The sequence below is a fragment of the Streptomyces echinatus genome (assembly GCF_014203595.1).
Taxonomy (GTDB): Bacteria; Actinomycetota; Actinomycetes; order Streptomycetales; family Streptomycetaceae; genus Streptomyces; species Streptomyces echinatus.
Genome location: NZ_JACHJK010000002.1, coordinates 450997 through 508667 on the forward strand (window position 1 = coordinate 450997; position 57671 = coordinate 508667).

49 protein-coding genes and 4 pseudogenes (1 of these 53 running past the window's edge) are annotated in these 57671 nt (G+C 69.3%); 31 read left to right on the forward strand and 22 right to left on the reverse strand.

Translation table 11 applies throughout. The features are described from left to right. Together FHS34_RS06545 and FHS34_RS06550 are read right to left on the reverse strand one after the other, a co-directional pair. Window positions 1–1241 carry the 5' portion of an NAD(P)/FAD-dependent oxidoreductase gene (locus FHS34_RS06545; RefSeq protein WP_184962079.1) on the reverse strand. 163 nt of this gene lie to the left of the window's left edge, so the window shows 1241 of its 1404 coding nt (coding positions 1–1241); it begins with the start codon at window positions 1239–1241; its stop codon lies beyond the left edge, outside the window. Next, window positions 1238–1456 carry a ferredoxin gene (locus FHS34_RS06550; protein ID WP_031168355.1) on the reverse strand — a complete coding sequence of 73 codons (219 nt, stop codon included), beginning with the start codon at window positions 1454–1456 and terminating at the stop codon, window positions 1238–1240. Before FHS34_RS06550 ends, FHS34_RS06545 begins: the two co-directional genes overlap by 4 nt. An 820-nt stretch (window positions 1457–2276) precedes the next feature. On the opposite strand from FHS34_RS06550, the gene FHS34_RS06555 reads away from it, so the two are divergent. The 3 genes and pseudogenes from FHS34_RS06555 (at window position 2277) to FHS34_RS06565 (ending at window position 3835) form a co-directional block, all read left to right on the forward strand. Beyond that, the gene (locus FHS34_RS06555) at window positions 2277–2714 is read left to right on the forward strand and encodes a hypothetical protein (protein ID WP_184962081.1); all 438 of its coding nucleotides are present in this window, start codon (window positions 2277–2279) and stop codon (window positions 2712–2714) included. Between the two features lie 409 nt (window positions 2715–3123). Continuing rightward, window positions 3124–3276, forward strand: a pseudogene (locus FHS34_RS44070) (SsgA family sporulation/cell division regulator); the annotation flags it as partial. 229 nt (window positions 3277–3505) lie between these two features. Next, the gene (locus FHS34_RS06565) at window positions 3506–3835 is read left to right on the forward strand and encodes an NIPSNAP family protein (protein WP_184962083.1); all 330 of its coding nucleotides are present in this window, start codon (window positions 3506–3508) and stop codon (window positions 3833–3835) included. Between the two features lie 691 nt (window positions 3836–4526). On the opposite strand, the gene FHS34_RS06570 is transcribed toward FHS34_RS06565, so the two are convergent. Next, window positions 4527–5186 (reverse strand): TetR/AcrR family transcriptional regulator, encoded by a 660-nt coding sequence (locus tag FHS34_RS06570; protein ID WP_225817553.1) that lies wholly within the window; start codon window positions 5184–5186, stop codon window positions 4527–4529. 250 nt (window positions 5187–5436) lie between these two features. Here FHS34_RS06570 and FHS34_RS06575 point away from each other — a divergent pair, with 250 nt between their 5' ends. The 3 genes from FHS34_RS06575 (at window position 5437) to FHS34_RS06585 (ending at window position 10623) form a co-directional block, all read left to right on the forward strand. Beyond that, window positions 5437–8661 (forward strand): bifunctional cytochrome P450/NADPH--P450 reductase, encoded by a 3225-nt coding sequence (locus FHS34_RS06575; RefSeq protein WP_184962087.1) that lies wholly within the window; start codon window positions 5437–5439, stop codon window positions 8659–8661. 160 nt (window positions 8662–8821) lie between these two features. Next, entirely contained in the window at window positions 8822–9868 is a 1047-nt protein-coding gene (locus tag FHS34_RS06580; RefSeq protein ID WP_184962089.1) for a zinc-binding dehydrogenase, read from the forward strand. A 113-nt stretch (window positions 9869–9981) separates the two neighbouring features. After that, window positions 9982–10623 (forward strand): TetR/AcrR family transcriptional regulator, encoded by a 642-nt coding sequence (locus FHS34_RS06585; RefSeq protein WP_221508600.1) that lies wholly within the window; start codon window positions 9982–9984, stop codon window positions 10621–10623. Window positions 10624–10626: 3 nt separating this feature from the next. On the opposite strand, the gene FHS34_RS06590 is transcribed toward FHS34_RS06585, so the two are convergent. Together FHS34_RS06590 and FHS34_RS44395 are read right to left on the reverse strand one after the other, a co-directional pair. After that, the gene (locus FHS34_RS06590) at window positions 10627–10887 is read right to left on the reverse strand and encodes a hypothetical protein (protein ID WP_505383590.1); all 261 of its coding nucleotides are present in this window, start codon (window positions 10885–10887) and stop codon (window positions 10627–10629) included. Next, window positions 10856–10957: a hypothetical protein gene (locus FHS34_RS44395; protein ID WP_505383589.1), complete on the reverse strand. Its 102-nt coding sequence runs from the start codon at window positions 10955–10957 to the stop codon at window positions 10856–10858. The genes FHS34_RS06590 and FHS34_RS44395 overlap by 32 nt, the downstream gene beginning before the upstream one ends. A gap of 48 nt (window positions 10958–11005) precedes the next feature. Between FHS34_RS44395 and FHS34_RS06595 the strand changes: the two are divergent. The 6 genes and pseudogenes from FHS34_RS06595 to FHS34_RS06620 all read left to right on the forward strand — a co-directional run. Continuing rightward, window positions 11006–11743, forward strand: a pseudogene (locus FHS34_RS06595) (VOC family protein); the annotation flags it as partial. Then, a complete protein-coding gene (locus FHS34_RS06600; protein WP_184962091.1) occupies window positions 11740–12678 on the forward strand; it encodes a fumarylacetoacetate hydrolase family protein in 939 nt (312 codons plus the stop codon). The pseudogene FHS34_RS06595 and the gene FHS34_RS06600, both read left to right, overlap by 4 nt. Beyond that, window positions 12675–14279 carry a bifunctional 3-(3-hydroxy-phenyl)propionate/3-hydroxycinnamic acid hydroxylase MhpA gene (gene mhpA, locus FHS34_RS06605; protein WP_184962092.1) on the forward strand — a complete coding sequence of 535 codons (1605 nt, stop codon included), beginning with the start codon at window positions 12675–12677 and terminating at the stop codon, window positions 14277–14279. Before FHS34_RS06600 ends, mhpA begins: the two co-directional genes overlap by 4 nt. A gap of 16 nt (window positions 14280–14295) precedes the next feature. Then, window positions 14296–16329 carry an acetoacetate--CoA ligase gene (locus FHS34_RS06610; RefSeq protein ID WP_184962094.1) on the forward strand — a complete coding sequence of 678 codons (2034 nt, stop codon included), beginning with the start codon at window positions 14296–14298 and terminating at the stop codon, window positions 16327–16329. Then, complete coding sequence (locus tag FHS34_RS06615) at window positions 16326–16673, forward strand: DoxX family protein (protein WP_184962096.1); 348 nt, start codon at window positions 16326–16328, stop codon at window positions 16671–16673. The genes FHS34_RS06610 and FHS34_RS06615 overlap by 4 nt, the downstream gene beginning before the upstream one ends. A gap of 72 nt (window positions 16674–16745) precedes the next feature. After that, complete coding sequence (locus tag FHS34_RS06620) at window positions 16746–17450, forward strand: hypothetical protein (RefSeq protein WP_184962098.1); 705 nt, start codon at window positions 16746–16748, stop codon at window positions 17448–17450. 1387 nt (window positions 17451–18837) lie between these two features. Here the strand turns inward: FHS34_RS06620 and FHS34_RS06625 are convergent. Continuing rightward, window positions 18838–20007 (reverse strand): serine/threonine-protein kinase, encoded by a 1170-nt coding sequence (locus FHS34_RS06625; RefSeq protein WP_184962100.1) that lies wholly within the window; start codon window positions 20005–20007, stop codon window positions 18838–18840. Window positions 20008–20054: 47 nt separating this feature from the next. Next, window positions 20055–21863 carry a hypothetical protein gene (locus FHS34_RS06630; RefSeq protein ID WP_184962102.1) on the reverse strand — a complete coding sequence of 603 codons (1809 nt, stop codon included), beginning with the start codon at window positions 21861–21863 and terminating at the stop codon, window positions 20055–20057. Between the two features lie 28 nt (window positions 21864–21891). Between FHS34_RS06630 and FHS34_RS06635 the strand changes: the two genes are divergently transcribed. From FHS34_RS06635 to FHS34_RS06670, 8 genes are all read left to right on the forward strand, one after another. Beyond that, on the forward strand, window positions 21892–22209 hold the full coding sequence (locus FHS34_RS06635; protein ID WP_078960673.1) for a transposase: 318 nt from the start codon (window positions 21892–21894) through the stop codon (window positions 22207–22209). After that, a complete protein-coding gene (locus tag FHS34_RS06640; protein WP_184962104.1) occupies window positions 22206–23078 on the forward strand; it encodes an IS3 family transposase in 873 nt (290 codons plus the stop codon). Before FHS34_RS06635 ends, FHS34_RS06640 begins: the two co-directional genes overlap by 4 nt. A 232-nt stretch (window positions 23079–23310) precedes the next feature. Next, window positions 23311–24039: an SAVMC3_10250 family protein gene (locus tag FHS34_RS06645; protein ID WP_184962106.1), complete on the forward strand. Its 729-nt coding sequence runs from the start codon at window positions 23311–23313 to the stop codon at window positions 24037–24039. A 445-nt stretch (window positions 24040–24484) separates the two neighbouring features. Further along, window positions 24485–25777 (forward strand): helix-turn-helix domain-containing protein, encoded by a 1293-nt coding sequence (locus FHS34_RS06650; RefSeq protein WP_184962108.1) that lies wholly within the window; start codon window positions 24485–24487, stop codon window positions 25775–25777. 13 nt (window positions 25778–25790) lie between these two features. Further along, complete coding sequence (locus FHS34_RS06655; RefSeq protein WP_184962110.1) at window positions 25791–26546, forward strand: toll/interleukin-1 receptor domain-containing protein; 756 nt, start codon at window positions 25791–25793, stop codon at window positions 26544–26546. Further along, window positions 26543–28561 (forward strand): hypothetical protein, encoded by a 2019-nt coding sequence (locus FHS34_RS06660; protein WP_184962112.1) that lies wholly within the window; start codon window positions 26543–26545, stop codon window positions 28559–28561. The genes FHS34_RS06655 and FHS34_RS06660 overlap by 4 nt, the downstream gene beginning before the upstream one ends. After that, window positions 28558–29634 carry a hypothetical protein gene (locus FHS34_RS06665; RefSeq protein ID WP_184962114.1) on the forward strand — a complete coding sequence of 359 codons (1077 nt, stop codon included), beginning with the start codon at window positions 28558–28560 and terminating at the stop codon, window positions 29632–29634. The genes FHS34_RS06660 and FHS34_RS06665 overlap by 4 nt, the downstream gene beginning before the upstream one ends. Window positions 29635–29678: 44 nt before the next feature. Further along, window positions 29679–30128, forward strand: a complete 450-nt coding sequence (locus FHS34_RS06670) for a hypothetical protein (protein WP_184962116.1) — start codon at window positions 29679–29681, stop codon at window positions 30126–30128. Between the two features lie 572 nt (window positions 30129–30700). Here FHS34_RS06670 and FHS34_RS06675 read toward each other — a convergent pair. Both FHS34_RS06675 and FHS34_RS06680 read right to left on the reverse strand, forming a co-directional pair. After that, window positions 30701–31717 (reverse strand): hypothetical protein, encoded by a 1017-nt coding sequence (locus tag FHS34_RS06675; RefSeq protein ID WP_184962118.1) that lies wholly within the window; start codon window positions 31715–31717, stop codon window positions 30701–30703. Between the two features lie 137 nt (window positions 31718–31854). Continuing rightward, window positions 31855–32010 (reverse strand): hypothetical protein, encoded by a 156-nt coding sequence (locus FHS34_RS06680; protein ID WP_184962120.1) that lies wholly within the window; start codon window positions 32008–32010, stop codon window positions 31855–31857. 146 nt (window positions 32011–32156) lie between these two features. Here FHS34_RS06680 and FHS34_RS06685 point away from each other — a divergent pair, with 146 nt between their 5' ends. Continuing rightward, on the forward strand, window positions 32157–32363 hold the full coding sequence (locus tag FHS34_RS06685) for a hypothetical protein (RefSeq protein ID WP_184962122.1): 207 nt from the start codon (window positions 32157–32159) through the stop codon (window positions 32361–32363). 200 nt (window positions 32364–32563) lie between these two features. Here FHS34_RS06685 and FHS34_RS06690 read toward each other — a convergent pair whose 3' ends face one another. Further along, window positions 32564–32761, reverse strand: coding sequence for a hypothetical protein (locus FHS34_RS06690; protein WP_184962123.1), 198 nt, complete (start codon window positions 32759–32761; stop codon window positions 32564–32566). Between the two features lie 229 nt (window positions 32762–32990). On the opposite strand from FHS34_RS06690, the pseudogene FHS34_RS06695 reads away from it, so the two are divergent. Together FHS34_RS06695 and FHS34_RS06700 are read left to right on the forward strand one after the other, a co-directional pair. Further along, window positions 32991–33587: pseudogene (locus tag FHS34_RS06695) on the forward strand (IS630 family transposase); the annotation flags it as partial. Window positions 33588–33605: 18 nt separating this feature from the next. After that, entirely contained in the window at window positions 33606–33950 is a 345-nt protein-coding gene (locus tag FHS34_RS06700; protein ID WP_184962126.1) for a restriction endonuclease, read from the forward strand. Between the two features lie 147 nt (window positions 33951–34097). Here the strand turns inward: FHS34_RS06700 and FHS34_RS42310 are convergent, their stop codons facing one another. The 4 genes from FHS34_RS42310 to FHS34_RS06720 all read right to left on the reverse strand — a co-directional run bounded on the left by FHS34_RS42310 (window position 34098) and on the right by FHS34_RS06720 (window position 38489). Further along, window positions 34098–35294 carry a tyrosine-type recombinase/integrase gene (locus FHS34_RS42310; protein WP_184962128.1) on the reverse strand — a complete coding sequence of 399 codons (1197 nt, stop codon included), beginning with the start codon at window positions 35292–35294 and terminating at the stop codon, window positions 34098–34100. Window positions 35295–35425: 131 nt separating this feature from the next. After that, a complete protein-coding gene (locus FHS34_RS06710) occupies window positions 35426–35623 on the reverse strand; it encodes a helix-turn-helix domain-containing protein (protein WP_184962893.1) in 198 nt (65 codons plus the stop codon). Window positions 35624–36539: 916 nt separating this feature from the next. Then, window positions 36540–37025 carry a TrmO family methyltransferase domain-containing protein gene (locus FHS34_RS06715; RefSeq protein ID WP_184962130.1) on the reverse strand — a complete coding sequence of 162 codons (486 nt, stop codon included), beginning with the start codon at window positions 37023–37025 and terminating at the stop codon, window positions 36540–36542. Between the two features lie 75 nt (window positions 37026–37100). Continuing rightward, window positions 37101–38489: an NsdA family TPR-like regulatory protein gene (locus FHS34_RS06720; RefSeq protein WP_184962133.1), complete on the reverse strand. Its 1389-nt coding sequence runs from the start codon at window positions 38487–38489 to the stop codon at window positions 37101–37103. A gap of 343 nt (window positions 38490–38832) precedes the next feature. Here FHS34_RS06720 and FHS34_RS06725 point away from each other — a divergent pair, with 343 nt between their 5' ends. The 5 genes from FHS34_RS06725 to FHS34_RS06745 all read left to right on the forward strand — a co-directional run bounded on the left by FHS34_RS06725 (window position 38833) and on the right by FHS34_RS06745 (window position 44581). Then, window positions 38833–39321, forward strand: coding sequence for an ATP-binding protein (locus tag FHS34_RS06725; protein WP_184962135.1), 489 nt, complete (start codon window positions 38833–38835; stop codon window positions 39319–39321). 100 nt (window positions 39322–39421) lie between these two features. Then, window positions 39422–40051, forward strand: a complete 630-nt coding sequence (locus FHS34_RS06730) for an HAD family hydrolase (RefSeq protein WP_308288303.1) — start codon at window positions 39422–39424, stop codon at window positions 40049–40051. Beyond that, entirely contained in the window at window positions 40048–41901 is a 1854-nt protein-coding gene (locus FHS34_RS06735; protein WP_184962139.1) for a CDP-glycerol glycerophosphotransferase family protein, read from the forward strand. Before FHS34_RS06730 ends, FHS34_RS06735 begins: the two co-directional genes overlap by 4 nt. Further along, window positions 41898–42854 carry a thymidylate synthase gene (locus FHS34_RS06740; RefSeq protein WP_184962141.1) on the forward strand — a complete coding sequence of 319 codons (957 nt, stop codon included), beginning with the start codon at window positions 41898–41900 and terminating at the stop codon, window positions 42852–42854. Before FHS34_RS06735 ends, FHS34_RS06740 begins: the two co-directional genes overlap by 4 nt. 8 nt (window positions 42855–42862) lie before the next feature. Continuing rightward, window positions 42863–44581, forward strand: a complete 1719-nt coding sequence (locus FHS34_RS06745; protein WP_184962895.1) for a carbamoyltransferase family protein — start codon at window positions 42863–42865, stop codon at window positions 44579–44581. A 485-nt stretch (window positions 44582–45066) separates the two neighbouring features. Here the strand turns inward: FHS34_RS06745 and FHS34_RS06750 are convergent. The 4 genes and pseudogenes from FHS34_RS06750 to FHS34_RS06765 all read right to left on the reverse strand — a co-directional run. Further along, window positions 45067–45576: pseudogene (locus tag FHS34_RS06750) on the reverse strand (GAF domain-containing protein); the annotation flags it as partial. A 76-nt stretch (window positions 45577–45652) separates the two neighbouring features. After that, window positions 45653–46492, reverse strand: a complete 840-nt coding sequence (locus tag FHS34_RS06755; protein WP_225817554.1) for a 3-hydroxybutyrate dehydrogenase — start codon at window positions 46490–46492, stop codon at window positions 45653–45655. A 54-nt stretch (window positions 46493–46546) separates the two neighbouring features. Then, complete coding sequence (locus tag FHS34_RS06760) at window positions 46547–47026, reverse strand: NUDIX hydrolase (RefSeq protein ID WP_184962143.1); 480 nt, start codon at window positions 47024–47026, stop codon at window positions 46547–46549. 91 nt (window positions 47027–47117) lie between these two features. Beyond that, complete coding sequence (locus FHS34_RS06765; protein WP_225818062.1) at window positions 47118–48449, reverse strand: IS4 family transposase; 1332 nt, start codon at window positions 48447–48449, stop codon at window positions 47118–47120. Between the two features lie 320 nt (window positions 48450–48769). On the opposite strand from FHS34_RS06765, the gene FHS34_RS06770 reads away from it, so the two are divergent. Further along, entirely contained in the window at window positions 48770–49990 is a 1221-nt protein-coding gene (locus tag FHS34_RS06770) for an RNA-guided endonuclease InsQ/TnpB family protein (protein ID WP_184962145.1), read from the forward strand. 214 nt (window positions 49991–50204) lie between these two features. On the opposite strand, the gene lnt is transcribed toward FHS34_RS06770, so the two are convergent. After that, complete coding sequence (gene lnt, locus FHS34_RS06775; protein ID WP_184962147.1) at window positions 50205–51815, reverse strand: apolipoprotein N-acyltransferase; 1611 nt, start codon at window positions 51813–51815, stop codon at window positions 50205–50207. 415 nt (window positions 51816–52230) lie between these two features. On the opposite strand from lnt, the gene FHS34_RS06780 reads away from it, so the two are divergent. Continuing rightward, window positions 52231–53202: an O-antigen ligase family protein gene (locus FHS34_RS06780; RefSeq protein WP_184962149.1), complete on the forward strand. Its 972-nt coding sequence runs from the start codon at window positions 52231–52233 to the stop codon at window positions 53200–53202. Between the two features lie 280 nt (window positions 53203–53482). Here the strand turns inward: FHS34_RS06780 and FHS34_RS06785 are convergent, their stop codons facing one another. After that, window positions 53483–54028, reverse strand: a complete 546-nt coding sequence (locus tag FHS34_RS06785; protein ID WP_184962151.1) for a hypothetical protein — start codon at window positions 54026–54028, stop codon at window positions 53483–53485. Window positions 54029–54132: 104 nt separating this feature from the next. Continuing rightward, window positions 54133–54918 (reverse strand): glutamate racemase, encoded by a 786-nt coding sequence (locus tag FHS34_RS06790; RefSeq protein ID WP_184962153.1) that lies wholly within the window; start codon window positions 54916–54918, stop codon window positions 54133–54135. 39 nt (window positions 54919–54957) lie between these two features. Here FHS34_RS06790 and FHS34_RS06795 point away from each other — a divergent pair, with 39 nt between their 5' ends. Beyond that, window positions 54958–56151 carry a glycosyltransferase gene (locus FHS34_RS06795; protein WP_184962155.1) on the forward strand — a complete coding sequence of 398 codons (1194 nt, stop codon included), beginning with the start codon at window positions 54958–54960 and terminating at the stop codon, window positions 56149–56151. Window positions 56152–56278: 127 nt separating this feature from the next. Here the strand turns inward: FHS34_RS06795 and FHS34_RS06800 are convergent, their stop codons facing one another. Next, window positions 56279–57553, reverse strand: coding sequence for a TerD family protein (locus FHS34_RS06800; protein WP_225817758.1), 1275 nt, complete (start codon window positions 57551–57553; stop codon window positions 56279–56281). Window positions 57554–57671 lie beyond the last annotated feature (118 nt).

Below are 57671 nucleotides of genomic sequence, written 5' to 3' on the forward strand. Positions count from 1 at the left end.
CCTGAATGCTCGATCAACTTCCCGTAGTACTCCAGCCACTTGCCGTGATCGAAGGTGACGGCCGCGACGATGCGGCCCCGGTGACCGTAGGCGGCGGCAAAACGGCGCTCCTCGACGGACCCCTGGGTGAAGACGATCTCGTCCCCGAAAGGCGGCACCCCGACGGACTTGATGTTCACGCCGAACTGACCGGACCAGAAGCCGGGCAGCAGCAGATGCGGGCGGTAGTCAGGTTCGAGGTTCACCATGTTGTGCGCCGCGGCCTCCGCGCCGAGCACCGCGTTGTCCCAGTGCTCCATCGCCAGGAACTGGTACTCGTAGAGCACGTGCGGCGCACGCGCCACATCCCCTGCCACGAAGATGCTGTCGGTGACCACGCCGTTGATGTCGAAGGCCCGTCCGCCGGCGTCGCATCCGACGCCCCAGAAACCGGCCGCCAGTCCGGAGCCCTCCAACCATTCCACGTTGCGGATCGACCCCAGCGAAGCCACCACCACATCGGCGTCGACGATCGAACCGTCCGAAAGCTGAGCACGCCGCACGTGCCCGCCGGAGTCGCCCTCCAGCGACGACACGCCCAGCCCGCAGCGCAGGTCCACGCCGTGATCGCGCTGCAGCTGCGCGGCGATCGCCCCGATCACCCCGCCGAGCGCGCCGACCAGCGGCGCCGAACCCCGCTCGACGACGGTCACCGGGATGTCCAGTTCCCGGCAGACAGAGGCCACTTCCGAGCCGATGAACCCGGCGCCGATGACCAACACCCGCGACGGCGGCTCGGCCAGCTCCTTCTGCAACTGCTCCGCATCATCGCGCGAGCGAATCGTGTGGACCCCGCGCAGGGCGGCCTCGGCCGGGTTGGGCCACTGCCGCGCGCGGGTGCCCGTGGCGATCAGCAACCGGTCGTACGGGACCTGCTCTCCATTCGCCAGGCGCACCTGCTTGGTGGCCCGATCCAGCCCGACGGCAGCCACCCCGAGTCGCCAGTCCGCATCGACTTCCCGCATACGGGGCAGCTTCGTGTGATCGGCCGGCACCCAGCCCTTGAGCACCTGCTTGGACAGCGGCGGACGGTCATACGGCTCGTACGGCTCGTCCCCGATGATGGTCAGAGAACCGGTGAAGCCCTCCTCGCGCAAAGTCTCCGCGGCCCGCAGCCCGGCCAGAGAAGCACCCACGATGACGATCCGGCCGCTGGCACGGAACTCGCGCACCAGCTCCGCGACCGTTGCCCGCAAGGTCATGACGTCTCGCCCCGCTCCTCGCCGTCCAAGCGGTCGATCACGATCGCCTGCACCGGGCACGCCGCAGCGGCTCGCTCGACCTGCAGGCGCCGCTGGTCATCAGGGTTCGGCTCATAGGTGAGCGCCTCCTGACCGTTCAGCCTGAAGACCTCGTGCGCCAGATACACGCACTGTGCGTATCCCTGGCAGCGATTCAGGTCCACGACGATCCGCATGGGCAGACTCCTTCCGCTCTGCCGCCCACCCCACGGCGGCGACCACCGACACGGTCATGCGGCTGTGGCAGAGTTCAGGCCGTCTGCCAGGTGAGCCGACCGCGCGTGTTCCCGTCAGCCCGCAACACCGGCTGAGCAAGTCCGGTCTTATTCGCTGTGCCGCCGCTTCACGGGTGACGTCTGTCGGAGTGTCGCAGCGCGAAGGGCGCGTCCCTCCTCCCATGGCGCCGGCATTCAAGGCTTGGCCCGGCCGTTGCGCCCCTGGAAAAATGTTCGCGCCGCCTTCCGACGATCGCAAACCGCCGTTCGGGGCCCAGCACGTCTCGTGGACGGGGCAGCTCTTGGTCATTGACGGGTGCCTGCAGGTCAGGGGCTGCCGGAGAGCAGGTCCGCGAGCAAACTGCCACCTGATCACGATGGTTTGCGGATACGACACGGGCCTCGGCCAACCGATCCGGCCCAAGCCGCTGATCACACCTGGCGGGGCCCGATCACCAGCGTCGCCCACGCGCTCATGAGGTCAGCTCCTGGTGGGCACCGACGCGTCGACGATCTCGCGAGAGCTGTTCAGGGGATGGCACGTCGCCGAAATGGGGTGCGCCCCTTCGGCCGGATTGCCAGGACGACTGACCCGGTGACCTCGCGGCGTGTGGTGCGTGTCACCGTCCCCACCTGAGGCATTTCCATACGTCGTATGGTAATCCTTGAGAGGTACTTCCATACAACGTATGGAAAAGCTTGATCGAACAAGGTCCAGGCGCTGCACACCGCGTGCACGAGAAGCCGTTGGTGCAGATCGCGCCAACCGGAAGGAAAGATCATGAAGAAGCTCACGAAGCGGATCGCTGTCGCTGTTTCCTCCATGGCGATCGCGGGTGCCGCCGTCATCGGTGCCGGGGGCACCGCTTCGGCCGCGACTCCCTCCGCCGCCCACGTCCAGCGGCCGGCCGTCGGCGTCAACCCCGCCGACTACCGTTGGGACCACGGCATCGGCTACCTGATCGAGCAGGGCTACTGCTGGGACGAGAACCGTGGCTGGCACCACGACGACCGTGTCACCGACTCGTCCTGGCACAGCCGCGACGGTCGCTGCTACGGGAGCGACGAGGGGCGCGGGTGGAAGTCCGACAGGTCGTACCGGCACAGCGGGAACCGCTACGAGCACGACGGCCGGGACTGGGACCGCCACGGCGGGAACCACGGTGACCGGAACTACGGAGGCTGGGACCACTTCGACGGGAACCACGGTGACCGGTGAGACAGGTTCTGTCTGTGCCCATGGGCCGAGGCTGCATCCCTCGCCCGATGCCTGTCGGCGGCAGGGACACGACCGCTGGTCAAGGATCAACGGTCCCCTGACCGCCGCCCAGGCGGGCGATTGAGCGAGGACCCGCCCCTCTCGAACCTGCCTGCCGACACCGACCTCGTGTCGCAGGCACGCGTCGCCCATCTGCCGCGACGCCACGAATCGCGCGGTCTGCCGATGCCGTCCCGGCGCCCGGGCCCTGCTGCAACACCTCTTCCTCCGATGCGTTACCACCGCCAGCGGCGGGCGCAGCCGAGGGAGGGGCGCCTTGGAGTGAATGCCGATGGAGTCTTCGAGGACTGTGGTCCAGGGACTGACCGCCCGGCTCGTCGTCTCGCGGGTCTACTCGCTGCCCCTGCGTATGCGTCTGCGGTATGAGCCCGCTGATCCCTATGTCGTTCGTGCGACCTTCTTCTCCCACAGTGACGAGCCCGTCGAATGGATCCTGGGGCGTGACCTTCTCGCCGATGGCCTGGAGGGCTGCGCCGGTCATGGGGACGTCCGGATCTGGTCGGCCGTCGGTCGTGGTGACCAGGCGATGTACATCGCTCTCGGGTCTCGCGCGGGCGCCGCTGCTCGAGGTTCCCGTGCGGGACGTCAAGAGCTTCCTGGAAAGCACGGAGGCTCTGGTGCCACGGGGTGCCGAGGCCGGACGCATCGACTGGGACACCGAACTGGCGTACCTGCTCTCCCAAAGTTGACCGCTGACCATCCATGCCCAGACAGAAAAGGAATGAGCGTTCATGTCCCAGTACCAGCTTCGCGTCTACACCCTGTCCGGCCCGGAAGCCCTCGTCGCCTATGAGAACGTCCGGTCCCAGCACATTCCCGGCATGGCGAAGCACCGGATCACCACGCACGGCGCCTGGACGGTGCCAGCGGCTTCCGGGGGTGAGACGCCCCAGCTGTACGCCCTCGTCTCCTACAGAGACACCGACGACGTGCAGGAGCGGCTGCGGGCGTACCTGGCCGGCCCGGACTTTCGCGCCGACATCGAGGGCTTCGACCTCAGCCAGATTGTCGGCATCGCCGAGACCCTGCTCACGCCCACCACCGACTCGCCCCTGAGCTGACTCAGCGGCTCGGCGCAACTCGGCCAGGTGACCGTCAGTCCAGCGGTGGGCATGGGCGGCGGCCGGGCCCCGCCGTGGGCACCAGTGCGCCGTGCGCCACCTGGCGGGGACGGTGTGACAGGTCAGCCAGCTGTCGACGGGAGAGGTCCCCCGGCGTGGGACATGAGATGGCGCGCGGGGGTGCGTTCGATGATCAGGAAAGCGGCGTCGTCGCTGAGCTGCTCCCCGGTATGCGCGAGCAGGTCGCGGTGAACGCGGTGTAGCAGGGCGTCGGGTCCTGAGGCAGGGAAGGAGGCAACCCGTTCGGCGAGAGGGTAGCCAGCCCACCCGTAAGGCCCGATCCGGCGCGGCGGGGGCCGCAGCAGAATCCGCTGCCATGCCGATGTCCGTCACGGTGAGGGCCACGATCAGTGCGAGCGCGATCACCAGCAGCCCGCGCCCCGCCTGCTGTGCCAAGAAGCGGTCACGCTCCGCGCGTCGCTCCCTGTCGAGGTCGGTACGGCTCGTGGACTGGTTCGGGGCGGTGCTGCTCTCCACACGCCTCTCGGTACGAGCGAGCCTGCTGTCACTGCTGACCGAGCTCGGAACGCAGGAAGCTCGGACAGCGCGGGAAACGATCTCTTCCGGCCGCAGCGCCCCGAGCGCGCCTGCCACGGACGAGCCTCAAGCCGTAGCACCTCGAGCCGCGGACTCAACGGCGGCCGGCGTCCTGGCTGTCACGGTCGGCGGTGAGCCGGCTTTCCAGGCCCGTGATCAGCGTGTCCATCACGAGACGGAACATGTGGTCCCGATCAGGGCCCGCAGTCCCTGCACCCGTGGAGCCAGGGGCCGCATCCGTGGGCCCGTCTCCGCCGTCGGTATCAGGGCCGGGGGGCTTGAGGTTCGCCCACTGGTGGAGCGCTCCGTTGAGTTCGGCGCCGAGGACACCGACGACGACGGCGACGATCAGCGCGGCGACCTCAGGGACCTCTGACAACGGCACGCCGGCAGCGACCACGATCGCGGTGAGGGCCGTCCAGAACGGGTCGTCGTGCTGGATGAAGTCGGGCTGGTGGCTGAACGAGTACGCCATCAGCTCGGGGTGCCGGTGCGCCAGCGTCCGGAAGTCCGTGGCGAGCAGCCGGAGGCGCTCCTGCCAGGGAGCATCCTGAAGCGTCACGGTGCGGAACTGGGCTCCGACCATTCTCGTCACGCCGCGCAGCACGGCTTCCTTGTTCGGCACGTGGTGGTACAGCGACATCGGGTTCGCATCGAGCACGGTCGCGAGTTTGCGCATGGTGAGCGCCTCGGCCCCGTCCTCGTCGATCAGCCGCAGGGCGGCGGCGTAGATCCCGGCCTCGGTCAGAGGCACGTCTCTCTTCCTCGTTCCCCGCGGGGGACGTCTCACCTTTTTTTCCATACCTCGTACGGTACCAGCGCCCATACGGCGTACGGAAAATGACTCCGATCACGGCATCCCTCCCCTCGGCCGGGGTTGCACCGTGTTTCCATACGACGTACGGTACTAATCCATACGGCGTATGTTTCCGTGGTGCAGCGCGGCACCGACCAGCGCAGCCCGCCCTTGCCCATCCCCTCCACTCCCCGCAGAGGAGCACGTCATGACCACGCACGCCGCGAACGACCTTCGCCCCACCCCGTCCTCGCAGGGCATCCCGGTCCTCGACCCCGCACCGCCGCTTCCCGACACCAACCCGGTCGCGTTCTTCGGCGAGCTGTCCAAGCAGTTCCCGGAGGGCATCTTCAGCCTGAACATCGCCGGCCAGGAGAACGTCTTCGTCTACGACCCGGACCTGGTCACCGAGGTCAGCGACGAGACCCGCTTCGGAAAGCCGATCTTCGCGCCGCTGAGCCATGTCCGGGACTACACGGGAGCGGGCCTGTTCACGGCCCACGAGGTCGACGACGGTGATGCCTGGGGCATGGCCCACCGGATCCTCATGCCGGCCTTCAGCCAGCGCGCCATGAAGAACTACTACGGACAGATGCTGGAGATCGCCCAGAGCCTGGTGGGCAAGTGGGCGAACGCGGAAGGCGAACCGGTCAGGATCACTGACGACTACACCCGGCTGACCCTGGACACCATCGCCCTGTCCGGCTTCGGCTACCGGTTCGACTCCTTCGCCGAGGAGGAGCTGCACCCCTTCCTCAACGCCCTGCTGGAGGCGCTGGTGGAGTCGATGCGGCGCTCCCAGGAACTGCCGGGGATGACCGCACTGCGTACGGACGACGACAAGCGCTACCGCAAGAACATCCAGCTGATGCGGGACCTCGTCGAGAGCGTGATCAAGGAACGTCGTCAGGGCATGAGCAGCGGTGAGGACGACCTGCTGGGCCTGATGCTTCAAGCCACCGACCCGGATACGGGCAGGCCGCTGGACGACGACAACGTCCGCGACCAGGTGGTGACGTTCCTGATCGCCGGCCACGAGACCACCAGCGGTCTGCTGTCGTTCGCCACGTACTCGCTGATGCGCAACCCGCACGCGCTGGCCCAGGCATACGCCGAGGTGGACCGCCTCATGCCCGGTGACACGGTCCCGGACTACGACACGATCATGAAAATGGACGTGATCCCGCGGATCCTGGAGGAGACCCTGCGCCTGTGGGCTCCCATACCGCAGATCATGAAGGCACCGCTCGAGGACACCGTCATCGGAGGCCGGTACGAACTGAAGCAGGGCACGAAGACGAACCTGCTGATGGGTCCGCTGCACACCCACCCCAAGGCATGGGAGAGGCCGCACGAGTTCGACATCGACCGGTGGCTGCCGGAGAACCGCGCCCGGCACCACCAGCACGCCTACAAGCCGTTCGGCAACGGTCGGCGCGCGTGCATCGGCCGCCAGTTCGCCCTCACCGAGGCCCGCCTGGCGCTGGCGCTGGTGCTGCAGAAGTTCAAGTTCTCCGACACCACCGACTACAAGATGGATGTGCGGGAAGCCCTGACGCGCAAGCCCGGCGACTTCGAACTCGTCATCCGCAGGCGTCAGGAGCACGAGCGGGCCGTGTTCGGCGCCGTCGACCTGCAGAGCGACGACGAGCGGCAGCAGACCGCGGTGAGCGGCGTCGGGGTGAATCTGACCGTCGCCCACGGATCGAGCCTGGGTTCGTGCGAGGACCTGGCGCGCACCATCGCCGACCGCGGTGAGCGCTCCGGGTTCGGCACCACGCTGATGAGCCTGGACGAGCTCGGTGACAACCTGCCCACCGAGGGTCTGCTCGTGGTTGTTGCCGCCAGTTACAACGGCAAGGCCCCTGACAACGCGCAGCGCTTCGACGACCTGCTGGGCGCCGGACTGCCGGAGGGCTCTCTGTCGAACGTGCGGTTCGCGCTGCTGGGCGCCGGCAACACCCAGTGGGTGGCCACCTACCAGGCGTTCCCCAAGCGGATCGAGGAAGGGCTGCTGGCCGCCGGCGCCACGCCGGTCGTCGAGCGCGGCATCGCGGACGCCGCAGGTGACTTCGACGGCATGGCCAGTCGCTGGATGGACACGCTGTGGGCCACCCTGGCCGAGGAGTACGCCGCCGACACCTCCGAGGCGAGCGGCCCGCGCTACGAGGTCCAGCTGCTCACCGAGTCCGACGTGCGTCCCGCGATCGTCTCCGAGCAGGCATATCCGCTCAAGGTGGTGGCCAACGAGGAGCTGGTGGCCGACGCGACCGGCCTGTGGGACTTCCGGATCGAGCCGCCGCGCCCGTCCGCGAGGTCCATCACCTTCGAGCTGCCCGAGGGCGTCACCTACGACACCGGCAACCACCTGGCCGTCTTCGCCAAGAACGAGCCTGCCCTGGTGAACCGCGCGCTGAAGCGGCTCGGTGTCGGGTACGACCAGGTGCTGCGCCTGGACCTGCCCGCAGGCGGCCGCACGCACCTGCCGGTCGGCGTCCCCGTCACCGCGGGCATCCTGCTCACCGAGTTCCTGGAACTGCAGGACGTGGCCACCCGCTCCCAGATCCACACCCTGGCCGAGTACACCCAGTGCCCGTGGACCCGGCCGCAGCTCCAGGCGTACACCGCCGACACCGAGGAGGCCGAGGAGCGCTACAGCAAGGAGATCCTCGGCAAGCGGGTCTCGGTGCTGGGCCTGCTGGAGCGCTTTCCGGCGGTCGAGCCGCCGCTGGCGGTCTTCCTGGAGATGACGGGCCCGATCCGTCCGCGCTTCTACTCCATCTCCTCCGCCCCGTCGGCCAACCCACGGCATGTGCGCCTGACCGTCGGCCTGCTGGAGGGCCCGGCCCTGTCCGGCGACGGCCACTACCGCGGCACCTGCTCCTCCTACATCGCGGGCCTGGAGCCCGGGGACGTCGTCTACGGCTACGTCCGCGTGCCCTCCCCGACGTTCGCCCCGCCCGCCGACCCGGCCACGCCGCTGATCCTCATCGGCCCCGGCACCGGCATCGCGCCCCTGCGCGGCTTCCTGGAGGAGCGGGCCTGGCAGCACGAGCGCGGCATCCAGGTCGGCCTGGCGCAGGTCTTCGTCGGCTGCCGCCACCCCGAGCACGACTACTTCTACCGTCAGGAGATGCGGGACTGGGAGCAGGCCGGCATCGCGCAGATCCACACCGCCTACTCCGCGGTGACCGGCCACCCGGCCCGGTTCGTGCAGAACGCCATCGTGGGCGCCGCCGACACGGTGTGGCAGGCCATCGAGGACGGCGCGTACATCTACGTCTGCGGTGACGGCCGCCGTATGGCGCCCGCCGTCCGCGAGGCCCTCGCCGCCATCCACCGTCAGAAAACCGGCAGCGATGACGAGACCGCCCAGCACTGGCTCGCCCAGCTCGAAGCGGACGAGCGCTACCAGCAGGACGTCTTCGCCTGACCGTTACAACGTCGTCAAGGCGTGTGACCTCCCGACGCCGGGAGGCGTGCGGCACTCCCCCGCTGCCAGCCGTACGCCTCCCCGCCACCACAAGTCATCACACACCTCAGGGCACCGCTGAATCCCCATGATCGGTGCCGCTCACAGAAAGCAGTTCCTCATGGACACCATGCTCGCCGGACGCTTCCACGTGGACAGCAAGAAGTTCGCCGTGGAGGAGGTCCCCATCCCCGTACCCGGACCTGGTGAGGTCCTCATCGAGGTGAAGGCCGCAGGCGTCTGCCTGTCCGACGTCCACCTCCTCGACGGCTCCCTGCCTCCGCTCTTCCTGGACTCCGACACGGTCACCGTCGGCCACGAGGTCTCCGGTGTCGTCCACGCCCTCGGCCCCGACCTCAAGCGGGACCTGACCGTCGGCACCCGCGTCACCCTGGAGGCGGGCAAGGCGTGCGGCAAGTGCGAGGGCTGTGTGCGCCATCGCGCCTGCACCCAGGTCCGCACCGCCGGCATCGACTACGACGGCGGCTGGGCCGAGTACATGGTCACCCCCGAGGAGACCGTCGTCCCCATCCCCGACAGCCTGCCCTTCGACCAGGCCGCGATCATCCCCGACGCGGTCTCCACCCCCTACGCCGCCGTCGTCGCCACCGCAGGCGTCCGTCCCGCCCAGTCCGTCGGCATCTGGGGCGTGGGCGGAGTCGGCGCGCACAACGTGCGCCTCGCCCGCCTGGTCGGCGCGGCACCCATCATCGCCGTCGACCCGCTGCCCAGCGCGCGTGAGCGTGCTCTCGCCTTCGGCGCGGACTTCGCCCTGGACCCGGCCGCCCCGGACTTCACCGACCAGGTCCGCGCGGCCACCGGCGGACGCGGCCTCGACTTCGCCTTCGACTGCGCCGGCGTACCCGCCGTCCGCGAGCAGGCCGCCTCCGTCCTCGGCCTGGGCGGCTCCCTCATCCTGGTCGGCATCAGCCCCAGGCCGCTGACCATCACCGAGGGACTGACCTTCAACTACCTGCAGAAGCAGGTCCGCGGCCACTACGGCGGCACGCCCGACGGCGTCTACGAGCTGGTGCAGCTCGCCGCAGCCGGACGTCTCGATCTGGCCCCCTCCATCACGGACCACATCCCGCTCGTCGACGCGGCCGACGCGGTCAACCGTCTCGAGAACAAGATCGGCGACCCGATCCGCCTCATTCTCGTCCCCTGACGCCCGTCAGCAGCACAACAGCCACCCTGGGCAGGGTGAGTGGGCGCCGGTGCGTGAGGAAGCACCGGCGCCCACGGCTTTCCGACAGGCAGAACCCGTGGAAGGACGGAGCCGTGCAGACTCCCGACACCCTGGCTCGCATCCCGCAGCTCAGGGATGCTCACTCCCACCGCAGCCGCGTCCTCACCGCCGCCCGACAGAAACTGCGGGACGACCCCGACGCGAGCCTAGACAGCATCGCTCAGGCAGCCGGCGTCGCCCGGCGCACGCTCTACCACCACTTCTCCAGCCGGCAAGCGCTGATCGCCGAGTTGACACAGGAAGCAGCCCAGGCGCTGCAACAGGCGTTCGCCGCAACCCGTGCTCCGGGTGCCGATCCGCCGGCGGCGATGGCGCGTACGGTGCTGGCGGCATGGGCGGTGGGCGACCAGTACCGCATGCTCATCTCTCTGGGGCGCCGCGGTGTGGGACAGGAGGCGATCCGCACCACCTTGGCGCCGGCGCGCGAAGAGGCCGTCGCGGCCCTACGGCGTGGCCAGGACGAAGGCGTGTTCGCGGACCATGTCCCCGCACATGTCCTCGCCCAGGCACTGGAGGCCCTGATGCTGGCACTGGCCGAGGAGAACACCGAGTCCACGTGGGCGGATCCCAGGGGTGAGGCTGCGGCGACCGCGTTCCTCGTCGCCGCCGGCGTGGCACCGCGGGTCGCTGCGCGCCGGGTTCGGGACCTTCTGCGCGATGCAGAGGTGAGTTGACGGTCAGTCGAGGCCGGGCAGCGGGCGCCGGGTGACCTCGTGCGCGTCGTCCGCGGAGAGGCCGAGCATGCGCAGGACCATTGCGGCCATGTCGGAGGCGGCCTCGTCGCCGTCGAGGTCGGGGCGGGCCAGCCGTAGCGCCACCAGGGACAGCAGGGTCCCGCCCAGGGCGGACAGGGCCGTGGTCGGGTCGGTGCCGGCGAAGCGGCCGGAGGCGATGCCGCATTGCAGATCACGAAGCGCTCGGGGGGGGGGACAGGCCACGCTCGGAGTGGATGTGGGCCAGGCCGCGGTCCCGCAGGATCCGCATGAGCTCGGGGTGGGAGTCGGCCATCCGCGCGGTGAGCCGGAATCCCGCGGCGACCAGCTCGGCCGGGTCGTCGATCCCCCGGGTTTCCCGGGCCGGGTCGTGCACTGCGCCGGGCAGCTGCCCGCTCTGCCCGAGCAACAGCCGCTGATCCTCAACACCGGCACCCGGCGTCACCGTACGAACGCCACCCAGCGACCGCCCCGCGAGCCGTCGCGCATCCAGCGGCTCGGTCACGTGGTGCTGGAGACGCGGGCGTTCCTGCGGGCCCTGAACTGGTACCTGGACACCCTCGGGATGATCGTGTCCGACTTCCTGTTCCTGGACGGGCAGCGCGACCGCGGGCCGACCATGGCGTTCATCCGCTGCGACCAGGGCAGCACGCCCGTGGACCACCACACCCTCGCCCTGCACCTCGGGCCGGGTACCGGATACGTCCACTCCGCCTACCAGGTCACCGACCTCGACTCGATCGCCGCAGGCGGCGAGTACCTCGCCGAGCGCGGCTACCGGCGCAGCTGGGGCATCGGCCGACACATCCAGGGCAGCCAGCTCTTCGACTACTGGCGCGACCCCGACCGCTTCATGCTGGAGCACTTCGCCGACGGCGACCTGTTCTCCCGCGACCTCGAACCCGGCTGGGCGCCGATGTCGGCGAGCGGCCTGGCTCAGTGGGGCCCGCCCGTCACTCGTGACTTCCTCGGCGCCAACCCCTCCCCCGCCAAGCTGCGCGAGGTCGTGACGGCCCTGCGCGGCGACAACGAACTCGACCCCGCACGCCTGCTGGGCCTGATGAAAGCGATGAGCTCATGAGCACCAATGTCCTGCGCACCCCCGACGGCTGGTGGGCCGTCCGGGACGAGCGCGCCGTCCACGTCGACACCGAGGCGGTCACCACCGCCGAACTGCTCGCCGACCGGGCCGCGGTGCGGGAGGCCGCCGCCTCCGGTGAGGCCGGCACGCCCGTGGCCGACCTGGTGGCGCTGCCCCCGGTCACCACGCCCTGCCGGGTGGTGGCCCAGATGGTCAACTACCGCAGTCACGCCAAGGATTCGGGTTTCACCGGCGACATCCCGCCCACTTTCTTCCGCAAGGCGTCCGGCTCGGTCAGCGGCCCCCATGACACGATCGTCCGCCCGGCGCATGTGAAGTTCCTCGACTACGAGGTGGAACTCGGCCTCGTCATGGGCGCGAGCCTGCCCGTGGGCACCGTCGTCGAGGAGCAGGACCTGCCCCGCTACGTCGCCGGGCTCGTCCTCACCAACGACGTCAGCGCCCGCGATGTGCAGCTGACCAAGACCCAGTTCTACGAGAGCAAGTCGTACCCGACCTTCACGCCGACGGGTCCGTACCTGACCCTGCTGGAGCCCGAGGACTTCGCCCACCTTCTGAACCTGCGGCTGCGGCTGAATGTCAATGACGCCCCGCGCCAGGACCGCACGCTCGCCGACATGATCGTACGGCCCGCCCAGGCCCTCACCCTGCTCGCCCGCTTCCAGACCCTCGACCCGGGCGACCTGCTGCTCACCGGCACACCCGGCGGCACGGCGCTCAAGGCCCCGCCCAAGCCGGTCGCGAAGATCAGTGCGCTGCTGCCGCCCGCGGTCAGGTGGAAGGCGTTCTTCAAGGGGCAGGCCAAGAACCCCCTCTACCTGCGCGACGGCGACCTCATCACCGCCACGATCGCCACCCCGGACGGGCGGATCGACCTCGGCGAGCAGCGGAACGCCGTGGCGGACGCGAGGTGAGCGCCGCAGCAGCCCGCAGACCGGTGGTGATCATCGGCGCGGGACCGGTCGGGGTCACGGCCGCCCTCCTGCTCGCACGACACGGAGTGCCCAGCCTGCTCCTCGAACGCCACCGGGACATCTACCCCCTGCCACGGGCCGTCGTCGCGGACGACGAGATCTGCCGGATCCTGCAGAGCATCGGCGTCCACGAGGAGTTCGCCGCCGTCGCCCGCCCGGCACCGGGCCTACGGCTGCTGGATCCCCGGCGCCGCGTGATCACCGAGTTCCCGCGCTCCCCGCACGGCCACCACGGCTTCGCCCAGACCAACATGTTCGACCAGCCTGAACTGGAACGCCTGCTGCGCGATGCCCTGAAGCGCCGCCCCGAGTGCGAGCTGTGGAGCGGCGCCGAGGCCGTGTCCGTCACGCAGCCCGCCGACGGCACGGCTCCGGTACGGGTGGCCTTCCGCCGCGACGGCAGCGAAGAGGAGGAGTACCTGTGGGCCGACGCCGTCCTCGGCTGCGACGGCGCGGGCAGCATCACCCGGGAGGCCATCGGCGCCGTCTGGGAGGACCTGCACTTCGAGGAGAGCTGGCGGGTCATCGACGTGCGCACCAGCCGCCGGGTGAGCAGCTGGGACGGCGCCGAGCAGATCTGCTGCCCCACCCGTCCGGCCACCTACATGCGGGTCGGCGAGGACCGCTACCGCTGGGAGTTCCGGCTGGACGATGACGAGCGCCTGGACGGCCCACAGGGGCGGGCACGCCTGCGGGAGCTGGTAGCCCCCTGGGTGGATCTGCCGTCCGACGGGTCGGAGAACGACGACTTCGAGGTGATCCGGCAGGCGCAGTACACCTTCCGGGCCCGCCTCGCCGACCGGTGGCACCGGGGACGCGTCTTCCTGCTGGGCGACGCCGCCCACCTCACCCCACCCTTCATCGGGCAGGGGCTGTGCGCGGGCCTGCGTGACGCCTACAACCTCACCTGGAAACTTGCCCGCGTTCTCCGACAGGGCTCAGGCGACGGGCTGTTGGACACCTACGAACGCGAGCGCAAGCCACACGCCCGCCACCTCATCCGTGTCGCGGTCGCCGTCGGCTGGGCCATGACCGGCGGCCAGGACCGCGGCGCGGCATTCCGCCGGACCGTCGTGGGTACGGCCTGCCGCATCCCCGGCGTGACCGCGACCGTCAGCCGCGACCTCAGCCCCGCCCTGACCGCCGGTCCACTCGTACGGCGCCGCCCCCGCCTGACCGGTCGCGGGCTGGCCGGCACCATCTGCCCCCAACCCTGGGTGCTGCAGGGCGGCAGGCGAGTGCGCCTCGACGACGTCCTCGGCGACTCCTTCGCCGTCCTGACCGCCGTGCCGCCGACCGCGCAGATGACAGGCGTGGCCACGGCACTGGGCGCACCCACGGTTCACGTCGGCGACCTGGACGACGGCGGCACCTTGGCCGCCTGGCTGGCCCGCGGCCGCGCCGATGCCGTCCTGCTGCGCCCCGACCGCGTCGTACTGGACACCGTCCCCACAGGCGCCGGCGACTTCACCGACACCGCAGCCTGGGCCCCGCTGCTGCATACCGCCCGCCGCCCCGCCGAAGCCCGGCCCGCCCCCTGACGAGGAGCACCGCACCATGACCACCCCGCGCGCCCCCGAGTATCCGGAGCCCTTCCTGCCACCGGACCCGAAGGCGGCCGCCAACAGCCGCATCGCGGACTTCGCCCGCTGGGCCGCCCGGCACCATCACGCCGAAGGGCTCCAGGACCCCACCGACTACCAGTCCCTGCACCACTGGTCCGTCACCGACCTGGAGAGCTTCTGGGCGGCGGTGTGGAGGTACTTCGACATCGACGCGACCACGCCGTACGAGCGGGTGCTGGCCGAGGAGACCATGCCCGGCGCCCGCTGGTTCCCCGGCGCCACCCTCAACTACGCCCACCACGCGCTGCGCAACCTGCACCCGGACGCACCCGCGATCACCGCACTGGACGAGACCGGAGCCGGCTACGAGATCACGGGCAGGGAGCTACGCGCCCAGGTCGCCTCCGTCGCGGCCACCCTGCGCGACCTCGGCGTCGGAACGGGCGACCGGGTGGTCGGCTACCTGCCCAACACCCCCCACGCCGTCATCGCCTTCCTCGCCACCGCCAGCCTGGGCGCGGTGTGGTCCGTGTGCGGCCAGGACTACGCACCCAAGGCCGCCGCCGACCGCTTCACCCAGCTCGAACCCACCGTGCTCATCACCGCGGACGGCTACCTCTTCAACGGCACCACCCACGACCGCCGCGCCGCCTCACTCGACCTGGCCGGCGCCCTGCCCACGCTGAAAGCCACGGTGCTCGTGGATCATCTGGGATTCGCCTGGCCCGAGACCCGCACCGCGGGACTGACGGTTCCCTGGCAGGACGCGGCCACCCGCGCCGAGTACCTCACCATCACCCCGGTGCCCTTCGACCACCCGCTGTGGATCGTCTTCTCCTCCGGCACCACCGGCCTGCCCAAGGGCATCGTCCACGGGCACGGCGGCGTCCTGCTGGAGCACCTCAAGATCCTCGGCCTGCACTGCGACCTGGGCGTCGGGGACCGCTTGCTGTGGTACACCACGACCCACTGGATGATGTGGAACCTGGTCGTCTCCACCCTGCTGACCGGTGCCACCACCTGCACCTACGACGGCAGCCCCGCCCCGGTCACGCGCCCGGACATCCTGTGGGAACTGGCGGCCCGCCACAAGGTCACCGTCTTCGGCACCAGCCCCCAATACCTGCTGGCCATGGCCAAACTCGGCATCGAACCCGCCGTGCACGACCTGTCGTCGATCCGCGTCATCGGCTGCACCGGCTCCGCCCTGCCCGCCTCCGCCTACCCCTGGGTCCGCGACCACGTCGGCGCAGGCGTCCAGCCGGCCTCCACCAGCGGCGGCACGGACGTCGTCTCCGCCTTCGCCGGCAGCGCCCCCACCACCCCGGTGTGGGCGGGTGAACTGTCGGCACCCAACCTCGGCGTGGCGCTCGCGGCCTACGACGAGGACGGACGGCCGGTCCTCGACCAGGTCGGCGAACTGGTCGTCACCCACCCGATGCCCTCCATGCCGCTGTACTTCTGGAACGACCCCGACGGCAGCCGTTACCACGGCGCCTACTTCACCGCCTACCCGGGCGTGTGGCGGCACGGCGACTGGATCACCCTCACCTCGCACGGCTCGGTGATCGTGCACGGTCGCTCCGACGCCACGCTCAACCGCAACGGCGTGCGCCTGGGCAGCGCCGACATTCACGACATCGTCGAACACCTCCCTGAGATCGCCGAGGCCCTCGTCATCGGTGCAGAGGAACCCGACGGCGGCTACTGGATGCCGCTCTTCGTGGTCCTCGCCGACGGGGTCGGTCTGGACGAGTCCCTGTGCGAGAAGATCCGCGACGCGATCCGCACCGGCGCCTCACCCCGCCACGTCCCCGACGAGATCCTCGCCGTGCCGGCCATCCCGCACACGAAGACCGGCAAGAAGCTCGAGGTCCCCGTCAAGCGCCTCCTCCAGGGCACCCGCGCCGAGCAGGTCCTCAATCCCTCCGCGGTCGACAACCCCGACCTGATCGCCTACTTCGCCGACCTGGGAGCCGAACGCCGCCAGGCCCGCCGCCCGCACACCCCCAAGGGCGTCTCATGATCCTGACCACCTCACTGACCTCTCTCATCGCGTTGATCTTCGCCCTGCTCGGCGCGGCCAAGATCCTTGCCCTGGGTCCGATGCCCGACCTGGCCGCCCACGCCGGCTTCACCACCGCGGCCTACCGGGTGATCGGCGCCCTGGAGCTGGCGGGCGCCATCGGCGTGGCCCTCGGCCCGGTCGTACGGCTGTGCGGTGGCCTGGCCGGCATGGGACTGCTGATGCTGCTCGCCGGTGCCGTGACCACGCACGCACGCAAGGGCGACGGGCTGCCCAAGCTCATCCCGGCGGTGGCGTGCGCGGCCCTGGTCGCGTGGTATCTCGTACTCCTCCCCGGCCGCTGACCCGTTCCGGGGGACTGCCGGCGGCCACTCGTCCTGTTAGCGAGCCCGTGATGGGGCTGGCAGACTGAATCCGTGGTTCCGCTGATGGTCGCGGCGGATCAGATCGCGTCCTCATCGCTTACCGGTGCCAGTGTGGTGTCAGCCTGCGCACTGCTCTTCACCGTCGCGTCGTTCTGGTGGCTCCACGCGCGACAGGGATGCCTGCAGGCGTGGGAGCCTCATGCCTTCGCGGCGATCGTCGACGGTTCCACGGCACGTCTACGGCTGCCGCTCATCCTGCACAACACCGGTCCCAAACCGATCGTCGTACAGGACATCATCCTGACCTTCCCTGATGAGCCCGCCTCCCATCTGCCACTGCTGTGGGTCTCCTCACCGTCCCGCCTCCAGCCGGAGCCGGACGAGGAAGCGAAGCTGCCGGCCGGATTCGTCGTGCCCGGCAGACAAGCGCAACAACTCTTCATCGAGTTCGAGGCACCGTTTTCCGGATTCCTCCCGGAGGCCCGTGACTACAAGGCCCAGCTACAAGTGCGGGTCGGCCACCGCAAGGGTTGGCGCCCCTTGCTGACGTTCAGCTTGAGGGCCGCCAACATCATCGATCCAGATCGCTACACCGTCTACAACAACGCAGCGCTCGGACTGACGAAGGAAGACCAGAAAAGAGCGGACGCCGCGCTCTTCGAGCTGCTGGAAGAGCACGGGGACGGCTCCCCTCCGGGCGGCAGGAGACAGAAAGACCCTCCGAATGACGAAGGTGACGCCGACACGAGCCGCTGATCAAGCCTTCATGACCCCGCCGTCCCCACAAATCGAGCAGCCTGCACGACGATCGCAACGCTCTGACCTGCACGTTTACGAGGCACTGCACATAAGTGCAGGTCAGAAGCGGGTGAGGCCGTGTACCACCAGCAAAACGAAGAACCTGCTAAGCGCTCGACTCAACTGGCGAAGCATGACCGTCCGCCACATGACGAACCCTGACACGCCAACCGCACCACGACACTCGGCGGACTGATACAGCCGCTTCTATCATCCGGGCTTCGCCTGCGCTGCGGTACACAACTCGCGCCCCGCAGGCCATCCCAACACTGCTACGTCCGATCTGCGAATCATGCCGGAGTTCTACGCAGCGTAGTCAGCACCAAGTCAGCACGGGAGTGAGCACGGCGCCGCCAAATCATGCCCGACCAGTGCAACTCGGACAGCACCCTTCGCGGCCTCATTGCGGCCGTCACCGAGGCCCTGGCAGCGCCCCCATGGGGTGCGCACGCACTCCCACTCCCAAAACTATGGTGTCCCACCACATACGCCTCTGACCTGCGCGTTCCTACGGTGTGGCGACACGCAAACGTCCCCGTCGAACGCCAGGAAGTGGTGCCGATGTCGTCGCCCGCAAGCGCTCCACCAGCCCCGTCCAGCCTCCCCCGCATCGTCGCCGCCAGCCTCATCGGGACCACCATCGAGTGGTACGACAACTCCTTCGATCAGGGCTAGGACCTGCGGCTTTCCCGATGTTGACCCTTCCAGGTCAGCACCGAACCAGCACCGGAACCCTTCGTGCTGGCCGGCGAAGGGGGAGGCACCCGCCCTGGCCGGCGGCGGCCCTGAAGACACGCACCAACGCTCGTTACTGACAGTAACCCGCTCTCTCGCGGTAAAGAGCTTCGGGTGCGGTTTCGCAGCGGTGAGGGCTTCTTCAAGCGCCTCGGCTGGGCACTTATGGGCCGCGACCATGGGCGCGGTCCGGCAGGCCGGCGTTAGGCATCGTCGGTGCCGCAGTGATCATTTCGGTTGCCGCGGCCGTGCTGATGGGCCCTGACGATGGTTGATCGAGTGCGCCGAGTCAGTCCACCTCCGCCTGTCGCCGGGCTGCGGCCAGGAGCCGGTCGAAGGTTCCGTAGGCGCGGAGGTAGCGGAACTCCCCTCCGGTGGAAGCGCTACGGCTTCGGCCGCGAGCTGGACCGACCAGGCATCGAGGAGTTCGCGAACAAGAAGCTTTTCCGCACGGCCGCGGAGGGCTTTGCGTGAACACCTTCCGCCTTGGCCTGCCGGGACACGTGATTGAAACGGGTGGTGATCGGCCGATCACATCCCCAGGCCACAACGTTCGCGCTTACGGCGGCCCAGTCCGAGGGGGGTGAGCATCTCAACGCCGGTTTATATTTCACTTTTTGCCCGCTTCTGCAATCCATCGTGCGACGCCCTCGAAAGCGCTCAGCGCTCGTACATCGTAGGGTCCGAAGAAGTCCTGGCAGTCATGGCCGAGCCGGTTGTAGAGAGCCACGGCTCCTCGTGCGTCACCTGACTGACCGGTGAGTTCAGCGTGTTTCCCGCGTGCGTCGATCACGGCCTGGTCCCTCGGTCCGAACCTGCGCTCGAGGTCGAAGATACGGCGATCCAGGGCTCGAATGCTTCCGGAGAGGCCGGCATCGGTGGCGGACGTCTCCAACTGGTCGGCCTCTTCAGCCGCACCAGCCAGGCCCGCGGCATCCAGGACATGCTGGACCCCTCTCACCGTATCCGCCACCGTTTGGGCGCTCTTCGGGCGACGCGCCGGGTCCTTGGCCAGCAGCATTTGAACAATGGAATCCAGCTGAGGGGGAACGCCGGGGCGGTGTGCGCTCGGGGGTGCCGGTGTGTTCTCCTGGTGCATCCTGCCCACGGCCATGACGTCGTCTCCAGGGCTGCCGAACGGTGGGCGGCCTGTCAGCATCTCGTACAGGACGCAGCCTACGGAGTACAAGTCGCTGCGCAGACTTCCTTGTTCACCGCTCCACCGCTCCGGTGCCTTGTAGAGCGGGGTACCTGCGGTCGTCTGCGACTGGGTGACGTCGGCGAGGAACGCCAGCCCGAAGTCGACGATCTTCACATCACGTTCCTGCGTGATCATGATGTTGTCGGGCTTGATGTCGCGGTGGAGCACCTTGGCCTTGTGTGCGGCCTCGAGCCCTTCGCATATCTGACGGGTCCAGCGCACGGCTGGCTCGAGAGCGAGAGTCGCACCCGTCTTCAGGTGCTCAGCGAGTGACTTGCCCTCTACGTACTCCATGACGATGTACAACTCGCCGTCATGTTCTCCGGTGTCGTAGATGTGCGCGACGTGGGGGTGGTTGATCCGCGCCATGGCCAGACCTTCACGTTCGAACATCTTTACCGTCGAATCGACGAACTCCGTGAGGGCTCCCTGCTGGGCGAGTCGGCGCCGAGCAAGGAATTTCAGAGCCACGGTGCGGCCGAGTTTCGTGTCCTCGACCGTCCACACATCGCCCATTGCGCCTCTGGCAGGGCCACCCTTCTGCTGGTAACGACCGCCGATCAGTGGGAAGGTGTCCACCCGTATCCTCTTCCGTTCACTCGCCACACCACACGATGGGCTCATGGTCAGTGCGGTGTGCGATCACCTCCCCACATGGTGAGGGCCGTCAGTTCCCCCATCGACTCATGCCATTCCTCGAAGAAGTCCTCACGTTGGTCCAGAGCCTTCGCCAACGTTGCGACGGCCTCATGCTGTAGCCGGCCCCCCTGATCGAGCACGTGCTTCCTGCGCAGTGGAACACCGCAAATCTCCCACGCCGCCCACCCGAACATCGCAAGGGCGACCAGGAGGAACAGCCCCAGCGATACGCCCTCGAGGAACGGCACCACGAGTGACCCGGTGAGGGTTCCGATCGCCAGGGCGCCCCAGATGCGCGGCCATCTGCGTACGACCGCGTCCGACTGCTCCTGCGTCTGCCGCTTGATGTGCGTCGCCAGGTCATCGAGGAGCGAGCCCGGGTCGACCATCCGTTGGGGATCCGTCGGAACGGTGCAGGACCAGTCGGCGATGCTCAGGGTGACGTGCTGAGGAAGGTGGTACCGGGAGGCCGCCACTATTCGGTTGGCGGCGTGCTCCAAGCTCGGCCAGAGAGCACGAAGGGCCATGCGGCGGGCCGCAGAGCCGAGCCGTGCTGTGGCCGGTTCGAAGGCGGCCTGGTCGAGGAGCGTCATGAAGGTCACTGGTTCCGCGTCCGGGCCGAGGGACATCTCGTGTGCCGCCTTGGCAGCTTCGAGGTCTCCCCCATGCTCGATGACACGCTCGAGCCACCGCATCCCCTCCCTCATGTCTGCCTCATCGGGTTCGAGTTGGTTGATGAGTCGCTCCAGGGCACTTTCGACGTAGTGGCCGGCGCTGTCGGGCCAGTCGACGCCGTTCGGCCCGTCCGGGAATGTGCGCCTGAGATGAGCCAGTGTTCTGCCGGACACTGATGCGAGCTCCCAGCCTTCCGCGAGCGATTCCCACTGCGGCCCGCATACCTTGCGCAGTGCGTCGTACTGCCCCCTGGGCATGCGTCGGCACAGGCTCTGCAGCCGAACCTCGCACTGGCCGCCATCGGCCAGGTCGGCAGCCGGGTAGGAACTACCCGGAGTGAGCTGCCTGCTCTGGCTCCATCCCGTCATGGCCAACTGCGTATAGCCGAGCGCCTCCTCTCCCAGTTCCTTGCTCGCGATGGCGTCCAAGACCACGAAGAAATCCTGGCCGAGTTCGTCGGGATCAAGTGATTGCAGGTAGAGGTCCATACAGTTGGCCGCCTTCACCTGGTCTCCGAGACGGGAGTAGGTCAGTGCGAAGAAGAGGTTGGTTTTGGCAGCGTCCAGCATGAGCGCGTGCGCGTGGGCGCTCTCGCCCCGTTCCACCTCGTTGCGGAATGCGGCTGCTACCGTCATGGCAGCCGGTGCCAGCCAGTATGTCGGTTCGAGGAGCATGCGTTCCTCTGTACAGGCTCGCACCGTGGCTGTATTGACGACTCCCCTGTTGACGGCGTGCGCGGTGAGGGTGTGAACGAGTCCTCGGGCCAGTGCGCGCGTGTGCTTGCGCTGGGCGAAGTCCGCATGCCATTGGGTGGTCAGGCGTGACAGCTCGGCCTGAGCCGTGGCCACCTCTCGGTCGCGGCCGTACTGTTCGATGAAGCTGTCGAGGGTCAGACGTGTGTCGGTAACCGCGCTTTCCAGCCCCGCTAGCTCTTGGCGAACTTCGGCGAGTTCGCTGCTGAGCTTGCCGACGTGTGCTCGTACGCCGTGGAGGTTCTCCTCGAAACCGTCCAGCTTGCCCTCGTGCCGAGTCTGGCTCTGCCCTATGCCCTCCACTCGTTCGCGGAGTCGCTCCAGTGTCGAGTCCGCTTCGTACTGGGCTTGATCCGCTTTGACGGACATCCGAGATCAGGGGTTCAGCCCCGGGAGGATGTCCATCATGGAGAGCATGGGGAAGAAGAAGCCTCGCCCTCGTCGCTCGTTCACGCCGGAGTTCAAAGCGGAGATCGTCGAGCTGTGCCGACGCGGTGACCGCTCGGTCGGTCAGATCGCCAAGGACTTCGATCTGACCGAGACAGCGGTGCGTGACTGGGTGAAGCAGGCCGAGGTCGATGCGGGCGAGCGGGACGGCCTGACCAGCAGCGAACGCGAGGAACTGGCCGCATTGCGGCGGGAGAACCGCCGTCTGCGTGAGGACGTCGACATCCTCAAGCGGGCCACGGCTTTCTTCGCGAAGGAGACCCGGTGACGGTGCACCCGTTCATCGAGGCGGAGAAGCGGGCAGGTCACAGCGTCAAACGAGCGTGTGAGCTGTTGAAGGTCTCCCGGACCGCCTTCTATGCCCGCCGCGCTGCCAAGCCTGGTCCCCGCGCGGTCCGTGATGCCGAGCTGGCGGAACAGATCGCCGACGTCCACACGAGATCGCGGGGAACGTACGGCGCCCCGCGCGTCCATGCCGTGCTCAAGCGGGCAGGCGCCGGATGCGGCCGCCGACGTGTCGCGCGGCTGATGCGGGCTGCCGGCCTGCAGGGCCGACACCGCAGACGACGGCACCTGACGACGATTCCTGATCCACGGGCTGCCCTGCGGCCCGATCTCGTCGTCCGGGACTTCCAGCCCGACCCCGCCGGCTTGGATGCCCGCTGGTGCGGCGACATCACCTACATCGCCACGGAGGAGGGCTGGCTCTATCTGGCCACCGTCATCGACATCGCCTCCCGTCGTGTGGTCGGCTGGGCGACGGCCGACCATCTGCGGACCGATCTGGTCGCCGATGCCCTCACGGCCGCCTGCCGCAAGCGCCGTCCCACCCGGCCGGTGATCTTCCACTCGGATCGTGGCTGTCAGTACACCAGCCGACAATTCGCCGTACTGGCAGACCAGTTGGGGGTGCGTCTGTCGGTCGGCCGCACCGGACAGTGCTGGGACAACGCACTCGCCGAGTCATTCTTCGAGACCGTCAAGAGGGAGTTGCTCGACACGACCTCCTCGCCCAGCAGGGCCGCCGCCCGAACCGCGATCTTCGATTTCATCGAGGGCTGGTACAACTTGCACCGTCTGCACAGCAGCCTCGGCTACCGCAGTCCCGCCGAATATGAGACCGCACTCGCAGCATGACCACCACACCGATGGTGTCCGTCAAAGCGGAACAAGCTCAGTACCGGTCTTCCATGACATCCCCCGGGCTCCTCGTGTCACGCAGTGCGCGCCCGCTCATTATCCGGTCAACGTGCGCGGGCCATAATGAACTGGCGCAATTGATCAGGTGGTTGTCTGTCGGCGGCCGTTGTCAGTGCGGGATGGCACTATGACGTGCCACGTGCCCGGCGCACCTGACGGAGGAAGCCCCTTGCGCGAGATCGTCTACTTGTCGGAGAGCAAACTGCGGCAGTTCATGCCCGAGCCGCGGCGCGCCCCGCGTGCGGGTACTCTTCGCGTGACTACGCCGTTCGGTGGCATCGACATGGACGCGCCGACCACGGACGAAGAGCAGAGTCGGCACCTGCGCCAGGTGTACCGACACGTGGAACGTGTCGCGGACTGGTACGAGAAGCCGGGGCTGCGACCTGGTCAGTGGGTTCAGTACGAGGTTCCTCTCCGATGCGTGACGCTCAGTGGCGCCCACGAGGATCTCGTGCTCTTCGTGGACCGGCCCGGAAGAGACATGCACCTGGCATCCGATCAGAGTTGCCGTCTGCTGATGCACGGTTCCGTCCGGCACTTGCGAGGCTGGAACCCGATGTCAGTCGACGGACCCGTGTTGGAGGTGGGGAACTCGGCCTCCAGTCTGGGGCATGCATTCGTCACGAGGGCCGGCCAGGTCGTCGAGGCACTCACCAGACACCGCGACCCTATGGCGGCAGATCAGACCGCATCACGGACAGCTCCCGCTCTGCACGGCCGAGGCGTACGGGAGCTGTTGCACGCCCTGGACGATGAAGATCTCAGCCTTGACACATCCGCTTTGATGACCGGATACGCGCGGGTCACTGGGGTGCTCTCCACTAGCAGTTCCAATGGGCCGTGCGTAGTCGCGAGCCCGCTCATCGTGGAGTACGCGACGGCCGTCCCCGAGTGAAGTGTCGCGGCCACTCCGGACACCCCGGCCACCACTCGCACTACAACGCGGTCCGTCTCACGCTTCTTACACGTCTGTCACCCACTACGCCGACTCCCCCGGACCGCGATGCCATGACCTGCTACTAAGCACCGTCCTGGACTGACGTGGACACTCAAGGACGGTCTCTACAACCTGTGCCAGGTCGTCTCCTGTGAGGCACCCACACGCGGCGGAGGAACCTGGCGGCCCCCCTCCTGGCGCGCGCCCCCTGTCACCGCGCCGCGGAGCGCTTCTTCTCGGTACGGCTTCCAGGTCGTCCGGTCCTCCCTGCCGCGCATCTGCGTTCCCATGTCGGAGAAGGAAACGGGAAACAGCATCGATCACCTTGTCCGCTCCGGCCCGACTGCCGCACGCTTTCGTGCAACGCCGACTCGGTCCAGGGCGGGAGGGGTTGGAGGTTTCCGTGCCACAGCCGTCCATCGGGTTCGGCGAGGAGTTGAGGAAGCGGCGTCTGGAGGCGGGGCTCAGCCTCACCTCGCTGTCCGGCTCCGTGCACTACAGCAAGGCGCAGTTGAGCAAGGTGGAGCGGGGCCTGAAGGTCCCCAGCCGTGACCTCGCTCGTCTGTGCGACGCCGCCCTCGGGGCCGGCGGGGCCCTGCTGGCCCTGCTCGCACCGGAGACCACCAACCCGCCCGTCGATCCGGCGCCGGGCCATGTCCACGAGGAGGACTGGATCATGCAGTTGTCGCCGGACGGTCCGAACACCTTCCAGCCCGTGGGCCGACGAGAAGTCGTGGGCGCCGGTGTCTCCTCGCTGATGGCGTGGCGGTCCGACAGCGCGGGCCCGGCCTCGCCGGCCGCGAGCGCAGGGATGCTGGAAGCCTCCCGCTCGCTGTTCACCCACTGCCGCAGACTCGGCCAGACGGTGGCGCCCGGTCTGCTCCTGCCCGTTCTGATCGCACAGACGCACACCCTGCGGGAACTGTCCGCCCACTGTGACAGCGGCACCCGGCGCCACCTGCTAGCCCTCGGCTCCCGGTACGCCGAATACGTCGGCTGGCTGGTGCAGGAGACCGGGGACGAGCGGGCGGCCCTGTGGTGGACGCAGCGCGCGGTCGATCTGGCGGCCGCCGGCGGCGACCGGGCGCTGGCCGGTTATGCGCTGGTCCGCCGGGCCCTGATCACGCTGTACCGGGACGACGCCGAGCAGACGATCGCTCTGGCCCGTCGCGCGCAGAGCGGCGCCCTGCCCCCGCGGATCCGCGGGCTCGCCGCGCAGCGCGAAGCCCAGGGCCACGCCCTGGCGGGTGACCACCGGGCCTGTCTGCACGCGCTGGACCGCGCGCGTGCGTTTCTTGCCCTCCAGGACGACGGGACCGACGAGCCGGTGATCGGCACCATGCACCTTCCCGATCCGGTCGGCATGGTCACCGGCTGGTGCCTGGTCGATCTCGGGCGGCCGCGCGAGGCGGGCGTGGAGCTGGACCGGCAACTCGCCCTGGTCGGCGAGGATGCGGTCCGCACCCAGGTCAGGTACGGCGTCCGCCGCGCACTCGCCTACGCGTCGGCCGGTGAGATCGACCACGCCTGTGACCTGGCGGCACCCCTCCTCGACGGGGTGGAGGTTGTGGGTTCCGCCACGGTCACGACCGACCTGAGGCGGCTCACGCGCGTCCTGGCGCGCCACGCGAACCATTCCTCCGTACGTCGTCTAGGACCGCGACTCGGCACGTTGTCGCACTCGTCCACCATCTGAAGGAGTCACTGGCATGCCCCACGTGTTCATCAACTACCGCACCGGCGACGGTGAGCGGACCGCGGCCCTCCTCGACCAGGAGTTGTCACGGCGCTTCGGCCAGGACCGTGTCTTCCGCGCGTCCAGGTCCATCACCCCAGGGGACGCCTACCCCGGGGCTCTGCTGACCTCGTTACGCCGCAGCTCCGTGTTGCTGGCCGTCGTAGGACCGGACTGGACGAACTTCCGCAGTCGGCTGCAGGATCCCGACGACTGGGTGCGCAAGGAGATCGAGGCCGCGTTCGAGTGCGGGCTCGTCGTCGTGCCGGTGCTGGACGGCCGCAAGACCGACCGGTTGAGCAAGGCGGCCCTGCCCTCGGAGCTGGCGCGGCTCGCCGATCTGCAGTCCGTGCCGTTCGACAGCACCCACGACACCGAGGCCGGCGTCCGGCGGATCGGTGATCTGGTCGCCGAGCTGGTCCCCGAGCTGCGGGACCTGAGCGACGGCGAGCCGTCGCCGGCGTCGACCACCGTGCACAACTCGATCCGGGACGTGAGCGGAACGTCCGTCCAAGCGGGCGCCTTCAGCGGTGACGTCGGCGGCACGATCGTGAAGAGCTCCCACGGCACGGTCCACACGGGCAACGGCAGCATCTACAACAACTCACGCCATGTGTCAGGCGACCGCTACATCTCGGGCACCGGGACGACATACACCGAGGGTGACCACCACGGGGACGTCCACCAGCGGTTCGGGGAGCCGGAGCGGCCCCAGGACGACCGCCGGTGAGCACGGAGCACACCACCCGGGTCGAGAGCACGCAGGGCGTCACGCACACGGGCGACGGCCACATCTACGTCAGCCTCGGTGCCGCTGCGCACGAGCCCCGAAAGCCGGTCTTCCGGCAGCTTCCCGATGACCAACTGCGCTGGACCCGGCGAGTGTTGGTCGCTCCGGTCAACATGGGCAGGGCCCGCACCACGCTGGAGGAGACGGGCACCGTCATCCTCGACGGTGCTCCCGGCAGCGGCCGCTCGGCCACGGCCCGCGTACTGTTGCGTGAACACCACCGTCCCGGCGGGGCCTTCCGCGAACTCCTGCCCGACGAACGAGACGAGCTGCCACTGCGCGACCCGGCTTTCGTCGACCCGGGCGACCGGCTGCTGCTCGACCTGTCCACCGCCGAGGCCCGTCTCTGGCATGCGGCGCGGGGCGACCTGCCCGCCCTGCGCCAGACGGTGCGCGAGCGGCGGGCCCAGCTCGTCGTCGTCATGCCGCACGACGGCGCTCTCGATCCCAACCTCCAGCACTACCGTGTCGAAATCGGACCGCCGGCCTTCCCCATGGAGGTTCTCAGACGCCACCTGCGCGCCCACGGTGTGCCGTACGAGGAGTTCCTCCGGAACGACGTCACCGTCGACGAGTTCCTGAGCGAACGCAAACCGATGCGGGAGATCGCCGATTTCGCCGACCGCATACGCCGGGCCCGCGAAACGGCCGGGCCCGGCGAGGGATTCGCCGAGTGGTGCGCGGCCGCGAAACGTGCGCGCGCCGGGCGCCGAACCGAAGTCGCCGACCGCGTCGTCGGTTTACCCGAGGCCTCCCAACGCGCCCTGATGATCGCCGTGTCCATGCTTCACGGCGCGCACGCCGACGTCGTCCACCGAGCGGCCGCGCTTCTGCTGAACACGGTCGGGACCCCCCAGGAGGAGGCTCCGCTCCTCCAGCGCAAGGACCTCGCCCAGCGGCTGTCGGAGATCTCGGCCCGCTCCGGGCCGGACGGTCGCGTGCGGTTCACAGAGCTGGACTACGACTCCGCCGTCCGCGCCCACTTCTGGGATCACATGCCCGACCTGCGGCCCCACCTCGGCGTATGGGCCGCGCGGGTCGTCGAGTCGAACGACCCTCATCTCGTGCCGCACGTCCGCGACGGGCTAGTGGCCAGGCTGGCCGGCGAGTACCTGCGGACCGGGCGGGCGGACGCGCTCGCCGCGCTCGCCGAACGGTGGAGTGCGCAGGGAGTGGGCAGAGCCCGGTCGGAGGCGGCGGTCCAGGCGCTCACCTGCGGCCTCGCGGACCCCGCCCACGGCAAGGACTTCCGTGAACGGATCTACCAGTGGTGCGCGTACCGCCGGCTGACCGGTGAGTTCGCCCATGTGTTGGTCCAGGTCTGCGCCGATGTCCTCGCGCTGGACCATCCGGACCACGCCCTGATCCGGCTGCACCATCTCGCCCGGCGTGAGCGCGGCACGGCCCAGGCCCTCCAGGCCCTGTGCCATCTGGTGGCCGGGAGCCGACGGCTGCGCCGAAGGCTGCTCGACCGGCTGGCACGCGGTGACATCGCACCGACCGACCTGGGCGTCTTTCTGCGCGTCAGCGATCCGGCGCCGCTCACGGACCGCTCCGTCACCACCCGCGCTCTGGTCGACGAGGAGGGGGTCCGACGCTCGCTGGTCACATGCTGGCGCGCCGTGCTGACCGACGCGGTGTCGCGGCCGGAAGGACGACGGCGCGTGGCACCCCGGGCAGAGCTGCAGCGCTGGTTGCACTGGGCAGCCGAGGGCGCCGGTGACCGGGAGGAGATCCTGCTCGACCTGCTGGTCGATGCCGCCGACCGCTGCGGAGAGGACCGGGGCGCGGCGTTCGCCGCGCTGTACGCGGCCGCACGCCAGGCGGAGTGTGCTTCTCCGGGTGGAGGCGCCCGCTCCGCCGAGACGACCGACCTGTTGCTCCACAAGATCGGCGTGGCCCAGGGCCTCGGTCCTGCCGCCCCGTCGGCATCGGCCAGAGGGGGTCGATCATGACGACCGCACGCAAGACGACGGCCGTGTTCCTCACCGTTCTGTGCGGCCTGCTGCTGACCATCGTCGGCCTCGTGCAGCGATGGCCCGGCTGGACCTGGCCGGCGCTGGCCGTGCTTCTTCTCGTGGTGCCCGCGGGAGTCTTCCGGGTGGCCTCACAGCGCCGCGGCCCGGTGCCTGTCAGCTTCGAGGAGCAGCTCACGGCCGCCCCGGTGGAGCGGACCGAGTGCCGCGTCAACCGGGTGGCGCTCCCAAGCCTCTGGGACGACTACCACTTCGTCTTCTCGGCGACCGTGCGGTGGTGCTCCGCCGAAGGCCCGGGGCGCGGCACGGTCCTCAACCCGGCCGGCCTCGCCGTCGACGCGGTCCTCGGCCGGGCCCGCGCCATTGCCGAGAAGCGGGAACCCGGCCACGCCTCGCTCCTCCAGCACGAACTCGGCGGCGCCCTCAGCCGCATGTGCCCGGACTCCACGGGCCACCTCCGGGCGATGGCGGAGGACATCAGCCTCACGTTGCCCGACGATGACCAGGAGCGTCTGGACCGGCTCGCCGGCATACGCAAGGACGAGGCGGTCTGGGAGCACCAGCGCAAGTACGAGCAGAGCAAGCGCCGGTATCTGGGCGAGGACGTCCTCAAGGACACCGGCAGCGCCGTCGTGTGGTGGCTCACCAAGAACGACGAGCACGTGGCGAAGACGGTGGCCGACCTCCCCCTGCTGGCCCAGTTGACCTCCGCGGCCAACGACACCGACATCCCCGAGCGCCTGCTCGAAATGCTGCCGCACCGGCCGGAAGAACCCGGGACGCCGGACACCGGCACGGAGCCCGCAGCTCCCCCGCCCCGTGAGCCCTCGGCTGCCGACCACCTGTCGGGGTTCTTCGAGGCCATGGGCTTCACGGAGGACGACGACCGGCGGGCGATGCTGGCCCGACAGTTCTCGCGGCTCATCGAGCAGCACAACCGCCACGAGACAGCGGAGGACCTCCTGCGCCGATTCGATCCGCCGAGGCCTCCCGCCCCCGACACCGGTACGGAACCGGCCCCCGACCCCGGCCCGCCGGCCGAGACGGCCTGACCACCGACCAGGACATTTCATCCCCGCGCATCCAGGAGGACGCGATGGACGCCGAACTGGCCGCGATGGCGGCATCGGGAGCCACCACCCTGGTCTCCCTCATGGTCACTGATTCCTGGGCCCACGCCCGCGCACTGATGGGCCGGTTCCTGACACGTGCGGGCGCGGACACCACCGCGATCACCAGCCTGGACGACGCGCGTACGCGGCTGCTCCTCGCCGGCACCGCGGCGGACGAACGCGCCACATCCGGCATCGCAGCCGAATGGCAGAGCCATCTCTGTCGGCTCGTGGAAGCCGGGGCCCTCACCGGCGAGGACCTGAGTGGGCTCGAAGCCGCGTTGCGCCGACTGGTGGCCACCGCAGCGGGCCGCCCGGCAACGGTGCACAACACCGTCTCCGGCGGCACCCAGCACGGCCCAATCGTCCAGGCCGGCACCGTCACCGGCCTGGCCTTCACCCCGGATCCGTCCCCGCGCCGGGAGCAGGGCTGAAGGCCGGCCCGGGTATCTTGTCGACGCCGGGGTCCCGATCTCGTACGCCGCGTGCCTCTTTTGCCGGTGGTCGGTCCTTGACACGGCTGCAGTCTCTGACGGAGGGGACTGCCTCGGCACGGCTGGAGCCCGCCGTCCTGGCTGTCACCGCGGCGGCCTTGACCGCAGGGGTGCTGCCCGGGTCGCCGGTGACGGGGGCTCGCCGACCTCCTGTGAGGTCTGGGCACCTTCGCCCGGTCCTGCCGGCGGTGGGCTGGGTACTCGCCGCGCTTCGCCACGGCCGTGCGGGCGTCGACCTGATCGCGGTTCTCGCTCCCGGTGGCACCCTGGCGTGCGCGGACGGGAAGCCGAATGCGCGTGTCGCGGCGGAGGTAACCGGGACCGAGGCCGTCTGAAGCTGCGCTGGCCCGTGGCCGTGTCTTCGTCGGCCTGTTCGTGCAGGGGATGCAGGATCCGCGGCCGTTGAGCGCCGAAGAGATGGAGCACCTGATGGCCCATACGGGCGGCATCGCGCGGCGCTCCTTCGCTGCGCTGCACGAGGACGAGGACTGAGCGCAGATCTACTCAGCGGGTCAGACCTCGTCGAATACGGACACTTCCTCAGTCTCAGGTGTACCGCCGACTGGCCCGGTCCAGCTGCGCTGCTCGTACGGCTCCTGCGGGTTCCAGTCCTGCGCGAAGATGCGCTCCTGGATCCCTCGGATCTCGTCGGCCCGGGATGCTCGGAGGCCGGACTCGATTACAAAGTGGCGCGCCCAGTCGTAGTCGTCTGCGGTGAGCGCCTGCACGGAAGGCAGGTTCACGAAGCGCTTGCTGCCGTTGGCGTAAGCGCTCACCGTCGGAGCTAGGACCCGGAAGCGGGCCAGACTGGTGTAGTCGATACCGAGGCTGATCGCGCGCATCGCGCGCTGTGTGATGACAGCGAACTCGCTCAGCTTCTTCAGCCGGGTGTTGCCACGGGCGTTTCGGCCATCGACGCGCGGTTCGTCCATGATGTAGACGGACTCGCCGAACTTGAACGGGGACTCGCCGGCCATGGGGCGGTCCCTTCTGGCGTAGTGGTCGAGGAGGGCGTCGAAGGCAAGCGCCAACCCTGCCATGGCCATCGAGTAGTCGCCGATGTCGGCGTGGGTCTGGGCCTCGCGCACGAGCCGGGCCGTGTCGGGTTGCGTGAGCAGGTCGACCATGTCGATGGAGTCGAAGTCGACACCGAAGACCTTCGGCGTGACTGTGGTGAAGAAGTCGTCCAGGGTCTGGCGGGCCTGCTCGATCTGGTGCTCGGAGGGGAATGTGCCGTTGTGCTTGAGCGCCACGCGAGCGTCGTTGAGGCGCTTCATGGAGTCCTTCTTCGGCAGCTCGAAGTCCGGCTTGATCAGCGCCCAGTACTGGATGAAGTCGGGAGCCTTGTTCACGTCGATCCCCAAATGCTGAGTGACAGTGCCGAGGTAGTTCTCGACGGCGTCGTGGAAGGACGTGATGGCACGCGAGCGCAGCGGAGCGGGCTGGCGGCTCTGCTCGATACCCTCGCGGTACAGGAAGCGGACGTACGCGAGGCGCTGTACGACATCCGCATTCAGGGTGGGTGCCATGGGAACTCCCTATGGTTGCGGTGGTGTTGTGATTCTGGTGGTTCGTCCGAGACCGGTGCACCTGGATATCCGGCGGCAGGTCGGTCGATAGGCTGCCACGGCCTCTGCGCATGAGAGGCCGCGGCGGCGTGCCACTCTCAGCCAAGAGCGGCGCCGACGGCGTAGCCGATCAGGCTTACGGCCACGACGGACAGGCCGAGCGCGGCGCCCTGCTGCTTGACGACCTTGCCGAGGTAGGCCTGTCCGGCCATGGCCGCGACCATGACGAGGACCGCCTTCTGCTTCTGCGACATGTGCTTCACCTCCTTCCTGCGGGAGTTGGGACGAAGGATCGCATGCGGCACTGACAATGCCTCCAGGATTACGGTGCGTTGCCCTGTGGTGAGGCTTTGACCTGAGTGTTTGCTAAATCGCCCGGGCCGGGTGCACCTTGCGCGCCATGCGCTACTACGTGATGAGTGGCCCGCATCAGGGCGACACGGGTGAGATGACGGAAGGGGTGGGCGAGATCCAACTCCCCCACCCCGCGACCACAGGCGTGCGCTGCCGGTACAGGGTGAACACCTCGGACGGGCTGATCGAACAGGGAGGGTTCGAGCCGGGTGTGCAGCTGCACTACGTCGGCGACGTCCCTAGTCAGGGGTAGGACGAACGCGGCGGCCCCGCCTGGCGAGAATCCAGGCGGGGCCGTCTGCGATCGTACGCGTCAGGGCGGGAGTGCACCTAGAGTCTGGGGCAGCAGCATGCAGCCGACTACGGCTTGTAGCTGGGGTCCATGAGGTACAAGGCGGCACCCACTTCGGTGATCTTTGCGACGGCCGCTCCCTGTGGGCAGCTGCGTCTCAGTCAGCCCATGGTGCCGAGGTCACCGGCGATCTCGTCCATGCGCCGGCCGATCTCGTGGACGTCGGGGTGGGTGTAGAAGTCGCGGGCGATGCTCCGCTCAAGTCGGGCGTCGGCCGCGGCGAAGCGCTTGAAGCCTTCGGCGGCCCGGGCCAGGGCTGCACCAAGATTGCCAGTGGACGGGTTGGTCTCGTCGCTCATGGGTGGATGCCTCCTCTTGGTGTTGGCTTCAGGATGGCAGAGGTGGGACTGGTATTAGGGGGCGTCGTCGATGATGACCGGATCATTGACCTCGATCTCGTGCGCGATGACGAGGCGTTGCCACAGCGGGTCGGGTTCGGGGGTGTCGAGGAGCTTCACGTCGGCCTCCGTTCTTGTGCCGGCAGCGGACACGGTGAGGAAGTGACGCTCGCGGTTCGTTGACCGGCGGATGGCCGAACTTGTGGATGAGCCGCGGTCGGGCCGGCGCAAGCTTGAGCTGGTGCTCAGCGATGACGAACGGGCTCAGCTGACGCGTTGGGCGAGGCGGGCGAAGACCGCGCAGTTCCTGGCCTTGCGCGCGAGGATCGTGCTGCGGTGCGCGGAGGGCGGGACGAACAAGCAGGTGGCGGCTGAACTCGGGGTGAGTGAGGGGTCGGTGAACCGCTGGCGGGCCCGGTTCGTCAAGCGGCGGCTGGACGGTCTGGTCGACGAGCCGCGGCCAGAGCGTCCGCCGTCCATCCTGCTCGACCAGGTCGAAGACGTCATCGTCGCAACGCTACAATTCACTCCGGGCCAGGACACCCACTGGTCGCGTGCCTCTATGGCGGCGCGGAGCGGGCTGTCGAAGTCCACCATTGGCCGGATCTGGAATCGGTTCGACCTTAAGCCGCACCTGCAGGATGCCTTCAAGCTCTCCACCGACCCGCAGTTCGTCCCGAAGGTCGTCGACGTCGTCGGCCTGTATCACAACCCGCCCGAGAAGGCAGTGGTGTTATGCGTGGACGAGAAGGCCCAGATCCAGGTGCTGGACCGCTCACAGCCGATGCTGCGATGATGCCGGGGCATGCCCGAACGGCCTGACCACTACGTCCTGGAGGCGAAGTGGTGGAAGGACGCCATCGGGCGGCCGTTGCTCGACGTCTTCAAGGCCAACATTGAGCGCAAAGGCAAGAACACCGTGGGCCTCTACATCAGCATGAGTGGCTTCACCTCGGATGCCCTGGACTCGTATGCCCTGGACGTGTACGCCTACAGCACGCCGCTCATCACCATGGATGGCCTCGACTTCATGGCGGTGCTGGATCAGCGCATCCGGCTGGACGAGCTGATGCGCCGCAAGACGCGGCACGCCAGCGAGACAGGCCACTGTTCCTTGCCGGTCGCCAAAATCTTTTCCGAGGGAGAGTAGGCCGCACTACTGCCCGTCATCGGCTTGTGTCATCGCGCCGCCGGCGTAGGTGAGCATGAGAGCATGACGACGCCCGCGGCCTCGCCTGTATGGCGGCAAGCCTCAGCCAGTTGTCTGGCGGAGGACACCCCGCTACACATACTTACGTCAGGCCGCCTCGACCACTGCCTCGAACTCGAGGGGCAAGTTGAGCTCGGTCCGCATAGTGAAGACTGCATCCATCAGAGACCTCAGGCGCTCGGGAGCATCGGGCATGACGTGCGCGTAAGTCTGATGCGTGATCCTGGGGTCACGGTGCCCCAGCCACTCAGCCATGTCCGTCACCGGAACGCCCTTCGACAGGCCCGCCGAGGCAAAGAAGTGCCGGAGCCAGTGCGTGGTGATCCTCCGCGAGATTCCCGCCGCCTTCTTCGCATTACGCCACAGCCGGTCGACGAGGGAGTACATGAGGATGTTGGTGCGCCCGACGTTGGAGAAGAGGTAGTCCCCCTCCAGGCGGTTGAGACCCTCCTCTACGCGAAAGGTGCCATACTGCCGGACGTGCTCCTGCACCCGGGCAGCGATGGTGGGTGGCACGGGAACCGCTCGGCCCTCGTCCAGGTCACGCCACTTGAGGTGGCGGATGCAATGGGCGCGCCCCCTGCCCTTAGTGATGGCCTTTTGGACGGTGGTCTTGGGCTCCTCGTTCTCACCATCTTGCGTGACCTGGCGGTCGACGTAGAGAGTGCCGCTCTTAAAATCGAACTGCTGCAACGTCACTGCACACGCCTCACCGATACGCAACCCGCACCCAGCCATGAGCCACACGAGCAGCTTGTAGGGCCCGGGTAGGTGCCGCTCAATCGCCTCGATCTCCGCCAAGGTCGGCAGGCGGATGGTCCTTTTGACCCTCCGTTTCACTCGTTGGCGACCGGTGCGGACATGCTGGCACGGATTCCTGGTTATGTACTCGTTGGCGACGGCGAAGCTGAAGACACCAGCGAGCGTCTCATAGCGATTGATCGCCGTGCTCTCCTCATAACCGCGCTCTTCCACCATCCACTTCAACCACGCATTGAGATGCTTTGGCTTGACGGCACCAATGGCAGTAGTCCCAAAATAGGGCTCCACGTGGAGGCGAAGACTCGTCTCATACTGGTAACGCGTCCCATTCACCCGGCTCCCAGAGGCGATGAACTCGCGGTATACGGCCACAAGAGGGACGAGCAGCCCTGTGGGGGCAATATAGGTACCGAGATCTTTCTCTCGCTCTACCTTGGCGGCAAAGGAGTCGGCTGACCCTTTTTTCTCGAACGACTTCTCTCGCTGCCGCCCACCGCGTCCACCAGGCTCCCTGTAGCGCACCGTCCACGGATGGCCGCAGCGAGTTGCAGTGCAGGGATAGTTACCGCTCTTCTCGTCTTCCTTGCATTTCTGAAAAACCCGAGCCAACCTACCGGACCACCTGCCAGACCAAGAGGACTCGCTTCACCAAACTACCCGTACTTTCTTTCCAGGTATGCGACGATGTCACGCTCGCGAAATCTCAGGAGTCGACCGACCTTTTGAGGCCGCAAACCCCAGGCTCGGTATTTGTTCTTGATCGTCAATTCACTTACCTTCAACCAATCGGCCACTTCAGCTGGCGTTAGAAGCCGGTAGCTTCCACCCTGCGTCAAAATCACACCTACCATCTTCACGGGTAATGATTGCCATCAGAGAATCAGTAGACGGTTCGCCCGACATTCCAATTCTTGGATTGCAGCGCTGCCTACTGCGCCCGCTACGGTGCCCTGCCAAGGTCAGCCAAGCGCGACTCGCTCAATGGTCGTCACGATCGCCGGTTTAGCTAACCGGCGATCGTCGTCTATGTTGCACTCGCACTTGGTTAGGGCACCTGTCCTAGCTGCGGTCTCCGCACGAACTAGGTGACGGCAGCGACGCATCGAGTACAGCCAGCGCTGAAAAGGCGGAGGCAACCAGCTGAACAGGTCGAAGGGCACACGTCGGTAGAAGGGGACTCCTCATCCGGTTACGCGGTGGGCCGGTTACCGACCTCGTGGTTGGGGCGTGTTGTACGTTGACATAGCCCCGGAGAGGGTTCCACTCTTTCGAGAGTCTTTCTCGTCTGCCGTGGGCGAATGCCAGGTCGGTCTGACAGCGCGGAAAGAGGGCGCTTCGTCGGTCAGGACGACGTTTGGCCTCATAGGCGCGACGGAGCATGATCGTGGCGGCCGGTTGGCCGTCGCCGTAGGGATTCGGATTCCGCTGCATGCCCGGCATGTGCGCAGGCCGCCGACGACGTCTTCACTCCGCCTGTGAACCACGACCTGCGGCGGGCTGGCGGTATCGTGCCTCCACCGGCATGAATCGGCTTCGTGTAAGCGCGAGCTGGAAACTCCGCTGCCGCTGCCGAAGGTTGGCGCTGACAGCCCAGGCTCTTCGCCGCCGGGTGGCGGCGAAGAGCCTTGTGTGCGGCACTGTCGTGCATTTGGCGGTCCCCCTCACCGAAGCCGCCAGGGTTGAGGAGTTGAGCGACCACTCGCTGGCGCGCCCTCGGGTGGCTACGTCCCGTCAGGTCGTCGGCCTCCGTTCCGGCGCATGTCCGAGTCAGCGTTCGGCGGCGTCCCTCCAGTAGTCCTCCAGCATCTCGCCGGGCCACGCAGGCTGGGTGACGGTGCCGCGCGGCAGGAACTCCTTGAAGACCACCACCAGGTCCACCACCAGGGTGCCGTCGTCAGCGTCGAGGTCGGTGACGTGCAGGTCCCGTCCGTCGACGCGGAGCAACCGCGGGAACGAGGTCGCGAGGCGAGCCGGACGCCGGTGGTTGTGGTGCACGAAGGTTCCCGTCGCCGGCCAGTCCGGGTTGTCCCGCGGGCTTCGCGCGTGGAGGGCAACGTCTTCAGGAGAGCCGAAGTTGAAGAACCAGGTGACCTGGAGGTGAGAGAACTCCTCGATCCCCTGCAGGGTCTCCTCCGGGTACTCCGGGCGCAGCCGAATGATCGACTCCACACCGCCCTTGAAGTCGTCGAGGCGCCCCTTGTGGCCCCCGACCACCTCGGCAATCACCGGCACCTCGATGGACTTTGTTGACACGGGTTCCCCCTTCTCCGCTCGCGGCACGGCGAGGCGGTCAGCCACAGCATGCCCGCCTTCACCACCATGGCGCCGTCAGGCTACTCGTTCGAGTACGGCCTTGGCGCGCTCGTCGATCTCCGCCGCCACGCTGATTCCCCGATTGCGGAAAGGGGACAGCACCCGGCGCATGTTCACGGCTGCCTCGCGTGCTCTGCCCGACTGGACGCCCTCCATCGCGTCCAGGGCCTGTGCCCACGTGTGGCACGCGGCCTCCACGTTCCCCTTGCGGGCCTGCACAGTGCCCATGTAGCCCAACGTCACCGCGTGGGTCCGGCTGAAGGTGTCGGCCTTCCTGGTCAGCACGCTGTTGTTGAATTCTTGGAGCGCTCCGTCGAGATCGCCGAGCGTCCACAGGGTGCGGGCGGTCTCGTGGGCCAGGGAAGCCCGCTGGAAGAACCACACCCGACTCGGCTCCTCGTCACCGACGTCAGCCGCAGCCAGGTCGTCCTCGGCGCGGAGAAGCGCTGCGATCGCGGCCCGCTTCTGTCCGTTGGCAGCAAGACTGCGTGCCTGCACCACTCCGAGCAGTGCCCGCTCGCGAGGCGTCGCGAGGGTGTACCGCTTACGCTCCACGGAAGCCGTGGCGAGGTCGACGGCAGCCCGGGGGTGGCCGAGATCCGTTGCCTGGTGAGCCATCGCCCGCAGGATGTGGCCGGCGAGGGGAGCGTCGTCGGCTTCCGCCGCGAGCTTCAGCGCCAGCGTGAAGTAGCGCCGCGCGGCCTCATGGTGAGAGGCGTCGAAGCTCATCCAGCCGGCGACGTACACCGCCTCGGAGGCAGCGGCGAGGAGGGCGCGACGAGTGTCGTCGCTGGTGAATACCCCTCCGACGTACCTGGCAACGTCGTCGACGAGGTACTGGTAGAGGGCCGTGCGGCCATCCATGCCGCCGTGTCGCTGGTCTCTTCGAGAGAAGAACTCTGTCATCTCACGCACAGCGCTGACTTCGGCGGCCCCGACCCTGCGGCTCGTCGCGGCGGGGCGGGACTTTGCCCGTTGGGGAGCCTCATCCCACCACTGCTGTCCAGGCAGAACCAGGCCACCCACCGAGTAGGCGGCGCCGGCCAGCAATCGGCGGCGTTCGAGATCCACGTCGCTTCTCCCAAGGTCTACCAGCGCAGTCAGCGTATCGACGTTCCACTCCGATGCCGCCACTGCACCCGCGCCCGACACGGAGAACCCGATCTCAGCTGGTGTGATGGGGCGTTGCAGTCGCCGGGACAACGTCTCGCACAAGATATGGGGCGCTCTGCCCGAGGGCTGCGTTCCCGCCACCCACATGGCGATGTGCGAGCGGCTAGTGCCCAGCAGTTCCTTTGCTCCTACCTCAGCCGCGACCCTCACGAAGGCAGCCGCCACTTTCTGCTGCGACCAGCCTGTTTCCGCGATCGCGTCGGCCAGCTTCACGTTCCGCTCGCGCGCCATCGTCTACCTCGGTTCACCAAAACGATCTTTGACGGGTTTGACGGCCCCGACAGCCGCCGGGAGATACCGCCGCGATGTGATCCACGGTTCGCTCGTGGTCAACGAAACCACCAACTGCCCTTGCCCGGGGAGAAACTGGTGAAGACCAGCCACACGACTGGCACCGCCACCCGGACTGTGCCGGGCGACGGGCGCGCTCCCGCTCCGACGTCTGGCGTACGGCACCTCGACCACCCCCCGCCGGTGGCCGTGCTCGTGCAGAACCTCCGCCGCTTCGATCACTCCGACAAGACTGCCGATCGAGTCCTCCGCGGGCTCAAGCCCCAGTTGTGAGAAGGCGAGCATGGACCGAATCGAAAGTCTGGGGAGTGTGATCAGCGCTCCCGAGCAGAAGAAGACCCTGACGCTCGCCGCCAACGACAGGGCTCCGGGCAAGGCGCGGTCCTTCACCCGGGAAGCGCTGATGGCGTGGGGGGTGGAAGACCTTCTGGACCAGGCTGTACTAATCGTCAGCGAGCTCACCACCAACGCCGAACGGCATGGCCGAACTCCCGGCATCGGTTTGGGCCTTCCGTCCGGAGTGGACGGCGAGCCCGTCGATGAGATCACGTTGACGCTCGCCCTGCAGGCCGGTGTTGTGGGGATCGAGGTCGAAGACAACTCCCCTGAGCCCCCAGTGCCTCAGATCGCCTCGCTCTATGCCACCAGCGGACGGGGCCTACACCTCGTGACGGCAGCGGCCGACACCTGGGCTGCCTGCCCCAAGAAAGACGGACGCGGCAAGAGAGTGATCGCTCTCGTGAGACGCCCCGAGTCGCCCATCACACCCTGACCACCTCTCCTGGAGACCCCTGATGTCATCCCGGCTTACGCCCTCACCCGCGCCGGCCTCCGGCGGAACGAGGCTGGGGCACGACGCCGAAGCCGTACGTGTGCTTCTGCTCGACCTGGACGGCGTGCTCGTCGACACTCGCCCGGTCATGCAGAGGGCGTGGCGCCAGGTCCGCGAAGACCACAACCTCGACGTGCCATTCGGGGACTACGAGCGCCATCTGGGCCGTCCCTTCGCCGACATCATGCACCAGCTCGGGCTCGCTGACGCCGAGCCGATCCACCAGACCTACTCCAAGGCGTCAACGGCCGCTTCTCACCTCGCCCGACAGTTCGCCGGCGTCGCGGAGGTCCTCCATGCCTTCGCCGCTGCCGACTGGCGGCTGGGGATTGTCACGTCCAAGCCGTTGGCGCGAGCCACCCCTCTCCTGGCTCAGCTCGGCGTCCCTTTCGCCACGGTGCGCACGCCGAACGGGGTAGGGCGGGGCAAACCCGCGCCAGACCCGATCCTGCTCGCCCTGATCGACCTGGGCGCCGATCCGGCCGATGCCCTGTACGTCGGAGACATGGCGGTCGACCAGGAGGCAGCCCGTCGCGCCGGCGTCTCGTACGTGCACGCAGCCTGGGGCTACGGCACCCCGAGCCCTCCGGCCCCCGTCGTCGCCGAATCGCCGAAGGACCTGCTGCGGCTCATGGACACCGGGCCGATCCTCGAAGGGAGCCTGGTATGACGCCGACCAAGCGCAGCGCCTTGGGCATCGCCCGCACCGGCTCCGATGGCAAGCCCCAGTGGGCGCTGGTCGGCGAGGCCGCGCTCGCGACCATGAAGTCCGACCGGATCACCACGTCCGAACTGGAGGCCCTGCCCTTCGACCCACGCGATGCTGAAGCACGGGTCAACCATGTGATGGAGGCCCTCGAAGCGTACGGCGCCGACCTCGCGAGGACTCCGGGTGGCGCGGGGTGGCTGTACGTCCAGCACGTGCCGGCGCGGCGCCTGGTGGCACAGGTCGTACGTAAGCTGGCGGCGCTCAGCGCGTGGGAGCCGTTCGCCAAGGCCCCAGGTCCGCTGAGACTCGCGCCCTACGAAGGACTCGTCGGGCTGCGGTCGAGCAGCTCCCGCGAGTACCGGGCGTACACGGTCACCTGGTCGGGCATTGCCTACCTGCTCGGAGCCGCAGCCCCTCACAATCCCCTCCGATCCGCGCAGTTACGCAACCTCCCTCCTGCCCTGACGGCCGCATCGGTGCCGAGCTCGGCGCCCTCGGAGCTTCCAGTGAGCGAGGTGGCGGCGTTGTCGTGGTCGTCCCGTCACGCGGCCACTCTGCTGCCAGTGCTGGAGGAGCTGGCCAGGAACGGGCGCCCCAGCCTCGTGGTGGACTTGGCGACCGACCCGGCGGAGCGGTGCCCGGCTTCGGGCGTCGCGGGGGTGAACCTGTGCTCGCCTCCGCCCAGTCTCTTCGACCTCTCCGGCGTCGTGGACGGGCTGAGGCCGCAGGATGACGGCCCCGTCGTTCGAGTCGACGAGCACGAGCTCCGACTGGCCCGGTTGCTCCGCCTCGTGTCCGTACTTCTGGAGACGAGCGGCGGGTGCACCCAGCCGTCTTGGCGATCCGTGGTCCGGGCGGAGACATGGTTGGACGGCGTTCTCGCCGCCGTACGGCCGCATACCGTCCTGGTCAGCAACGACACCAGCCCGCTGGGTGCGCTGGCTGTACATGTTGCAGAGCGCCATGGGATGAACACGGTGCACGTCCAGCACGGGGCCTGGACGGCTGAGTCGGTCGCATGGCCCGCCCTGCACAGCTGCGACATTGTGGTCATGGGTGAGCGGGACCTCCCCCTCGCGAAGGAGTGGGTGCGCCACCCTGACGCCGAAGTCCATGTCCTGGGCCAGCCCCGCTTCGATGTACTCGCTGGCCTCGGCCGCGATACCCAGCGGCGCTACCTGGAACATCTGCTGGCCCACGGCCCGCGCCGCAGTCCTGCCCGTATCGCGGTGTGGGCCTGCCAGCCCTTCGGTCCTGACCGGCTCAAGGCCCAGGCCGACCTGCTGCTGGATGGTCTGTGGCAGGCCGGCGGCGACTGGGGCCTCGTCATCGCGCCGCACCCGGCGCAGAGCGTCGACGTCTTCGCCCCCCTGCTCGAACGGCACGGTCGGCCGCTCGTGGCCGTGGCCGATCGCCGGGTCGGCGCTCGTGGCTGCCTCGCCGGTGCCGACGCCCTGGCAAGCGCCTATTCGACGTGCGGCATCGAAGCCGCGCTGATGGGCGTGCCGGTGCTCGAACTGGGTTCGCCCGGCGAGCGCACGCTCGGACTCTCCGACCACGGCCTTGCACGGCGGTGCAGCACCGCCGATGACATCGCCGACGCTCTCGTCGCACTGCGCGGTCCGCACCCACCTGCCGACCGGGCGGCGACGGACGCGGTGTGCCGGTGGCGCGGTGACAGCGCAGCCCAAGTCGCATGCCTCATCACCCGCCGCTCGGGCGGCCACGTCATGCCCTCCCACCACATCAACCACAATGCCCGCGCCGCCGAGTCCGGACGGCCGCAGGGCGAAGGAGTACCTGTCCGATGACACACCTGACCGCCGACAGCGTCGCCGAACTCTTCGTCGGCGCTGTCGCCCTGGCCAAGAGCGGCGAGAGGGTCAGCCCTCGCGGCATGGCGACCCGTGAGGTGCGAGACGTCCACATGCGGCTGACGCAGCCGCGGGCTCGACTGCTGTACGCGCCGCCGGCACGCGTCATCAACCCCGCGTTCGCCGTGGCGGAGACCGTGTGGCACCTCTCCGGCTCGGACGCCCCATGGATCTTCGATTACAACGCACGCCTGCGGCAGTACGCCGACGACGGTGTCCTCCGGGGCGCGTACGGGCCGCGGATGCGGAATTGGGCCGGGAAAGTGGATCAGCTGAGCCGCGTCGTCGAGATCCTCAAAGAGGACCCCGACTCCCGCCGGGCCCTGATCCAGCTCTACGACCCGGCCCAGGACGCTGCAGGGCACAAGGACGTGCCCTGCACGCTGGGCTTCGGCTTCCATCTGCGTGCCGGCCGCCTGCACATGTCGACGACGATGCGTGGTCAGGACGTGTGGATCGGCATGCCGTACGACCTGTTCTTCTACACCGTGCTGCATGAGCTGGTCGCGGGCTGGCTCGGCGCCGAGCTGGGCGAGTTCCACCACCACGTGGGATCACTGCACATCTACGAGAACCATCTCGACCAGGCGGAAGAACTGACCGCGGTGACCGCGAGCACGGTCATGCCGGACCTCACCACACCGTGGCGGGGCTTCGACGATCTGCTCGACCAGGTCGAGGCCCGGGACGTGACCGGCCACCCGGGCTGGGACACGATGGCCGAGACACTGCGCAGCTACCGCTTGTGGAAGGACGGCGCGCGTGAGCAGGCGTGGCGGGTCGCCGACAAGATCGACGGGCCTTTGGGCGAGGCGCTGATCGCCTGGTACGGCGAGCTGAACCGCCGTGCCCGTACATCCACCGCGCGTGAGACGGCAGGGACGCGGTGATGGCCGCCATGAACCGCGCGCCCTCGGTCATCCTCGGGATGTGCTCATACACGCACGATTCTTCTGCTGCCCTTCTGGTGGACGGGGAGCTGATCGGCTTCGTCGAGGAGGAGCGCCTCTCTCAGCGCAAGCACACCAAGGACTACCCCCGCCACGCCGTCGAGTGGCTGCTGAGCGAGGCCGGGCTCACCGCAGCCGACGTCGACGCCGTCGCCTACAACTTCCAGCCCGCCCACTACCTTGCCGAGTCACCGGCGGCACTGCGCCTCGCACTGTCACCGACGACGCGCGACCGGGCGCTGCCGAGGGCGCGCGGCTTCGCCAAGGTCGGGCTGCGGACCCACAGGCGCGCCCGCGCCCTCGGCCGGCAGTTCCCCTCCTCCCGTGTCTCCCCCGTCCTGCACCACCGGGCTCACCAGCTGACGGCCTTCGCCGCCTCAGGGTGGAACGAGTCCGCCGTGCTCATCGTGGACAGCCTCGGCGAGCGGCAGACCACCACCATCGCTCGTGGACACAACGCGCTCCACCCCTCCGTGCGCGCCCTGGAGGCGATCAACGACCCTGCCTCCCTGGGCTACGTGTACGGCGCGGTCACCGAGCACCTCGGGTGGCGCCGTGGTGACGAGGAGGGCACCGTGATGGCGCTCGCCGCCCTCGGCGATCCGGAGCGGTTCCGTCACCTCTTTGCCCGGGCGGTGCGCACCACCCCTACGGGCTTCTCGGTCGACCCCGCCTACTTCCCGCCGCGCGTGCTGACCTCGGGCTACCCGAGGACATCTCGCCGCTTCATCGCCGAGACGTGCCCCGAGCGCCACCCGAGCGAGCCGATCCAAGACGTCCACCGGGATCTGGCCGCCGCGCTCCAGGAGCGCACCGAGCAGGTGATGCTGCATCTGGCCCGCAGGGCCCGGACGATCACCAGATCGCGCCGCCTGTGTGTCGGCGGTGGAGTCGCCACGAACTGCGTGAGCATCGGGCGGATCATCGAGGCCGGAATTTTCGACGAAGTCTTCGTCCCGCCCGCCCCGGGCGACGCCGGCACCGCGATCGGGGCCGCCATCGCCGCACACACCGGCAGCCGCAGCCGGCGGCCCGTGTCCGGCGTCGCCCGGGCCTGCTATCTCGGCCCGTCGTACCAGCACCAGGCCCTTGACCTCACGCCATGGCCCGGGCTCCAGCAGAAGACGCTGGGCGTGGAGTCCGCCGAGTTCCTCGCCGACCAGCTTGCCCACGGCATGATCGTCGGGCTCTTCCAGGGACGAGTCGAAGCCGGCCCCCGCGCCCTTGGGAATCGCTCGATCCTCGCATCTCCATTGGAGCCCGGGGTCGTCGAGCGTCTGAACGCCACCGTGAAGTTCCGGGAGCCGTTCCGCCCATTCGCCCCCATGGTCCTGGCCGAACGCGCAGCGGAGTTCTTCACCCTCGGCCAGGAGGCGCCGTACATGTCGATGGCGTCCGGCGTAACCGACGAGGCGCGCGAGCGCGTGCCGGCCATCGTGCACGCCAACGGCACCTCCCGCCTCCAGACCGTCACCCGGTCGCAGAACGCGTTCATGCACGACGTGCTGAGCGCCTTCGCCCGCCGTACAGGGGTGCCGGTGCTGATCAACACCTCCCTCAACGTCAAGGGCAAGCCGATCTGCGGAACACCGGAGATGGCTCTGGACTGCCTGGCCAACTCCGGACTGGACGCCCTGCTGCTGGAAGGTCGGTGGATCACAAAGTGAAGATCGGATACAGCTTCTGGGGATTCCTCGGCAACGGAATCACCGACACCCCGGACGGGGGCCGCAGCCACCGCCGCCCCCTGATCGACGCCCTCCTCGGCCGCGGCCACGAGATCGTCTTCCTACAGGCCAACCGCGACCTGATCGAGGCCGGCGACGACCTCGGCAACGCCTACGCCTTCCACGGCGGCACCCCGGACATCGACGTCCTGTTCCTGGAGTGGCGCTGGGCAATCGACGGGCGCAACACCAACCCGTGCGGCACCGAGGGGCACACCTGCGACCTGCACCGCCAGACAGAGCTGGTCACCTGGTACACAGTTCGGCTCAAAACCCCGACCGTGATCTGGGACAAGGACCGCCAGCTCCGGCCGGACAGCGTGTGGCGGCGCATCCGCCAGACCACTGTGTGCGAGGCCGCTCTCGAACCTACGGCGGGCGCACACCGCCTGCTCTTCCCGGTCGACGACCGTCTCCTCGACGAGGCGGATCCGATCGTGCTCGCCAAGATCGTCGGTGACGTACGGCCGCGCGGTCTGGGCGACGAGCCCGCCGAGCCCCTCGCCCATGCCGAGGCGCAGCTGCTGGAAGCGGGCGGCGACGGAGCCCTCCGTGACCCGCATGTAGGTGTCGCCGCGTGCCGGGTCGTTGAGGCTGAGGTAGGCGACGTCCGTGCCGAGCAGGGAGCGGGCGCGCTGCACGATGGCCCGCAGGACGGCGTCCAGGTCGCGGAGTCCGGCGAGGTCGTGCGCGGTCTCGAAGAGCGCCGACAGCTCCGCCTCGCGCCGCCTGCGTCCCTCCAGTTCGGCCCGCACGCGCAGGGCGAGCAGCCTGGCCTCTTCCAGCGCGGCGAGCCGGCCGGCCGGCTCGCCCTCGGCGCGGGCGAGCAGGACGGGCCGCTCATAGGCCTCCACGGAGGCGTCGCGGGCCAGCAGGTCGAGGTACGGTGCCTCGGCGCTGCCGCTGGGTGCCGGCTGCAGGTGATCGCGGGACATGGTCACAGGATTCCGTATCGGCCGCCCGGCCCGGCAGGCCTGTGGAAAACTCGCGGGGCCCGGGCCGCCGGCCCGGTCAGTGGGCCGTCCACCCGCCGTCCAGGACGAGCGAGGTGCCGGTCACGAAGGACGCCTGCGGGCTGCACAGATAGGCCACGGCCTCGGCGACCTCCTCGGGTTCGATGAGCCGCCGCAGCGCGCTGTCCTTCAGCAGGATCTCGGACACCACGCGCTCCTCGGCGATGCCGTGCGCCTGTGCCTGGTCGGCGATCTGCTTCTCGACCAGGGGGGTGCGCACATAGGCCGGGTTCACACAGTTCGAGGTGACCCCGTGGGCGGCGCCTTCCAGCGCGGCCGTCTTGGACAGTCCTTCGAGGCCATGTTTGGCGGCCACATAGGCCGACTTGAAGGCCGAGGCGCGCAGACCATGGACGGAGGACACATTCACGATCCGGCCCCAGCCCTGGGCATACATGTGCGGAAGGGCGCCGCGGATGAGACGGAAGGGTGCCTCCAGCATCACGGTCAGCACCGTGTGGAACACGTCGGGGGGAAACTCCTCGATGGGCCGCACCAGTTGCAGTCCGGCGTTGTTGACCAGCACATCGGTGCCTTCGGCGGCGCGTTCGGCGGCGTCCAGGTCGGTGAGGTCCACGACCCGCGGTACGACGGTGCCGGCGAGGTCGCCGGCCCGTTCCGCCTGCTGGGCCAGCTCGGCCAGGCCGGCCGCGTCCCGGTCGACGGCGCGCACCTCGGCCCCGGCGGCGGCCAGCCGCAGCGCGCAGGCCCGGCCGATGCCGCTGGCGGCACCGGTGACGAGCGCGGTGCGGCCGTCGAGGTCGAGGGTGAGGGGCTGGAGCCGGGGGCCGGGACCTGACAGGGGGGTGGGACCTGACAGGGGGGTGGGCGAGGTCATGTGCCGACCCTAAGCGGAACCCCACGGTCACTACATGTGGTGACAACCCATACTTCAGCCGACAGTCGTAGGGTCAAACCATGTGGGTGCATCGGACATGGCCTGCTTGATCCGGAAGAGGCCGAACTCGTTCAGCGCGGGCAGCGCGTCCACCGCGAACCAGCCGACCTCCAGCGACTCGTCGTCGTTGACCCGGGCCTCGCCGCCCACAGCCCGGCAGCGGACGGCGATGTCCATGTACTGGCAGGTGTCACCGTTGGGGTACGTCACCGGCGCCAGCGCCTGCACGAGGACCACCCGCTCGGCCACGCAGTGCACCGCCGTCTCCTCGAAGACCTCCCGCACCGCGCAGGCGGCGGGCTGTTCGCCCGGCTCCGGGATTCCGCCGATCACCGACCACTTGCGGGTGTCGGTCCGTCGGCCGAGCAGCACCCTGCCCTCGTCGTCGAAGACGATCGCGGTGACTCCGGGGAGCCAGAGCAGCTGCCGGCCGGCGGAAGCCCTGAGCGTGCGGATGAAATCGGGAGTAGCCATGATCCCGACCCTAACGGGCAGCCGCGCGGCGGCCGCCCGGTTCACCGGGTTCCTCCGAGGATGCCCCGTCCTTTAGGGCAAGGCCGTGAAGTTAAGGGCTGATCGGTGATTGCAAGATGTCGATGCTGAGGGTGGCTCGGTAGGTGCGTCGGTCGACTTTGAGGCTTTTGTGTGCGTAGCGGGATAGTGGACGTTTCACTGCTCGGGGGCTCACGCGTAGGCGGCGGGCGGGCATGAGGTGGTCCAGTACTGCCCGGCCGATAGCTCCGGCGAGGTCGATCGCAGTGTCCGCGACGACGCCTGCGGCCTGGATGGTCTGGTCGCGTGCGGCCTGGAGGGCGATGCTGAAGCTGGCCCGGTCCGGGTCGGTGCCCGGGACGGTGCCGGTGGCGTCGGCGATCGCGATCCGCAGGGCTTGGTAGGCGCTCAGCAGGGCGTAGACCTCTTGAGCGATGCCGGCCCAGGTTCTGGAGCGCAGGACGCGTCGGCCCAGCATCGTTTTCTTGATCTCGAAGTAGGCCGATTCCACTTCCCACCGCTCGTGATAGAGCCTGGCCAGGTCGAATGCCGGGTAGCGGTGATGATCGAGAAGGTTGGTGGCCAGGCGGTAGAGGCCGGTATGCCGTCCGGCTGTGGTGGCGATGGTGACCTCGCACTCGATGATGCGGACCTCGACGGCGCCGAAGCGCGAGAGGAAGGAGCCGTCGTTGTACCGGGCCAGTACGGGCGGCTTGCGGATGGCGGACAAGCGGGCCAGGAAGGCTGCGTCGGTGCCAGCGACGGCGGTGAGGAAGGAATTGGTGGCAAAGCCGCGGTCCAGGAGCACGATCACACCGCTGTGCAAGGAGCGCATGAGCCGTTCGCCGTAGACCGTCTCACCCCTGCTGCGGGGACCGAAGGCGGCGTCGATGACAGCTCGGGTGCCACAAGCCACCAGCGCGGTCAGACAGATCTGCGGATAGCCGGAGGTGGCGTACTGATTGGAGCCCTTGCCCAGGCGGGCCCGGTTCACAGGGCTGTCCGGGACGTCGAGGTAGGTGCCGTCGATCGCGACCGTGAGCAGCCCCTTCCAGCGGGCACCACCGGTACGGACCGCCGAGACGGGGCCGCGCAACAGGTCGAACAGGGCACGCATCGGGCGGACCCCGAGCCGGGTCCGCGCGTCCCACAGGCCTGCCCCGGTGACCTTCGGGACCGGTAACGAGTCCAGTGCGGCGGTGAGTTTGCCCCAGACGGCGAGATAGCCGCACTCCTCAAATAGTGCGGCAGCCAGGAGCAGGTAGACCACGACGCGAGCAGGGAGTTTCCGCAGCCGCCGCTGTCTCGCGCCGGTCTCGGTGAGGATGGCGTCGACCATCTCGAACGGCACGATCCGGGTCAGTTCCCCCAGATGCCCAGGCGCGAACACGCCCTCGGCTACCACGATTTCACGGGTGATGACACACTGGCCTGACAGCGGAGCCTCCGGTGCTGTGAACGGCTTGTCTTGGCGGACCAGTCAGTTCTACCGGGGCTCCGCTTCCTGCGTCAGGCCATCACGCAGAACCCCCTCCCAGCAGCACAAACACCCTTAACTTCATGGCCTTGTCCTTTAGGGCGGGGAGGAATCGGACTCCTGCGGAGCAGGGCAGAGGTAGCCGTTTCGCCGTCAGGGCGAAACGGCGTCCACCCCAGGACGGGGTGAGGAACCCCGCGAAGATCGATTGTTCTCAACTGTCAGTTCTCCCGGATAGGTTGATGTTCATGAGGGCCGATGCGAAGACGGTGGATGCCGGGTACGCCCGGTGGACCTTCCGGCTGCGCGTGTCGTCCACCGCCCGCACCGCACTTGAGGCGGAATGGGACCGGTGCCGGTGGATCTGGAACGAGTCCGTCGCCAAGTCCAAGGCGACACACCTGCACAACAAGGCCACCGGCGAGAAGCAGACGTGCGGGCCGGCCCAGCTCGACAAGATGCTGACCGAGGCCCGCAAGCGCACGGCGTGGCTGCGTGAGGGCTCCAGCGTTCCGCAACAGCAGGTGATACGCGACTTCGGCAAGTCCCGCGCCAAGGCGCACAAGGACATCAAAGACCGGCTGCCCATGGCACGCCGGGCGGGTATGCCGCGCTGGAAGAAGAAGCGCCAGGCGCGCCCGAGCCTCAGCTACACCCGGCGCGGGTTCCGCCTGAAGGACGGCCGTCTGCACCTGGCCGGGGGCATCGTGCTGAGCGTGGTGTGGTCGCGGGACCTTGAGGCCGACCCGTCCAGCGTCCGCGTCTACCAGGACAGCACCGGGGCGTGGTCCGCCTCCTTCGTCGTGCCCGCGACCGTCGAACCGCTTGCGGAAACCGGGCGTGTGATCGGTATCGACTGGGGCGTCAAGGAGAGTGCGACCACCACCAGCGACGACCACGACCTTCCCCACGCCCAGCACGGCAGCACCGCCGCGCAGAAGCTGGCGAGGTATCAGCGGATGATGGCCCGGCGCAGGCCCGCCAGGGGACAGGCCGCATCGAAGGGCTACCGCGAAGCGAAGCGGCAGACCGCGAAGCTGCACCGCAAAGTGGCTGCCCAGCGGCAGGACACCGGCCGCAAGTGGGCCAAGTCCGTCGTCCGCGACCACGATGCCATCGCGGTGGAGGACTTCCGCCCGAAGTTCCTCGCCAGGACCACCATGGCGCGTAAGGCCGCTGACGCGGCGATCAGCGCGACGAAGAAGGCCCTGGTCGAGATGGGCCGCAAGCACGGGCGCGCCGTGCACCTCGTGCACCCCGCGCACACCACGATGGACTGTGCGCAGTGCGGAGCGAGAACCAAGCACGCACTACCTCTCTCAGAACGAACGTACGCCTGCACCGCGTGCGGAGCCGTCTCGCTCCGAGACAAGAACTCCGCCCGCGTGATGCTGGTCCGGGCTGGTCTCAACCCGGCTAGCGCTGATCGCAAAAGACCAGACCAGGCGCAGCCTGGCCTGGCAGCGTGAGCTAGAAATCCCCGATCAGCCCCGGAGGGTGAGCAATCCCCTCCCTTCAGGGAGGGGAGGTTTCAAGGGACGTACCACGGACGTACCGCTCCCGTAGGACAGTCGTACGCCGGTCACATGCACGGCCGCGGCACAGCCGTACGGCGGCCGTACCGGGGCCGTGTGCGCGAGGCGGCCGTAGGGGAGGCCGTACCGCGGCGGTGGAGGCGTACGGTTACGCGTCGCCGGTGCGCCGGGCGCGCAGGCCGGACCCGATCGCCCAGCCGACCCCGCCCGCGGCGACCAGCACCAGGGCGATCTCCGGGAGGATGCCCAGATCGGTGGCGGGGGTCGTGGACGTGCGCAGCGGCACCTTCTGGACGAGGTAGGCCGGTACGAACATGCCGGTCTTCTGGGTGATCCGGCCGTCCGGCATGATGACCGCGCTGACGCCGCTGGTCACCGGCACGGTCACGGTGCGGCTGTGTTCGACGGCGCGGACGCGGGACATGGCGAGCTGCTGGTAGGTCATCTCGCTGCGGTCGAAGGTGGCGTTGTTGCTCGGCACGGAGATCATCTGCGCGCCGTGCGTCACCGTGTCCCGCACGGCCCAGTCGAAGGCGGCCTCGTAGCAGGTGGCCAGGCCCACCTTGGCGCCGTCGATGTCGAACACGCCCGGCTCGGCGCCCCGGCTGAAGTCCTGCCGGGCCATCTCGGTCCAGCTCTTGTTGATCGCGCCGACGAGCGAGCGGAGCGGGAGGAACTCGCCGAAGGGCTGGATCTGCCGCTTGTCGTAGGTCTGCGTCGGGCCCTTGGCCGGATCCCACAGGATCTGCTCGTTGAACAGCTTGCCGTCCCTCTCGACCACACCGCCGACCGAGACGGGTACGCCGACGTCCTTGGCCGCCTGCTCGATGACGGCGGCGGCGTCGGCGTACGCGAAGGGATCGATGTCGGAGGAGTTCTCCGGCCACAGGACGTAGTCCGGTCTGGCGACCTTGCCCGCCCTGATGTCGGCGGCCAGCTTGTGCGTCTCACGCGCGTGGTAGTCGAGCACGGCCCGTCGCTGGGCGTTGAACTCCAGGCCGGCGCGCGGCACGTTGCCCTGGATCAGCGCCACGGTCGCGGTGCCGTCCTCCGCCTTGTCGCTCACCAGCCCGCGGGCCGCGACCGCGCCCGCCACCGGTACGGCGACGCTCAGCAGCGCGGCGGTCGCGGCGGCCCGCCGCAGGGTCCGGGTACGGCGCCGTTCGGCGACCAGCCGCCCCGCCTCGTACAGACCGAATCCGCACAGGACGACCGCGAAGCCGAGCACGGGAGTGCCGCCCAGCGCGGCGAGCGGCAGGAAGAGGCCGTCCGCCTGACCGAACGCGATCTTGCCCCAGGGGAAGCCGCTGAAGGGCACGCGCGCGCGTACCGCCTCGCCCGCCGTCCACACGGCGGCGGCCCACACCGGCCAGGCGGGCAGCTTGGAGACCGCGGCCACACCCACGCCGACCAGCGCGACGAAGATCGCCTCGATGGCCACCAGGGCCACCCAGGGAAGGGGCCCGACCTCCACGCTCGTCCACACCAGCAGGGGCAGCAGGAAGCCCAGCCCGAAGAGGTAGCCGAGGCCGAGGGCGGCCTTCCAGGTCCGGCCGCGCAGCACCCAGCCGAAACCGGCGAAGGCGGGCAGGGCCAGCCACCACAGGGTCCGCGGCGGGAAGCTGACGTAGAGCAGCACTCCGCAGAGCACGGAGGCGGCGGCCGGGACCAGGCGCAGCAATCGGCCACGGAGCGCGCCGGAGGCGGGGGGCGGCTGGAGCTGGTCCGGCTGGTCCACGGAAGTAGCGGTGACGGTCACCCGGGTGAGTGTACGGCGGTTGACGCCGGCGCCGACAGCACGGTCCGGCACGGGCGCACCGTCGGTTCTCCCTGGTGGGCGCCGGTTCCCGGCGGGCGGGTGGGCGGTGCCCGGCCGCACTCCCCCGCCCCGGGACGCCGGGTCGCGGCCCCGCCGCCGCTCCGGCGGGGACGGTCGCTGTACCTGGCGGAAACGTGCCGTTCCTCCGCGTCTCGTGACCAAAGCGGTCATGAGCCGCTACGGTGTGGCCAGCCTCGGCGGCGCGGCCGATCCCGGCACGCGGCCGTGGCCTGCCACAGGTCGGGGGACCGGGTACGAGGGGCGGCGGGTGGGGTCGACGGGGACGGGGTCCGCGACCGGTAGATACGGTGCGGACGCCCAGAGCATAAGAAGAAACGTTTCCGACGGGACGGGCATGCTCCTGCTGGGGGCCTGCGCCGGGTGGTCACTGATCACCGCGGCGGCCCATGACGGGCGGCCCGAGGGCATGCTGCTGGCGGTGCTCGCCGTGGCCGCGGGGTATGCCACGGGCCGGGTCTCCGGCGCGTTGCTGCCGGTGGCCGCGCCCTGCGCCGGCGCGGTGGTGGGACTGGCGCTGGCCGCGGCGCTGCCCGGGCTCTCGCCCGGCCCCTGGTACGCCGCCCCGCCTGGGCATGCCGGTGCCACGGCCGCCCTGCTGACCTTGACCGCCGGGGCGGCGTGTTGTGCCGCCTGGGCGACGGCCGTACCGGCGCTGCGGCTCGGTCTGGGGGCGCTGGCCTGCGCCACCGTGCCGGCCGGCGTGGCGCTGGGGTCGGCGGCCGGGTGTGTGGCCGGCGCGGCCGTCCTGCTGTGCTCACTGGCGGCGGGTTCGGCGCGCGGCCGGGGCCCGTGGCTGACGGGCCCGGCCCTGGCGGCGGGCGTGGTGGCGGCGACGATCTGGGCGCTCGCCGCGGGCGCGCTGCCCGACGGTCTCGCCGGGGCGCTCGAAGGCCGGTTTCCCGCGCACCGGGTGCAGCAGTGGCGGGACGCCCTGCGGCTGGCGGGCCGGAACAGCGGCCTCGGGGTCGGCCCCGGCCGGTTCGGCGAGCTGAGCCGGATCACACCGCGGACGCCGCTGTCCGACGGCAGACCGCACTCGGCCCCCTTGCAGCAGGCGGCCGAGCAGGGCGTGATCGGTGTGTTCCTGCTGGTCGCCGTGTTCTGCTGGGTCCTGTACGCGCTGTGGCGCACCCCTCGTCCCACGCCGGTCGCCCTCACCGCGGGCGCGGCCCTGACGGCGCTGGCCGCCCTCGCCTCGGTGAGCAACGCGCTGAGTTTCACGACGGTGACGGCGGGCGCCGGGCTCCTGGCCGGCTGGGCGACGGCCCGGCCGTGGGCGGGCGACGCCCTGGCTCCCGGCCGTTGAGCGTGGCGCGACGCGGCGACCGCCGAGGTGCTGCCGGAGCCGCCGTGGCCGCGAGCCCGGCAGACCGCCTCGGTCGGCCGGCCGGCTCGGCGGACCCAGCGCCCCTCGACAAGCGATCGATCCGAGCAGGCTCCCCGCGAGCGTCCCGGCACCAGCCCCGTCATAGCATCCCGGCACCCCGGCACCCCGGCACCCCGGCACCGCCGACCACTCCGAACGAGTCCGGCCAACCCGGCAGGGGCCTCGGCGGGCCGCCCCCGACGGGCTCCCGCGAGCGTGCTCAGCCCGCCGTTCCCGGCCTGATCGTGCGGAGCCTGTCCCTGATGATCCGTACCGCCGACTCCGCGTTGTCGACGGTGACCGTGAACGTGTGGCCGTCCCACAGGCGCAGCACGATGCCCTCGCCGCGCCGTACGACCACGGCGGTGCCCTTCTCGGGGCGCCAGCGGTAGCCCCAGCCGCCCCAGTTCCGGGGGGTGACCAGGGCGGTGAAGTCGGCGCCGGCCACGTGAGAGAGCGGGATGCGGCGGCGCGGCAGACCGACGTGCCCGCAGCGCACTTCGACGCACTCCTTGTCCAGCTTGAGATCGACGTGCACGAAGGCGAGCGTGCCGAAGAGCACCAGCAGGCCGGCCGCGATGCAGCCCACGACGGACATCACCAGCGGGGCGATGCCGGAGGTCCAGGCCGAGTCGACGGCCAGCTCGATGCCGAGCGCCATGCAGGCGGCGCCGACCAGGGCGAGCAGCCACTGGACCCGGTTGGTGGCGCGTCCCGTCCAGACGTCCGGCTGGGGCCTGTCGTCGGCGTCGGGGTGGTCCCTCATGTTTATGAGGTTACTCAGGTTTCGCCGCGCGGGTAGGGCATGGCGCGGGTGACTGGACCGGGCGGGGCACGGCGGACCGCGACTGCGGGTCCGTTCCGCGCAGGTCAGCGGACGGGGCTGACGGCCTGCAGGAAGCGGCCTTCCGCGTACGACAGGGCCGTGTCCGGGAGCGCTGCCTCACGGCCGCTCAACAGCACCGTGAGCGTGGTGTCGGCGACGGCGGCCGGGGCCGGCTCCACCCCGATCCGGCGCAGGGCCTGGGCGGACACCGCTCCGGCAGTGCCGTGCAGGACGAGGGGCGGACGGCCAGGCCGCTGGACGGCCGCCCGGATGCGCTCGGCGACCAGTTCGTAGTTGGTGCAGCCCAGGACGAGTGTGGTCACGTCGTCCGGGGTGCGCGCGGCGGCCGAGGCGATCGCGGCGTCGATCGCCGTCTCGTCCGCGTGGTGCACGGCGTCGGCGAGGCCGGGGCACGCCACCTCCGCCACGGTCACACCGTGGGCGAACTGATCGATCAGTCCGCGCTGATAGGCGCTTCCCGTGGTGGCAGGGGTGGCCCAGATCGCGACGGGGCCACCGCCCGCGGCGGCGGGCTTGATGGCCGGAACGGTGCCGATGATCGGGAGGTCCGGCTCGAAGCGGGCCCGCATCGCCGGCAGGGAGTGCACCGAAGCGGTGTTGCACGCGACGATCAGCACATCGGGCTCGTGGGCGGCGGCGGCCTCCGCGACGGCGATGGCCCGCTCGGTGATGTCCTGCGGGGTGCGCGGACCCCAGGGCATTCCGTCCGGGTCCCACGACAGCACGAGATCGGCGTCGGGCCGCAGCCGGCGTACCGCCGCAGCAGCGGGGAGCAGGCCGATTCCGGAGTCCATGAGCGCGATCTTCACCCGGCCACGATAGACGATGCGCCCCTGTGGGCCGGTCGGGTGGGGCAGACTGCCGCCGTGAGCGCCTTCCTGTGGATCACCGTCGTGTCGCTGGCCGCGTGGTGCTGGCTGCTGCTCGGCCAGGGCTTCTTCTGGCGCACGGACGTCCGGCTGCCGCGGCGCCGCGAACCGGACGAGTGGCCGCCGGTCTGTGTGGTCGTACCGGCCCGCGACGAGGCCGGTGTGCTTCCGGTCAGTCTGCCGTCGCTGCTGGCGCAGGACTATCCGGGGCGGGCGGAGGTCTTCCTGGTGGACGACGGGAGCACGGACGGCACCGGAGAGCTCGCCCGCGAGCTGTCCCGGCGGCACGGCGGGCTGCCGCTGACGGTGGGGTCGCCCGGTGAGCCGCCGGCGGGCTGGACGGGCAAGCTGTGGGCGGTGCGGTACGGCATCGGGCTGGCACGCGCGCGTGGCCCCGAATATCTGCTCCTCACGGACGCGGACATCGCGCACGCGCCGGACAGCCTGCGCGAGCTGGTGGCGGCGGCCCGCGCCGGGGGTTTCGACGTCGTGTCGCAGATGGCGCGGCTACGGGTGGCGAGCCCGTGGGAGCGGCTGGTGGTCCCGGCGTTCGTGTACTTCTTCGCGCAGCTGTACCCCTTCCGGTGGATCGGCCGGAAGGGAGCGCGTACGGCCGCGGCGGCGGGCGGCTGTGTCCTGCTGCGGGCGGGCATGGCGGAGAAGGCGCGTGTCCCGGAGTCCATCCGGCACGCCGTCATCGACGACGTGGCGCTCGCGCGCGCGGTGAAGGGCGCGGGCGGTCACGTCTGGCTGGGACTGGCCGACCGGGTGGACAGCGTGCGTCCCTATCCGCGGCTGGGCGATCTGTGGCGGATGGTCTCGCGCAGCGCGTACGCCCAGCTGCGGCACAACCCGCTGCTGCTCCTCGGCACGGTCGCGGGGCTCGCGCTGGTGTACCTGGTCCCGCCCGCCGCCGTGGTCGTGGGCGCGGCCGGCGGCAGCGCGGTGACCGCGCTCGCCGGGGCGGCGGCGTGGGCGGTGATGGCGGGGACGTACGGGCCGATGCTGCGGTACTACCGGCAGCCGTTGTGGCTCGCCCCGCTGCTGCCGTTCACCGCGTTCCTCTATCTGCTGATGACGGTCGACTCCGCGGTGCAGCACTACCGCGGCCGCGGGGCCGCGTGGAAGGGCCGCACCTACGCCCGTCCGGACGCCGTGCCCGACGAGGGCTAGGGGGTTCGTCCGGATCGGGTCGGCTCGGGCCGGCGGCGTCCGGGGCGTCGGGCCGGATCAGCCGGACCCGCGAGCCGCGCCGGGGCCCGCCCCCCGCGTGCGCCGAACGGGAGGTCCTCAAGCCCGGTCACTTGCGGCCGGGCGTCCAGTTCATGCCCCAGCCGTAGGCGTGGTCCACGGTGCGCTGCGGACTCGATCCGCGCTCCGGCACCAGGTACCGCACCTCGCGCTGGACGACGAGGTCGCTGCCGGTGCTGGTGATCAGGGCGAGCGCGCACACCGGGGAGGCGACGGTGCACTCGTCGAGCGAGAACTCGATGGGCGCGCCGTGCTGCGGCTGCAGGGTGACGGTGGCGTGCAGGTCGGCGAAGGAGCGGGCGCCTTCGTAGATGGTGACGAAGACGAGGATGCGCCGGAAATCGTGCTTGTGGTCGAGGTTGATGGTGAGGTTCTCGCCGGCGGCCACGGCACCGGTGCGGTCGTCGCCGTCGAGGTGGATGTACGGCGGCCGGCTGAGCGATCCGTAGGCGTTGCCGAGGGCCTGTACGACTCCCTTGCGGCCGTCGGTGAGTTCGTACAGCGCGCACAGGTCGAGGTCGAGGTCGGCACGGCCGCCCCACCGGCCGCCCCGGCTCTGCGCCTGTTTGCGCGTCTGCCAGTTGAGGTTCACCCGCATGGCACCGGAGGTGCCGCCCTGCTTGGCGAGCGAGACGGACGGGGCCGCCTTCGTGAGCGTGACCTTGGTCAGGCGGACCGGCTGGGCGGCGGGCGACGGAGGGGCCGTGGTGGGGCGCGCCGGCGCGGTGACCGGGGGCACGGCGGGGCGTGGCGGCGTGGTGGCCGGGGCCGGCGGCGCGGCGTGCTGGGGTTCGTCCACGGTGATGCCGAAGTCCGTTGCGAGACCTTCGAGTCCGCTGCTGTAGCCCTGGCCGACGGCACGGAACTTCCAGCCTCCCTGGCGGCGGTACAGCTCGCCGAACACGAAGGCGGTCTCCACGGTCGCGCCGGGGCTGTCGAAGCGGGCGACCACCTGGCCGGAGCCGGCGTCGGTCACCTCGATGTAGAGGTCCGGGACCTGCCCGAACGCTCCGCCGTCCGCGGAGGCGGCGAGCACGATCCGCTCGATGGCGCCCTCCACGCGCGGGAGGTCGGCCAGCAGGGTGTCGGTGACCCGGTCGCCGGTCGTCCGCTTGCCCTCGTGGCGCACCGCGCCGGAGGAGTGGGCGGGCTGGTTGTAGAAGACGAAGTCCCCGTCGGAGCGGACCTTTCCGGACACGAGCAGCAGGGCCGAGGCGTCGGCGTCCGGTACGCCGGGACCGGAACGCCATCCCAATTCGACGCGCAGCGCCGTGCTCGGCACCGGCGTGTTCGATCCTTTCGACATTGTCATGTCCGCCCCCATCGCGTGTCGGCATTCGTCTTCGCCCGGGCCGTCCCGGCCCGTGTCATCCCTACCCGCACAACCTATTCCCGGGCACCGCGCGTGCCCACGGAACGGCGCAGCAAGATCGCCGGTCAAC

Coding starts and splice junctions, on each gene's coding strand:
- FHS34_RS06550 (WP_031168355.1), bottom strand. CDS start 1,456: ATGCGGATCGTCGTGGACCTGAATCGCTGCCAGGGATACGCACAGTGC.
- FHS34_RS06555 (WP_184962081.1), top strand. CDS start 2,277: ATGAAGAAGCTCACGAAGCGGATCGCTGTCGCTGTTTCCTCCATGGCG.
- FHS34_RS06565 (WP_184962083.1), top strand. CDS start 3,506: ATGTCCCAGTACCAGCTTCGCGTCTACACCCTGTCCGGCCCGGAAGCC.
- FHS34_RS06575 (WP_184962087.1), top strand. CDS start 5,437: ATGACCACGCACGCCGCGAACGACCTTCGCCCCACCCCGTCCTCGCAG.
- FHS34_RS06580 (WP_184962089.1), top strand. CDS start 8,822: ATGGACACCATGCTCGCCGGACGCTTCCACGTGGACAGCAAGAAGTTC.
- FHS34_RS44395 (WP_505383589.1), bottom strand. CDS start 10,957: ATGGCCGACTCCCACCCCGAGCTCATGCGGATCCTGCGGGACCGCGGC.
- FHS34_RS06600 (WP_184962091.1), top strand. CDS start 11,740: ATGAGCACCAATGTCCTGCGCACCCCCGACGGCTGGTGGGCCGTCCGG.
- FHS34_RS06610 (WP_184962094.1), top strand. CDS start 14,296: ATGACCACCCCGCGCGCCCCCGAGTATCCGGAGCCCTTCCTGCCACCG.
- FHS34_RS06615 (WP_184962096.1), top strand. CDS start 16,326: ATGATCCTGACCACCTCACTGACCTCTCTCATCGCGTTGATCTTCGCC.
- FHS34_RS06630 (WP_184962102.1), bottom strand. CDS start 21,863: ATGTCCGTCAAAGCGGATCAAGCCCAGTACGAAGCGGACTCGACACTG.
- FHS34_RS06635 (WP_078960673.1), top strand. CDS start 21,892: ATGTCCATCATGGAGAGCATGGGGAAGAAGAAGCCTCGCCCTCGTCGC.
- FHS34_RS06655 (WP_184962110.1), top strand. CDS start 25,791: ATGCCCCACGTGTTCATCAACTACCGCACCGGCGACGGTGAGCGGACC.
- FHS34_RS06665 (WP_184962114.1), top strand. CDS start 28,558: ATGACGACCGCACGCAAGACGACGGCCGTGTTCCTCACCGTTCTGTGC.
- FHS34_RS06670 (WP_184962116.1), top strand. CDS start 29,679: ATGGACGCCGAACTGGCCGCGATGGCGGCATCGGGAGCCACCACCCTG.
- FHS34_RS06675 (WP_184962118.1), bottom strand. CDS start 31,717: ATGGCACCCACCCTGAATGCGGATGTCGTACAGCGCCTCGCGTACGTC.
- FHS34_RS06680 (WP_184962120.1), bottom strand. CDS start 32,010: ATGTCGCAGAAGCAGAAGGCGGTCCTCGTCATGGTCGCGGCCATGGCC.
- FHS34_RS06685 (WP_184962122.1), top strand. CDS start 32,157: ATGCGCTACTACGTGATGAGTGGCCCGCATCAGGGCGACACGGGTGAG.
- FHS34_RS06690 (WP_184962123.1), bottom strand. CDS start 32,761: ATGAGCGACGAGACCAACCCGTCCACTGGCAATCTTGGTGCAGCCCTG.
- FHS34_RS06700 (WP_184962126.1), top strand. CDS start 33,606: ATGCCCGAACGGCCTGACCACTACGTCCTGGAGGCGAAGTGGTGGAAG.
- FHS34_RS06710 (WP_184962893.1), bottom strand. CDS start 35,623: ATGGTAGGTGTGATTTTGACGCAGGGTGGAAGCTACCGGCTTCTAACG.
- FHS34_RS06720 (WP_184962133.1), bottom strand. CDS start 38,489: ATGGCGCGCGAGCGGAACGTGAAGCTGGCCGACGCGATCGCGGAAACA.
- FHS34_RS06725 (WP_184962135.1), top strand. CDS start 38,833: ATGGACCGAATCGAAAGTCTGGGGAGTGTGATCAGCGCTCCCGAGCAG.
- FHS34_RS06735 (WP_184962139.1), top strand. CDS start 40,048: ATGACGCCGACCAAGCGCAGCGCCTTGGGCATCGCCCGCACCGGCTCC.
- FHS34_RS06740 (WP_184962141.1), top strand. CDS start 41,898: ATGACACACCTGACCGCCGACAGCGTCGCCGAACTCTTCGTCGGCGCT.
- FHS34_RS06745 (WP_184962895.1), top strand. CDS start 42,863: ATGAACCGCGCGCCCTCGGTCATCCTCGGGATGTGCTCATACACGCAC.
- FHS34_RS06755 (WP_225817554.1), bottom strand. CDS start 46,492: ATGACCTCGCCCACCCCCCTGTCAGGTCCCACCCCCCTGTCAGGTCCC.
- FHS34_RS06760 (WP_184962143.1), bottom strand. CDS start 47,026: ATGGCTACTCCCGATTTCATCCGCACGCTCAGGGCTTCCGCCGGCCGG.
- FHS34_RS06770 (WP_184962145.1), top strand. CDS start 48,770: ATGAGGGCCGATGCGAAGACGGTGGATGCCGGGTACGCCCGGTGGACC.
- FHS34_RS06780 (WP_184962149.1), top strand. CDS start 52,231: ATGCTCCTGCTGGGGGCCTGCGCCGGGTGGTCACTGATCACCGCGGCG.
- FHS34_RS06785 (WP_184962151.1), bottom strand. CDS start 54,028: ATGAGGGACCACCCCGACGCCGACGACAGGCCCCAGCCGGACGTCTGG.
- FHS34_RS06800 (WP_225817758.1), bottom strand. CDS start 57,553: ATGGGGGCGGACATGACAATGTCGAAAGGATCGAACACGCCGGTGCCG.